Below are 44906 nucleotides of genomic sequence, written 5' to 3' on the forward strand. Positions count from 1 at the left end.
GACAGCTCCATCGGCTCACCTTGATACTTCGCCTGTATCATCTCCACCGCTTCATCTTGCTCTGCATTATTAGCACGCACTTCTACCATGCCGTCGCTAGCAAAATTAAACACCACACCGCGAGATTTTTCATTACTTAAAATCGCGACACGGCGCAGTACGTCCGTCATTTTTTCTTGATTGAATAAAGCCAATTTATCCGTATTACTTGGCATCACTCGGCGATAATCAGGGAATTTTCCATCAATCAGACGCGCAGTGAAAGTAACCATCAGGTTTTGATTGACCTGTCCTGCACTATCAACGTCACCAAAGGGTAAGCTCACTTGCAAAAACTCACGACCGAAGCTCAACGTGACCTGATTGTCTTGCTCACCAAGCATTTTTCCTAGCTCAGAGGCCAAGCGCTCAAGCTCAATGACAGCTTTACGGGGCAAAATAGCCTGCATACTTAAATCAGCACTGACATCGATAACGCTGCGCGCCAAAGCCAATCGGTGCCCATCGGTTGCAACCGTCGTCAGTTGCTGTTGCGACACGTCAAACAACATACCAGTGAGATAATAGCGAACATCTTGAATCGCCATTGCAAACTGCGTTTTATGAATCAAATCGATAAGACGATTGCGACTGATGGGCAATGGAGTGATATTTTCGGGATTACCTAAACTCGGATAATCTTCGCTAGGTAATGTGCCTAAGGTGAAGCGACTCTTGCCGCTAGTTAATAAGCAGCGTTCATTTTCTTGAGTGGCCAAATTAATTTGAGCTTGTGCAGGCAATGATTTACAAATATCTTTCAGCTTTGTCGCAGGTAAAGTCGTGGTACCAGCTTCAACACAAGCACCAGCAGGCAATTTCAACGTCGATGTCAGCTCTACTTCTAAATCAGAAGCCGTCAAAATAAGCGTTGATTCGGATAGCTGTAGCTTGATATTGCCCAAAATAACCATATTGTGCCGTTTACCAGCAGCTTTGGCGATCAAATTAATGGCTTTTAGTAACGACTCTCGATTAATCGATAATTGCATGCTTGGTTACTCTTATTTAAATGATTTTTATTATAAAACTTAACAATAATGGCTTAATCATACCCTGTCTATTGACTATAATCCATTTGCTGTCTGTCTACTCGTATTTTTAATATTATAAACCATATCAATCCACTAAAACATAGTGATACCGCGGCCTGCTAACCCGCTTGCAGCATTAATGCCAGTGTTTTGTAATCCTTATCAAACGCAGGATCTGCTGCTCGTAGCTCATTAACTTTGTCGCAAGCATGCATCACCGTTGTATGATCGCGACCACCGAATGATTGACCAATCTCAGGAAAGCTATCACCAGTCAACTCACGCGATAATGCCATCGCTATTTGACGCGGTCTAGCAATACTACGCGTGCGTTTACGACCCATCATCTCTTTGATAGTCACATCATAGTACTCAGCAACCACTTTGCGAATATTATCCATATTCACAGCTTGCACACGCATCGCGACGATGTCTTTTAGCGCATATTGCACCATTTCAAGAGTAATCTGTGCACCCGTCAAGTTAGCATTAGCAAAGACTTGATTTAGAGCACCTTCTAAACGCCTAACATTTGAAACCACGTTTTGAGCGATGAATAATGCGCATTCTTTAGGCAGTGTCATACCATATGAAGCTGCTTTTTTTTGCAAAATTTGCACACGAGTATCAATCTCAGGCGGATCAACTGCTACAGTGAGACCCCAAGAAAATCTCGATCTAAAACGTTCATCAAATTCGGTCATTTGCGAAGGATGACGATCTGAAGCCAAAATCAGTTGTTTATCACCACTGGTAAAATCTGCAAATAATGTCAAAAACTCATTACTACTTTTGGTTTTTCCTGCTAATACATGAATATCGTCTACAATCAATAAATCCACTTTTTTAATTTTCTTTTTGAAATCTTCTATTTTATTATTTCTTAATGAATAAACCAATTGATTAATAAATTTTTCAGAAGTGAAATAATAAAAACTTTGATTATTTTTTAAATAGCGATGTGCTACAGAATGCATTAAATGTGTTTTTCCCAAACCAGAAGGTCCGTATATAAACAAAGGATTGTGTCGATTTTTTGATTGGCGCTTACCAAGCTCATAACAGGCTTTATAAGCCAGATTGTTAGATTTGCCAGTGACAAAAGTTTCAAAAGTAAAGTCAGGGTTTAGATAACTTAACGACTTGGCATCAGCAGAATCAACCAATTCTGCGTGACGCATATTGGCATCAATATCTGCTTTTGCATTGTTATGATGAATGGTTTCAAACTTATGGTCTGCAGGGGTAGGGGAGGGTTTATCTTCATCAAACAAAGACCCTGATTGCAATTGACGATTGTCTTCGTTATCGCGGCCAGCGTTATCAACACGCACAACCACCTCTTCGATACTCCCTTGACTGTGCTTAGCAACCAGCTGCTGTATCTCTTGCAAGTGGTTTTTTTTGATGTAAGTCACAAAATAATCATTAGGAGCAAGTATAGTCAGCGTTTGCGCTTCTTGATGAGCTGACAATGGTCTCAACCACATAGTAAATACGTTGTCTTTGACGTTATATCGTAGGTCATTTAGACATTTATCCCAAATATTTGCTGTGTCTATCATGAAAAATACTAACCCTATAATTTGAAATAATATTTGTGTTTTAGCAGTGTGATCTGTTGCGTAGCCCTTCATATTTTCCGCAATTATTTCCGTTGGAAACCATATTGGAAGTTACGTTGATAAACTATACGAAGCCACATATTAAGTAGGGGCTAATCTAACACAAATACCCTGTGGATAAAACCTTGTTTTTTGGGGATAAGGCTGTGGATACTTTTGTGTATAACTTTGAAAGGTGAGTTATCCATATTTAACCCACAGGTTATCCACAGGTTTACCCATAGTACAATACATTGATAATAAAAAGGAAAACTTACTTAGCCACAGATAATCTAGCTCCCAATAACAACAATACTTATATATATTAATAGTTAATTATTATAGAGTTCGACACAAACTGTGGATAACTTTTAGGAATCCATCACTGAATTAATTAACTGAGTCGTTATTTTTTTAGTTATGAATATGAACTTTACACACGATGAATCATTTAAAATGATATTTCCTCTGTCAAAATATCTGTCTGCATCGACATAGATTAAATTAGTTCATTGACCAAGATTCTATGCGGTGGTATAATCCTCCGTTATTACGAATTTAGTCCATTATTTTGATAGGTGAGTTATGAAACGTACATTCCAACCAAGCGTGATCAAGCGTAAACGTACTCACGGTTTCCGTGCTCGTATGGCAACTAAAAAAGGCCGTCAGGTCTTAGCTCGTCGCCGCGCTAAAGGACGTCATCGTCTTACTGTATAATCAGTAGATTGCGATAAGCATGGCTTATAGTGCTTGTTGTGTTTCTATTATTTATAGATTGCGATAGTCAATCACCACAACTGACACTTAGCCATATATTAAAAGCGCCCACATCGGCGCTTTTTTTGTCTCTGTACTTTGTTGTTATTTCTGCGCTATTATTTCCGCTACCGTTATTCGCTCTTATACTAGGTTGTGCTATGTCCAATACTGTTTCAGCGGCAGCTAATGCCCGCTTCACCAAAGAGCAGCGTTTGCTCACGCCTGCAGCCTTCCGTGAGGTTTTTGATGCACCTGAGCGTAAGCTTCATCAGAGCCATCTAATGGCATTTGTGCGTACCAATGATCATGGTCAGCCGCGAGTCGGGATGGCCATTACCAAGCGTAAAGTTCCTACGGCTGTCGCGCGAAATTTAATCAAGCGTCAAATACGTGAACATTTTCGTGTAAAGGCTCATTCTTTAGAAAACAAAGATATTGTTTTTATTGTCAAAAAATCTATAAAAGATATAGATAATAAAGAATTGAAGAATCAAATAATTAACATTATTAAAAAAGTAGAAAAAAAATAAAATGAATTTTTTATTTATTAATTTAAATAATCTTTTTTATAAAATTATTTATTATTTTATTGTTTTTTATCAAAAGTTAATAAGTCCACTATTACCTGCTCGTTGCCGCTATTACCCTACGTGCTCGAATTATGGTAAACAAGCTTTGGCATGGCATGGAGTCCGAGCAGGCAGTTGGTTATTATTAAAACGTATCAGCAGTTGTCATCCTTTGGGTGGACACGGCATTGATTTTGTGCCGCTACCGTTATCCTCTTATCATTATCAATATGTACCTTTTAACGCACTAGCTACTAGTGTCAAAGTTCAAGGTTTATATGTTTTTAGAGATAATAAAGGCTATGTGTCTCGCTTAAACCATATGATGAAACTAACATAGCGTTCGTCATCGACTGAGAAGTTGTGGATATCTATTTAGTTACCCACAAGTTATCCACACTCTTGGTATCATTTAAGGCAGATTTTTAGTAAAATGATGCACATTTTATGTAAATGACTGGCAATACTGTTGTCACATATGATGATAATTGTACGGTCATGACACATGCCCTAATTTTTCATTCCCTAATTTTTTAATCTAGGAAAGGTTTATGCAAAAGATATTTCGGGTGATGATCATCATTGCGATGTTAATCACCGCTTATCTGCTGATTTTGGCATGGCGAGATGATTATGCCGATGCGCCAGCTGTAGATGCGGTGTCAGAAACCACTACTTCAGTAGGTGCTGACATCCCTTCGACAACTGGTGCCGCAGGTGATATTCCGGTACAGACGTTGCCTGTTGATAATAATACAGTCGCTAATGATGCTGTGACGGCAACGCCTGCTAAAGACACGGGATTAATCACGGTCACTACCGATCGCTATGATATAAAGATCAACCCAGAAGGCGGCGATATTGTTTATGCTGCTCTTAAGCAGTATGACGCAACACTCGATAGCGATAAGCCTTTCGTATTGCTAGAGAATAATAGTAATCGCGTGTATGTGGCTCAGTCTGGTCTTATTGGTCCTAATGGTATTGATACTGCAGAAGGTCGTGCCAAATACAGCCATACTGCTAATAATTACGTCATGGAAGCAGGGCAACAGACGCTGTCAGTACCGCTGACTTATAAAAAAGATGGCGTGACCGTTACTAAGACATTTACCTTTACTGAAAATAAATATCCGATTGATATTAGCTATCAAATACAAAATGCTTCTACACAACCGTGGCAAGGTCAGCTATTTGCCCAGTTGAAACGTGATGACAGTAAAGATCCAGGTATGTCTGATAAAGGTGCGCTTAGTATGGCGACTTATTTAGGCGGCGCTTGGGGTACCCCTGATGATCCATATAATAAGCTCAAATTTAAAGACTTTAATGATGGTGAGCTAGCTGTTAGTAGTGATAAAGGTTGGGTTGGTGTTGTACAGCATTATTTTGTATCAGCATGGATACCTGAAAACTTTACCGCTACTTTCTTTAGCCGTGAAACAGGCGATGATTACTTCATCGGTTTCAACAGTCAACCTGTCAATGTCGCGCCAAATAAACAAGTGACATTAGATGCCACCTTATACGCTGGTCCTAAAGTACAATCTGAGCTAAAAGATGTGGCAGTAGGCCTTAATAAAACAGTCGATTATGGGTTGTTATGGCCAATATCGAAAATTTTATTTGCCATCTTGGACGGTATTCATAAAGTCATCGGTAACTGGGGTTGGTCAATCATTGTATTGACGATTTTAGTTAAAATTGCTCTGATGTGGTTCTCGAATAAGAGCTACTATTCGATGGCGAAGATGCGTGCGATTGCGCCAAGATTGGCCGCACTTAAAGAAGAGCATGGCGACGATCGAATGAAGATGTCGCAAGAAATGATGGCTATTTATAAAGAAGAAAAAGTCAATCCAATGGCAGGTTGTTTGCCTATTTTGATGCAAATGCCTATCTTCTTAGCGCTATATTGGGTGTTGGTTGAGAGTGTTGAGCTGCGTCATGCACCTTGGATTTTATGGATTCAAGATTTATCGGCGATGGATCCTTGGTTTATTTTACCATTGCTGATGGGTGCCTCGATGTTTGTACAGCAGCAGCTAAACCCGCAGCCAGCTGATCCGATGCAAGCGAAAGTGATGAAGTTCTTACCAATCATTTTTACTGCTTTCATGCTGTTTTTCCCAGCGGGTCTCGTACTATACTGGACAGTCAACAACTTGTTCAGTATGACTCAGCAATATATTGTCAATAAAAAAGTCGAAGAAGAGCAAAAGCGTCGTACTGTTAAAGTATTGGACTAAAAAGTATTGGACTAAGTAGCTCATCAATTGATAAAAGACCATCGCTACGGCGGTGGTTTTTTTATGCGTGACATTTCTATTATCGCTCACTGATTTGAAATAAAATAAGCGCAAAGCATGGCTATTTAAAGTTTGCTTTGTCAGTCTGTGTCCAGCCGTCTATAATGGAGTTTTTAGCTATTGAGAGTAATTGTGGATTCCCTAGAGATGGCGTCAAACGTACCTAAAGCACCTGAACCACCTAAAGCATCTGGTTTGGCCACGATTGCGGCTATTGCCACACCGCTTGGAAGAGGTGGCGTTGGTGTTGTACGTCTGTCGGGTGCGCGTGCTTATGATATTGCCTGTACACTAACGGGTAAGTCTGCTTTTACGCCACGTATGGCCAGTTTTTGTCGTTTTTATCAGGCTGATGGTACAGTCATTGATGAAGGGTTAGTGCTGTACTTTAAAGGCCCGCATTCGTTCACAGGAGAAGATGTGATTGAGCTGCAAGGGCATGGCGGCATGATTCTACAAAACCAACTGTTAGCAAGGGTATTTGAGCTGGGCGCAAAACAAGCGGGTGCTGGGGAATTCTCTTATCGTGCTTTTGATAATGATAAATTGGATTTGGTACAAGCAGAGGCTATTGCTGATGCTATTGATGCGACCAGTGCCGCTGCTGCTAGCAGTGCCATTCGCTCGCTAAGTGGTGAGTTTTCAAAGAAGATTAATCAACTATTAGAGCAGCTTATTCATCTTCGTTTGCATGTTGAAGCGGCGATTGATTTCCCTGACGAAGAAGACGTGGATTTTTTATCAGACGGTGTTATACAAAATAAACTTGAGCAAACGCAAGACAAGATACAGCAAGTATTGGCGACCGCCAAGCAGGGTAAGCTCTTACGTGATGGTATTCATGTGGTCCTAGCAGGTAGACCAAATGCGGGTAAATCAAGCTTGCTGAATCGTCTGGCAGGGCAAGAACGTGCTATCGTTACTGACGTTGCTGGAACAACGCGCGATACGCTACAAGAAACCGTCGTGCTCAATGGTTTGACGCTGCATTTGACCGATACGGCAGGTCTGCGCGAGACTGAAGACACGGTAGAACGTATTGGGATTGAACGAGCACGTACCGCCATTACACAGGCTGATATGCTAATGATGGTCTACGATGTGACTCGTGATCTTGAAGAAGAAAGTACGCCGCTACAGCTTGCAGAACAATTATTTGGTGAGTTACCAGAGGCCAAACGCTTATTGATTATTGCTAATAAGAGTGATTTGTTAAGTGACTTACTAGATGATAGTAGCAGTCAAATACCCTCTGTCTCGCAAATCGCAATAAAAGAACGTGGTTATGAACAAGTTAATGTTTCATGTGAAACAGGTGCTGGTATCGATAATCTGGTCGAAGCCTTGTGTGCTAAGGTCGGTTTTCATCCACCAGAAAATAGCCTAATTGCTCGCACACGTCATATAGATGCACTTAGACGCACAGCCGACTCTTTAGCAGAGGCGCATGAGCAGTTAACGGTCTTTCAAGCAGGAGAGTTAGTCGCTGAAAGCTTACGCCAAGCTCAGAACAGTTTGGGTGAGATTACGGGAGCGTTTAGTGCGGATGACTTGTTGGGCAAAATCTTTGGTAGTTTCTGTATTGGAAAATAATCAGCCGGTTTTTTTGAATTACCTGATGCAGCTCGTTAATTCTCAGAAATTTCGGTCTTATCATTTGGTCCTATAAATAATGACTGTGACTCTTGCGCTTAATATTGAAATAAGGAAACGCTATGCATTGCCCGTATTGTAACGCGTCAGAGACTAAAGTTATTGATTCGCGTCTAGCGGCAGAAGGTGCGCAAGTCCGTCGTCGCCGCTCATGCAATAGCTGCCAAGAGCGTTTCACTACTTTTGAGATGGTAGAAGTAGTCATGCCTAGAATCATCAAGTCAAGCGGTAAAATTGAGCCTTATGATAACGAAAAACTGCGTCGTTCTATCTTATTACCTCTACAAAAGCGCCCTATCACGATTGATGAACAAGAGGCGATGATCAGCCGTATTGAGAAGCGTGTTAGACAGATGGGTGAGCGCGAAATCAGTAGCAAGGTGTTGGGTGAGATCATCATGAGTGAGCTTAAAACGTTAGATGATGTTGCTTATGTGCGCTTTGCTAGTGTTTACCGCGACTTTCAAGATATTGATGCTTTCCATCAAGAGATTGCCAATATTCGCCCAAATGAAAAAGCTGACGATAACGTTAAATAGTTTTTACCCTCTACTTTTTTATTAAGTGTATCTCTTTATGACGCTCTCAAACCATACTCAGAATGCGCAAGACCGCTACTTTATGATGCTTGCGATCGAACAAGCCAAACAGGGTTTATATACCACCAGACCTAATCCAGCGGTAGGCTGTGTCATCGTGCAAGCAGAAGCGATCGTCGGTCAAGGGTTTCATCCGAAAGCTGGTCAGCCTCATGCAGAAGTGTTTGCACTAAAAGAAGCGGGTGCGAGGGCTTTAGGTGCAACCGCCTATGTGACTTTAGAGCCTTGCAGTCATACGGGGCGTACGCCACCTTGTGCTTTGGGTCTTATTAATGCTGGTGTGCAACGTGTCGTGATCGCAGGGCTTGATCCCAATCCGCAAGTGGCAGGACGCGGTGTAAAACTGTTAGAGCAGGCTGGGATTCAAGTGACAGTCGGTATATTAACTGAGCAAGCAGAAGCTTTAAATCGTGGATTTTTAAAGGCAATGCGCACCCAGATGCCTTATGTACGGCTGAAAATTGCCACCAGCCTTGACGGTCGTACCGCAATGGCATCTGGGGAGTCGAAATGGATTACCTCAGCGGCTGCCCGCGAAGATGTGCAGAAGCTACGTGCTCAAAGTGGCGCGATTATTACTGGTAGTGAGACGGTTATCGCGGATAATCCACAGCTTAATGTACGTTCTAACCAATTAGCTGTGCCACCTGAACAAGTTCCTACTCCTAAAGTTGTCGTACTCGATAGACGTCAGCGCTTAGAACACAGCTTAGAGTCTGACTATCAATTATGCCGTCGACCGGATACGATTTATTGGCGCGAAGATAACTTGATTGAATTACTAAAAAAATTAGTCAGTGATCATCAGTGTTATGACGTGTTGGTAGAGGCAGGGGCTAGTGTTGCTGGTAGTTTCTTAAGCCAACAATTGGTAGATGAGTTGATTGTTTATCAGGCGCCTTGTTTGTTGGGCGCGCAAGCCAGACCGATGGTCGATTTTAACCCATTGTCTCTAGCTCAGCAGTTGCGTTTTGATATTTACAGTCATGAAATATTAACTCCTGACCTTAAACTGACTTTATTACCGCTATAACTGGTTATTTATAAACAGCTTATCCACAGTTTGTGCTAAATAATTGCTCAATTTGGATAAACAGCCAGTGTTGTGCAAGGTTCCACATGAAACTGTGTATAACTTTGTTTCATGTGGAACAGAAAAATAGGTCTTTTATAAAAAATTTCATATTAATCTAATGTAATCAGCAACTTAGGTCTTATTACTAATCTTTCTTGAGTTTAGTCAACATCTTGTTTTCTGTGGATAACTTGACGGAAATGCGTGTTTTAATACGTTATGAGTTGATTTATGAGGACTTATCCACAATCTATCCCATCATAGACTTAATTAAGCTCAAGTTGCACTAAAAAAACTGGCTTAGACAAATGCTGCCACAATATTAATAGATCAAGATATATTGTCTATAAAGACAACATCATAATGAAATGAGGTCGATATGTTTACTGGAATTATAGAGAGTGTTGGAAAGGTTAAGTCCATGCAGCCTACGGGCGGTGATATACGTTTGACGATAGAATCTGATGGTTTGGACTTTAGTGATGTGAAGCTAGGAGATTCTATTGCCTCCAATGGTATCTGCTTAACCGTCGTAGACCTAGGGAGTAATCATTACTCGGTCGATGTCTCACGTGAAACTATCGCTCGTACCGCATTAGAAACTTTAAAAGCTGGTCACACGGTGAATTTAGAGAAAGCGATGCTACCAACCACGCGTTTTGGGGGTCATATCGTCGCGGGTCACGTCGATGGCGTCGGCGTGGTCAGTAAGCTGCAACAAGATGCGCGCTCTATCTATATCGAAATCGAGATACCACAAGAGCTGGCGCACTATACAGCGACTAAAGGCTCCATCACGGTTGATGGTATTAGTCTGACGACCAACCTTGTAAGAGACAATATTGTCTCTTTAAATATCATTCCACATACCGCACAAGTGACCAATATCGCTAAGCATTGGCTGGTTGGAAATAAAGTCAATATCGAAGTGGATATCGTCGCGCGCTATTTAGAACGTTTGTTAAATAAGTCGCAAACCAGTGGTATGAATACGCCAAGTCCGCAAAGCCAAATTACAGAAGCATTTTTAGCAGATAATGGTTTTATGAAATAATTGGTTCATGAATTAGCTGATTTATGAAGTAATGGTTTAAACCTAAAAAATAGGTTTTACAGATTGTCATGATTTTATGAAGCTCTGTAAAACCGACTCTAATTCTTTTTTATTGATCGGTTTGGCTAAAAATTCATCCATTCCTACTTCTATACAAGCGTCGCGATCTTCTTTGGTGTTGTTTGCAGTCAGCGCCACAATCGCAATTTTATCGCCTTGCGCACGAATCGCTTGGGTAGCCTGTAGCCCATCCATGACAGGCATGCGACAGTCCATCAAAATGAGTGAGATATCTTGACGCTGTTGTTGTAGCATATCTAACGCTTGCTGACCATCTTCTGCGACCACACTACGATAACCAAGTTTACTCAATATCTTGCACGTTATTTTCTGATTGGTTGGACTGTCTTCTACTACCAAGATAAGTGGCAATACATTCTCGTTGGCAGCTTTATCTGCTTCGTTTGCTAGCTGCTTATTCTCTTCTTTTATCTCTATGGTTTGAACCAGCTTCTGTCTCGCTGGTAAGGTTAAGCGCAGTAATTCAGAGAGCAATAAAGTCGCATCTAATGGTTTGCTCAAGAATCCTTCATATTTATCTAATAATATAGAGGGAATACGGCGCTCAGGTTTCATACTAAGTAGTATCTTTGGTAGCGACGGATTATCGAGTAGGGTATTTAATGCTTGTTGTCTATCATCATTCCCTATCGCCTGATTAGCGGAAGCAATAGACAGGGTTTCATAATATTCGTAATCTAATAGCAAGATAGGGGCGAGTCTTTGCTCGTCTTGCGCCAGTTTTGCGTTTAATTGTTGTAGATCTAATTTATCTATAGAAGTATAGATAGTAGCTGGCATCGATAAATATGCGCAAAAATCGCGCAGATGTTTGGCACGTAGTGGTTGTTTAATCACGGCTATTAGATGGATATGAGTCAAATGCTGACTATGATGATAAATAGGCTGATAATTTGGACGTCTGCAAGGCAGATAAAGATTCAGACTGCTGCCTTCAGTCATCGTGCTTTTTATTTCAATAAAACCACCCAATAATCGCGCAAAACTATTGACGTTATTTAGTCCTAGGCCTTGCCCAGTCGTGTTCTTTTGCATGTAATTAACGTTTCGATGGGTGTTTTGATTGCTGCTTTTATTAAGCTGAACCAACAGTTGATGTTGCTTCGCTATATCGATGCCCATACCGCTGTCTTTTATGCTAAAACGAATCCAGTCGTGTGAGGCATGATTGGGATTGTCTTTATTGATTTGATTGTTTTTAATCAGTGTAGGGTCTTTATTAATATTTACTAAGCTTCGGTTTTTTGTTGCTAATAGCTCTGCATTACTGACTGTTTCGATGGTCAGTGATACATAGCCAGAAGTGGTAAATTTCACCGCGTTATCTAATAAGTCGTACAAGATTTGCTGTAGGCGCTGATGGTCTGTATCAATACAACGCGGACTGTCGGGTGTAAAAAAATACAGCAGCTCAAGTCCTTGCTGCCTTATCCTTTCTATAAATGACTGACTGACCTGTTGCCCCAGTCTATAAATATCGACAGGCTCAATGCTTAGGCGGGTTTTTCTTACCGCTATCTCCTCAATGTCTAGCACATCATTAAGCGTCGTTAGCATACTCTGACTGCTTTTAATTAAGGATATTAAAATGTCATTCTGCGCAGCAGTCAAGGTCTCAGGATCAATCGGTTCTAGCGTGTCAATCATTGCTTCTAATGGCAGGCGCAAATCATGACCCATCGTCGATTTAATCGTATTAAATTCATTAATTTGGCGTTGTAGTCGTTGATTTTGTTGCTGTAATTGCCCTATTTGACTGGCAAATTCATTAACATTATTCAGCAGTACGGTAAAGCCGTGAACCTGACCATGTTCACCAAACCATGGCGTAACGTGCAATTGGTAAGTCTGTTCATTTTCTAACCCATAGACTGTTAAGGTACGAGTGACGCGTAGGTTGGATAACGTTTGCAGCAATCGTTGCGTGGATTCATCTTTACCCGCGATAAAGTCCGTCAGTTCATAGTTGCTATCGCTTTGCGGTAAAGACATGAATATTTGTTCAAAGCGTTTATTGAAAAAGCTGATTTGACCATGACGCATGATCATCAGCATCGGTAAAGGGGATTGATCAACCAAACGTTCAAGACGATGTGTTAGGGTTTTAATGCGGCGATAGTCATTATGCAGCTGGTAGCTGACACGGCTCAGCGCATGGCCTAAACGCAAAAACTCAGGCGTAGATTTTTTTTGCAAAAAAGGCGGCGGACTATAGGCTTCTTTTGCGTGGCTACTTAGATTGTCCGTATAAATCAGCAGCTGTTCCCAATTGGTGCGACGATTGAGCATATACAGCAAAGCGATAATAAACAGCATGATCGCTGCCATCAATGGCAACCAGTAGCGATATGATATCCAGTCAATGATAAGCGGTTTATGGCGCAATATAATATAAAGCTGATGACCACTTTTGAGTTTAATGGTGCCGGTTAAGTTGTGATTATTGAGCGTGTAAGCACTATGACTGCCGTTATTAGAAGGGGATGAGCTAATGATAGGAAACGTAACGTTAGCAAAAGCACGCTCATTGGGCTGAGTATGGCGATGGATATAAGTCTGCCCAGAGGGCATCATAAAAACCAGCTGATAGCTTATGTCTTCAAATACGGGTTTTTCTAAAATCCTTTTCATGTCAGGATTTAGAAGATCATCACGTTCAGTAACTTCATACTGCAATGTATGGAAAGTATCGATACTATGTTGTTCACTGTGTTTTTTTATCTCGTGAAACAGCGCAAAATAATAGATAGACAACATGACCAGCAAGGTCAGTGCATAAAATATGAGTAAGCGTTGTAAGGACTGAAACTGTTGCATGAAAGCGTGGTCCTATATCGACACAAGAAACATAGTGAGTAAGTCATCAGTTTGGCACAGTAGCTGGTTTATTCAAGCCGTTTTGTCTTTTACGGTTGTACAGCTATTATCTAGAAAAAAATGGTGAATGGCAGTGGAATATCGCTCAATCACGCATTGTTTTGTAAATAAACTCATCAATAAGAGCGCCCTGCTTGCTTTCTATTATAAAGACAAACCGTATCATTGGTAACGCTCGATTACCGTTATTACAACCATGGCACAACATCGCAAACTCACCTATAATGAGTCAATCAACCCTATATAATGCCTGTTTATGACTACAATTGCTTCTGCCTCCGATTTATCCATGCCATCTACGACGAAAGATTGCTCATCTAGTAAGCGCTTAAGAGTTGCGTTTGCTGGCACTCCTGAGTTTGCCGCCGTTAGTCTTGAGGCGCTTATCCGCCAGCAAGAAGCGTTGAATATAGACATTGTCGCTGTGTATACGCAACCTGATCGCAAGGCAGGACGGGGTCAAAAATTATCGGCCTCTGCAGTAAAGCAAGTCGCATTGGCTCATGATATTGCCGTCGAGCAGCCTCTCACCTTTAAAAAATCTAGTAGTGAAGGGTTGATCGCACGTGAGACTCTGCGTAGTTATCAGCCAGATGTGATGATTGTCGCGGCTTATGGCTTGATATTGCCGATTGGTGTATTGACCACACCGACTTATGGTTGCCTCAATATTCATGCGTCCTTATTACCACGCTGGCGTGGTGCAGCGCCTATTCACCGCGCGTTATTGGCGGGTGATAGAGAGACTGGTATTACCATTATGCAGATGGATAAGGGCTTAGATACAGGTGATATGATCTACAAAATCAGCGCTCCTATTGAGGCTGATGATACGGCTGCTAGCCTCCATGATAAAATGGCTGAGCTTGGTGCGACGGCTATTATTACCGTGCTAAAGGACTTGCCACATTATCAAGCACAGGCTGTGGCACAAGATGACAGTCAAGCCAATTACGCTGAAAAACTGGTCAAAACCGAAGGCGAAATCGACTGGACACAATCAGCGACTATTATCGAACGACAAATTCGCGGTTTGACGCCATGGCCAGGTGCTTATACTTTTTTGGCAGGGCAGCGTGTCAAGATTTTAGCCAGCCTACCTGTGAATGCATCACAGCAAACCAATCAGCCTGCTGGTACAGTCATCAGTGTCGGGCGCAAAGCGATATTGGTAGCTTGTGGTCATGACAGTAATATTGATAATGGTCTCGAAAAATCGCAAGCCAGCACTTTAGCTATCACCCAATTACAGTTTGCTGGTGGTAAACCAATGACAGCCGAGCAAATCTGCCATGGTAACCAATTGAATGATGGTGATCAGTTCACAGCAGACTCAAAATAATTGCTCCTAAATCAGTTTAATACCGCTTAACCTTATTTATTTTTATATTCGTCATTTAATATCAAACAATCTAACTTTTATCAGACGCTAACTATTAGGCGTCAAGGAAATTCAATTTAATGAGAAGCACTGCGCCAAGAAACAATAAGCTCAAACCGTCAAGCAACCTTATCATGAATGGTAGCGTCCGCGTCCGCGTGATTCGCACTTTACTGGCTATTCAAAATGGTCAGTCGCTAGCGAGCGTCCTTGATCCGCTATTAAACAGTTTGCATGACGGTGATAAAGGTTTTGCCCATGCGCTATTGCTAACCACGTTGCGCCAATGGTACGCCCTTGAGCGTCTACTCGATAGTCTGGCTGATAACTCTATTGATGAAAAAGAAGTACGTACGACGATTCAAGTAGGTTTAACCCAGCTGCTTTATTTGCAAGTGGCTGACCATGCGGCGATTCATGAAACGGTTGAAGCAGCAAAAGAAATCGAATTTGCGCACGCGACGGGCTTAATTAATGCTATTTTGCGTAAAGTCGCTAAGAACCCAAGTAAGTTCCGTAAGAAATGTGATAAAAAACACAGCTTACCGAATTGGCTTGCCTATCAGCTTAAGCAAGATTGGAGTGAGCAGTATGACGATCTGATGCAAGGGTTACGTCAACCTGCGCCAATGTTTTTGCGCGTGAATACAGCGGTTACCTCGGTAGAGGATTATCAGCAAGCCTTGGTGGAATTTGAAGTTGAAGCAGATTTGGTTGAGCTAACGAGTGGTTTTAATTTACCCAGCTCATCGGATGCAGCCGCATCTAATAGCATATTAACCAAAGGGTTAAGATTACATCAAAGCACTGCAGTCAATGCCTTACCTCAATTCGCTGAAGGAGCTGCTAGTGTACAAGATATGCATGCCCAGCTTGCCGCGCCGCTTATTCATAACGCTCTACTCAATAAGCTTAGTGTTGAAAACGATGATGCAGACGGCGATATAGACACCAATAACAACGAGATCCGCATTTTAGATGCTTGTGCAGCGCCGGGTGGTAAGCTTGCTCATTGGTTAGAATTAATCAGCTCAAATGAGTCTTCGTTGTTTCACGTGAAACAAGACGATGCTGAAACGTCGCCTGTGATTTCGAAAGTTAAGATTACTGCGATAGATAATGAAGCGCCACGTATCGAGCGTATTCATACTAATTTACAGCGCTTAAACCTAAGTCAGCACGACTTGCAGCAAGCTGAGAAAAATATCGAACTCAATATTGTCTGTGCTGATGCGACCACATGGCAAGGGGCGGGTAAGAAAAAGAGTAAGCTCGTATTTGACGCTATATTACTAGACTCACCTTGTACAGCGACAGGCGTAATCCGTCGTCATCCTGATATCAGTATCTTGCGTACTGAAGAAGACGTTGAGCAAACGGCATTGCTACAAGCCGATATCTTGCATAATCTATGGCCACAACTTAAAGTTGGTGGTTACCTCTTATACGTCACTTGCTCTATCCTAAAGCAAGAAAACGTCGAGCAGATGCAGGATTTTATGACTCACTATAACAATGTAGTAGCCATTGAATTTAGCGACGATTGTAATTGGGGTATTGAACAGGCGATTGGTCGTCAGTGCTTGCCAATTGATAGCGAGAGCGGCGATGGTTTTTATTATGCCTTATTGCAAAAAACTGCTGAATAAACCGTTTTAACTAATAATCTCATTGTAGACAGGACAATCTAATGAAATATATCAGTACCCGTGGTCAGACAGCGCCGATGGATTTTAGTGATGTGTTATTAATGGGTCTTGCACCAGACGGTGGTTTGATGTTGCCTGAGCATTATCCGAATATTGATAGTGCGACACTGACTGAATGGCGTGCGCTCAGTTATCCAGAGCTGGCGATGGCGATTATGCAGCGCTTTGCGACCGATATTCCTACCGCTGATTTGCAGGATATTATAGAGCGCACTTATACCGCTGATGTATTCGGCTCTGCTGAGATTGTTCCTGTTCGCAAACTTGACAATAATTTATACATTTTAGGCTTATCAAACGGTCCGACCTTGGCATTTAAAGATGTTGCCATGCAGTTTTTGGGCAATGCTTTTGAATATGTGCTTAAAAGAAAAGACGCCCGTATCACCATCATTGGTGCGACCAGTGGCGACACAGGTAGTGCAGCAGAATATGCCCTACGCGGTAAAGAAAATATCGAAGTATTTATGCTGTCACCGCACGGCAAAATGAGCGAATTCCAGCGCGCGCAAATGTATAGCCTGACTGATAAAAATATCCACAATATCGCCATCGACGGTATGTTTGATGATTGCCAAGATATTGTCAAAGCGCTGCAACAAGATGCTGAGTTTAAAGCGGCTTATAACTTAGGTACGGTCAACTCTATCAATTGGGGTCGTATCCTAGCGCAAATCGTTTATTACTTTAAAGCCTACTTTGCCGTGACTTCAAGTAATGATGAAAAGGTTAGCTTTAGCGTACCATCAGGTAACTTTGGTAATATTTGTGCTGGTCATATTGCACGCGAAATGGGCTTACCAGTTGAGCGTTTAATCGTCGCGACCAATGAAAATGATGTGTTAAACGACTTCTTTAATCAAGGTGCTTATCAGCCGCGTCCGACTGCCAAAACTTATATCACTTCAAGTCCTTCAATGGATATCTCTAAAGCTTCTAACTTTGAGCGTTTTGTTTATTTGCTATTGAATAAAGACAGCGCACGCGTTCATGAGTTGTTTGAAGGGGTGAAATCTGGTCAAGGTTTTGATTTGTCTGATTTGATGGAAGCGGTCAATACGCAATATGGTTTTGCCGCGGGTAAATCGACCCATGCTGACCGTCTGGACACTATCAAAACGCTTTATGAGCAGCATGGAGAGTTGGTCGATCCGCATACGGCTGATGGTATCAAGGTTGCCAAAGAATTACAGCGCAAAGGCGAGGTGATTGTTTGTGCCGAAACCGCACTGCCAGTGAAATTTGCCGATACGATCATCGAAGCTATTGGACCGATAGAAATCGCACGCCCCGCCCATACCGAAGGCTTAGAAGCGTTACCGCAGCATGTGGTGGTGCTTGATAACAACGCTGAGCTAGTCGCTGAGCAAATTCGTCAGCATGTGATACCAAATCCAGCATAAATCAGAGTGGATTTTAATGCCTGTTTTCATGAGGAATTCTATAAATTTCAATGACGAACTATAGAAATAATATTCATATAAAAGTTACGCCATTGTAATAAAGTGTTTATGATTGTGTTATGGTAGATATAATTGTAATATTAGAAACAGCGTCGGCGACTCATCATTTTGCTAGACGCTTTTTTAGTAATCATACCAGCCAATTACACTGAACAGCTGCCCTATAAGCGTCATGATAATCGTACGGTTAAGTCCCTTTACGACCCTCATTGCTTGTCACTATTTTAATGACAGTCAAAGATTAAGGTTAAGTAATAGATCTAAACGGTACTAATTGTGGCGACAACAGCGGTACATATTGTGGATATAACAATGAAGATGAGCTTAAAAACGATAGCAAAAGCACTGTTAATCACGACATTTAGTAGTGCAATGCTAATGAGTGCTGCCCACGCTAACAATCCACCACCAGCCATCAAAGCGGATGCGCCCAATCGCTATATCGTCAAAAAAGGCGATACGTTGTGGGATATATCAGGACGTTATTTAGACAGTCCGTGGCGCTGGAAAGAGATCTGGGCAACCAATAAGCAAATCAAAAACCCCAATCTTATTTATCCTAACGACATCCTTATCTTATGCGTGATTCAAGGTAAGACCTTAATTGGTGTTGATACTGGCGAAGGTTGTGCTGGAGTTGAAAAGCAGTTAACGGGTAACGTGGTATCTAGCACAGTCTCAGTCACTTCAACAGCCAACAGTATTCCACCACTTCCGTGGTCTGCTATTCAACACTGGTTAGATAAGACAGTCATCGTTAATCCACAAGATTTTAATACCACGCCTTATATATTGGCCTCTAAAAAAGGCAACTTAATTACCGCCAGTGGCGATAAAGTGTATGCCAAAGGTGTGCCACTGATCGTCGGTCAGCGTTATGGTATCTACCGTGAAGGAGAACTATATGTTGAGCCAAAAACCCAAGAAGTTATCGGTTTAGAGGTCACGCAAGTTGCGACGGGTTTGGTTACTTCGACAGAAACCAACGGCGTCAGCAGTTTGCAGCTCACCGACAGTTACGACAAAGAAGTACGTGAAGGTGATCGCGTATTCGTTGAGTTGAATAACTCTATTCCACCTGTGTTTTATCCAGCCCCTGCAATTGTCAGTCGTGGTGGCATGATTGTCCGAGTCATGGACTCAATCAGCTCAGCGGCGAAGGGTAGTGTCGTTGCTATCAACTTAGGTAGTACCCATGGTGCTAAGCCTGGTGATGTATTGACTGTCTATCAAAAAGGGGCTTTGATCCGCGATACCAAAGACAATGACACGCCAGTACGCTTACCAAATGAGCCAAGCGGTATGGTCATGGTATTCAATACTTTCGATAATATTAGCTATGCTTATGTGCTTGATTCAGAGCTACCATTAAATGTCGGCGACCAGCTGTTACCACCGCCATATCTATAAATGAGTACGCTATAAGTGAGAACATGCTTATTTTTGGACGGGATATACTAACTTAGCCTATATGAGCTAGATGATTATGATGGCAGTTACTTCTTCTTTATCAGATGAGCAGCGCGCAGTACTGGCGCTGTGGACTGAGGTGAATGCATCATTATCTGCTTATCATAAGCTCATTACTTCTTTTGGCACAGCAGAGCTTGCTTGGTACGCCAAAGTAGATGCTTGGCGGCAATTGGGTATTCATCATAGCCATCTTGCCCGTCATGAACAGCCAGAGCATACGCAAGCCAGTATCGATAAGATTCAGCAAGCGCTCATCGAAGAGCGCTATGGTCTGCTATTCGCCGACCAGCCCGATTATCCTGCACAGCTCTCGCAAATCTATGACCCACCGCCTTTATTATTTTACCGAGGTAATAAAGCACGTTTGCGTCAAGCGCAAATTGCGATCGTCGGTAGCCGAAAACCCACTGCCCATGCCCAAAAAATCACCTTTGATATCGCACAATATTTGGCGCAAGCTGGTTATATCATCACCAGCGGTCTTGCCATGGGTGTCGATAAACGAGCACATCTAGGCGCTTTAGCACAGGCAGACGCTGAATATCAAGGTCGAACGATTGGGGTAATGGGTACGGGTATTGAGGTCAATTATCCCAATCATCATGATAAATTGTTTGCCCAAATAATTGAGCAAGGCGGCTGTATTATTAGTGAGCTGTTGCCGCATACAATGCCACATAAGCATACGTTTCCACGGCGTAATCGTTTAGTCGCTGGATTGAGCCTCGCCACAATTGTGACGGAGGCGACCATTCAGAGTGGTTCGCTGATTACCGCGCGTTTAACCTCGGAACAGGGTAAGCAAGTTTTTGCCATTCCAAGTCATATTGATAATAGCAATGCTGAAGGCTGTCATCATTTGATACGTGAAGGCGCGACCTTAATTTATCATCCACAGCAAGTGCTAGAAGACGTCAATGCTCAGTTGGGTTATGAAAGTTATTCTCATAAATCAGAAGATACTGTGGATATTGGTATAGATATTACCGAATCTAATGGCTCTCAAACGAATCATAGCAAAGCTACTAAACATACAAATAAAGATAAAAACATCGCTGTAATGTCTAACCATCCAATACCCTCTAATATCAAATCTGCTCCTAGCCCTATCGTCGTACCAGAGCATTTGATGCTTGTGTATGAGCAGCTTGATTGGCACGGGCAGGATTTAGATGCGCTGATTATCGCTACCAAACTTGCCACACCGCAGTTGATTGGACAGTTAATGGAGCTTGAATTATTAGGCATCATTAGTGTGCAAGGTGGACGGTATTTGCGCGTCTAAAATCGTACTTTCTATCGCTTTAGGCTTTTTACTTATCTACTGCCAAGTGATTGACGACAGTACAATCTAGGTAGCTGCTAATAAGGTCGCTTTAAACTTCGCTGCCCTAATTTTTCTTAGTCTTATGTTATGATGAGTGCTTAAATTTCTACCTTTTTGAAGCCTTTAAGCCATGGAAAAATCCACATCTTTTATTACTGATTCTGTCACTCAAGCTGCCAAATGGCTTAAAGAAGGACAGCTACTTGCTTATCCCACCGAAAGCGTTTGGGGTATCGGTTGTGACGCTTATGACGAAGCAGCCGTTCAACGTATTTTATCCATTAAACAGCGTCCACAAGCCAAAGGTATGATCGTCATTACTGACAGCGCTGAGCGTTTAAAGCCGTTACTAGAGCCTTTAGAAGAAGGTCTGCGCCAACAAATCATCAAGAGTTGGCAGGCAGATACTGACAGTATAGAGCTACAAGGTAAGCAAGCCCATACATGGCTACTGCCTATCCCTCAGACACTTGAAAAGATTATCCCTCGTTGGATCACAGGGCAGCATCAAACAGTGGCGGTTAGAGTTATTGCGCATCCTATGATTCGTCAATTGTCCCAACAACTGGTCGACGTTCAAAACCCATTTGGACTATTGGTTTCCACAAGCTGTAATCCATCAGGGCAACCGCCTGCTATGACTTTCACTGATGCTTATGGATATTTTGGCGAGCAAATCAGCTACTTGCAGGCTGACACTCTAGGCTATACTTTACCGAGCCAAATTCGTGACGCAACCACGGGTTTAGTGATTCGTTAGCGCATGACAGTCAAACAAGTGATGAGTGTCATCTATTGATTTCACTATTGACAGAAATAAAAGAATAGCGCAAGATAAGTCAATAAATAACCAAAACTTATAAAGTAGAGTGCATATTAATCATGAAACTGAATCCTGTGACCGAAAAATTTATTTTACATTGGGGTGAAATGGGCTCGCAGTGGGGTGTTAATCGCACCATGTCACAGATTCATGCGCTGTTATTCATCATTGGTAAGCCATTAAATGCTGAAGAAATCACCGAAACACTTGGTGTTGCTCGCTCTAACGTCTCAAACAGTATTAAAGAGTTGCAGCATTGGGGCTTAGTACAAAAGGTTTCCATATTAGGCGATCGTCGCGATCACTTCACGACCAATACTGACGTTTGGGAGCTGGCACGCATCATCGTGGTTGAACGACAAAAGCGTGAGCTTGAGCCAACAGTACAGTTCTTACAAGAATTGATGGACAGTCCTGAATTTGAACATGAAAATAATGAGGTAAAGTCACGTATTCGTGATACCCAAGAATTCGTTAGTACCCTAACCACATGGTCATCTGAGATGCTTAAACTGCCCACAAGCATCCTCAAAAAAGTCCTAAAACTGGGCGCTAGTATTAAAAAGGTCTTACGTTAATAGTTAGCTGTGCAATTTAAAATAAAAAATTTGCAATGTAATTTCTGTTTTGACAGAAATATATGTAATAAGTATAAAAGCCAGCTAAGTTTAAGTGAGATAAGTTTCTATAAAAATAGCAGTAACAAAAAATAGTAATAACAAATGGATGTGTAAAATGACAGTCAATCAGACACACGCTAATAAAGAGCAAGCCATTAAAAAGGCTATTGCTGCAGTCGAGTGGCAAGACTTGCGCCGGTTAACGCGCGCTCAAATCGCTTACAACGTTATTTTGCCTTATCCGTTTTTATTGTTGTCTTGGTGGTTCGCCAGCCACTCTTGGTATGTCTTAGCATGCGGGGCTTCTTATTTATTCTTTGCTGCCGCTTTTCGCCAAGCGCACGATGGCTATCATCATAGTTTGGGTACAGGAAAACGTACGACCACCGCCATATTATTATTGCTCAGCGTACTATTAATGACCAGTTTGCACAGCATTCGAGCTACCCACATGGCGCATCATCGTGACCCATTGGGCGATAGTGATATTGAAGGCAGTCTAGCAAAAGACTCATGGTGGCAAGCGCTGCTCGGCGGAATAACTTATCGACTCGATATTTATCGTCAAGGATTGCGCCTAAGTAGCCGTCGCAATCAAAAATTGGCGTGGCTAGAGTTTGCTTTGATTGGTTTAGTCATCATAGTTGCCCTTATATTGACCGCCTTTACTATTCCTACTCTGACCATGTTAGCGCAAGTATTGATGTATCACATAGTGACGATGATGTTGGCTAATGCCAGTGTAGGCATCATTGCGGTGTGGGGCGTACACCATGATTGTGATGAAACAATCGCCCGAACTGAGCGCAATCCAGTGGTCAACTTGCTGACCTTTAATTTGCTTTATCACGTAGAGCATCATCTCTTTCCTGCTGTGCCATCCAATCATTTACCGGCGCTTGCCAAGCGTTTAGATGCAGCAGCGCCACATCTGACCAAAGCACATGTATTGCCAAGTATGGTTAACGTCATAGATTTTATTAATCATCGTTGGAACCAATTAAAGAATAAATCTCAAAATAGTAATGGTAGTGACTGTCCTATTCGTAAGCGTTTTGCTTAATCAGTAGGCAAAACAAAATCAAGATACTTATCCACCAATTATCCACAGGAATTTCATTGGCTTTGGCAACGCCATATTTATACTGAATTAACGACGAATGTTAATAGGATAAATATCATGAAAAATAATACTTTAAGTGCTTACCCTTACTTATCAGTGATTATTTTGTTTGCAGGGTTTGGTAGCTTAGTTGGTGGAGTGATTGCAGAGCTAGGTTTGTTATTCATTTTTAGGAATGCGGACTTTGCGCAGATTGGTTATCAGCCATTGCTATATGTTGGTCTGCTTGGTTTTATTCCCGCTTTATTAACGGGTGTTATCGTCGCTTATAAGAAGATATGGCGCGGTGATCATAAGAGTCTACGCACGACATTTTTAGTGGGGTTTATAACGTCAGCAGGTTATATGGGTGCAATCATCCTATATTTAGGCATCAACTCATGGATAGAGGTTGGCGTGCTACTGGCCTTTATGATTGGAATAGGACTATTTGGCGCTATCAACTCAGCTATCGCCAGCCGCATTGCTTTACCAAAAGTACGTAAAAGTCATTTTGATATTAGTACTAAAAAAGTAGACGATAACTATAACGGATTAAGTTTTACTAAACGATAAGCGAAAAATATAGGGAGTAGGACATGAATATTTTAATCAGTGGTGGCTCAGGCTTTTTAGGCAGTGCTTTTAGTGACGAGCTTATCAAACGTTATCGTACGCAAGATAAGGACTTGCACATTACATGGCTAACACGCGATAGCAGCCAAACGCATCCTGACGCGATCAGCATGATGACCTACGATGAGCTAGCGCACTCAGATAAAAACTTTGATGTTATCTTAAACCTAGCAGGCGCAGGCATTGCTGACTCGCGCTGGAGCGATGCGCGCAAAGAGCAGTTGCTCGCCAGCCGTATCAAGCCTACCGAATCCTTATTGGCATTTATTAAGCGCACCAATATTAAGCCCAAGCTAATGATCAGCGGATCTGCGATTGGCTGGTATGGCGCACAAGGCGATAAACCTCTTACCGAAAGCAGTGGTTTTGAAACTGATTTTGCTCATCAATTATGTGATGAATGGGAGCAGCTTGCCCTGAAAGCCACTGACTATGGCGTGCCTGTAGCTATCGTGCGTACCGGTGTCGTCATTCATCCTGATGGCGGGATGCTTGGTAAGTTATTAACCCCGTTTAAGATGGGTGTCGGTGGACAGTTGGGTGATGGCAAACAAATCATGAGCTGGATCAGTCGTGAAGACTGGGTTGGGGCAGTGATATTCATCATTGAACAGCATCTTACTGATGATGCGAGCAGTCAAACTACGCATGAAAATACCCTACGGACTACAAATGATACGATAGCGGTCGTGTATAACCTCACTGCGCCTAATCCAGTGACCAATCATACTTTTACCAAAACGCTTGGAGCATGGCTACACCGTCCAACATTTTTTACCTTGCCAAATTTCTTACTTAAGTTAATTTTTGGTGAAATGTCGACGCTACTAATAGATGGACAAAAGGTATTGCCTCAAGCATTACAGGAAGCAGGTTATGATTTTAAACAGCCAACACTGAAGCAAGCTTTAGAAGAGCAGAAGTAAACTTTCGAATATGTTTGAGGAATAATTATGAACAAAAAAGCAGTCAGTTTAATTCTACTATCTACGCTGTCAGGTTCTATCACTACAGCTTGTAGTGATAATGCCGATGTAAAAACGCAAACGCCACAATCAGAATTAACAACGGAACCAAAACCGGAACTGAAAATAGCGGCTACTGACTCAAAGGAAGGGTCGATTATACAAACTGATTCTAATACAGAGGATAAGGCAGTCGTGATGAGTAGCGACGAAAATGTTTTAGGGATAAAGCAGGCAGAGACTTTTCAAGCTATATATGCCTCAACTTGTATGCAGTATTTACTCAAGCTTGATGAGTTGCGAGGTAATCTCAAAGCTTTACCTAAATTTCCTACCGCACAAGCTTCTCAAATTTTAGCAGGTGAAACAGGTTCGGCTTGGCCAGTACCTGCTGATACCGGTAGTTATATATTGGCAATTCCTGATAACAAGAACCTTTGCGCTATTTATGCCAAAGAGTTAGATGCTCAATTGGCTAATCAACAATTTACTGAGGTTTATAGCAAACCCCCGTCACCTTTTATCGCCACTCAAATAGATAACAACACCAAACCAGTGGGAGGAGGTGTTAAAACAACTTTGTCATATAGTTGGAGTGCGCCTGATACACAGAGAAAGATGCTGTTTATGTTGACGATTGATGATTCTGCGACTAAAGATGTCAAAGCGATGTATACGGCTTCGATAATGAGTGAATAGATGTTTCATGTGAAGCATACCCAATTTGTTGTTTAATATTTATGTTTCATGTGAAACAAAATGGAGGTGTGTATGAGTAGTATTGAGAGCAGTGCTACAGTTACTGTAATCAACTATCCAAAAGGGAAGGTAATAGGGATTTATGGATTATTAGGTGGTGCGATAGGTGGCTTAATTCTCATCTCATATATCATTGTGATAACTATAGTTAAAGAAAGTATTTCTGTAAACGATGCTCTCGACTTTATTAAAATGTTAGCAGCTGGCGCGGTTTTTGGTTTTTTTCTGGGTTTGTTACCAGCATTTTTAACGGGTTATTATGCATCTAAATTGGAGATATATTTCGATTCTATAAGAAAGGTATTTCCACTATTTATAATTGGTTTTACGAACACTTTTCTATGCATAGTTTGGTTTATTCTAGAGTCGGCTTCGATAGATTCTGTAATAGGAATTGTCTTGTTTTGCTGTATCGGTGGTGCAAGTGCAATAGTCACAGGTCTAATCGCATTACCTGGACACAAATAAAATTTAACTTTAAGTTTCACTATTGACAGAAATAAAGTAAATTAAAACAGCCGATTAAATTAAGTGGTCGCGCCAGCAAGACAGCTACTGCTTATCACCAAGTAAGGAGAACATCATGCGTCATCCTTCGTTAGCCAGTGTTGAATGGCAAGATTTGCGTCAGCTTAGTCTGAGCGAGACCGTTTATAATATTTTCTTATCTTTACCTTTTTTATTATTGTCATGGTGGAGCGCGTGGCAAGGGTGGTGGTTACTTGCACTTGTGGCGACATTTTTCTTTTTTACTGCCGCACTGAGACAAGCGCATGATTGCTATCACCGCACTTTAGGGGTGAGTAAAGTCGCCACAGAGCTCATGCTGTTTCTTCTCAGTATCACGATGCTCTGTAGCACGCATGCTATTCGGCACACACATCTCAATCATCATAGAGATCCACTGGGTGACAGCGATGTCGAGGGTAATTGGGCTCGTCTGCCTTGGTATCAGGCGATATTGGGAGGCGGACTTTTCTCGATTGCGATTCAGTGGTTTGGCTTGACGCATGGTAGCCGCCGCAATCGTATGCTCGTTGGCTTTGATCTGTTGCTCATTTTCGCAGTGATTGCCACCGCTTTTATCACGATGCATCCAGTTTTGATATATCACGTATTGGTGATGATATTGGCCAATATCATGGTGGGATTCTTTGCCGTATGGAGTGTCCATCATGGTTGCGATGATGTGGTATATGCCCGCAGTGAGCGCCATCCATTGATTAATTTGCTAACCTTTAATTTGCTCTATCATATTGAGCATCACCTATTTCCAGCTGTCCCGACTAATCATTTACCAACACTGGCGAAGCGCTTAGATGTTGCCGCACCGCAATGGACGCAGCAGCCAGTCATTCCCTTTTTAGCCGCAGCCAATCAGCACCAAAAATCTAGCGTGACTCAAAAATCCAATTCCAGCCACCTTGATATTTAGTTATCACTCAGAAAGGAGTCGTAAGATGATTATCCAAAACCATATCAACAGCTATAGAGAGCAAGCGAATTTGTCCATTACCATGTACTACGATGATGCGTGCGTGATATGTAGCACCGAGGCGCATAATATGAAAAAACGTCAACCGGAAAAGATACACTTAGTTCCTGTAGACGAGGGGGTTGATGAGTTGGCAGTCGCAGGATTCAGCCGTAAGGATGCGATGACTTATATGTGTGTGCAAGACAGCTACGGCAATTGGTATACTCACATGGATGCCGTGCGGCTGCTCTACAGAACGGGCAGCGTGAAATTGTCAACGTTGTTATTTTTGCCAGTGGTCAAACAACTTGGCGACTTCGCTTATCCGTATGTCGCGCGCAATCGCTATAGAATTCCGAATTGGGTGACCAAGCTGCTCTATGGCAAAGCAGTGATGCAGGCTTGTGAAAACGGCGTTTGCAAAATAGCACCAAATACACGTTAAAGTACGTTTATTGGCAACCATTTATTTTTGTGGCAACAGCACTCTAGACGTAAAGCATATGAAGTTTTCGTGGAAAAAAAGACAATACATTCAGAGCATCCAGCTTTTGACGTAAGATAGCGTTATCTCTATCTGATTAGACCTTACTATGTGGTTCTTCATCGTTTTTACTCAGTTGCTAGCTGTTATGACCACCGTTCTTATTTACTGGTTAATAAAGCCAAAAACGACTGCTGCAAAAGCTGCACTGATAGCTGTTGTCTTTATTATTAATAATAGTGCTCTCATTTATGGCTTGACTGAGTTTTGGGGTGAGCGCTTTCACGTCTATCTGGTCATTAGTATTTTGCAAGGTTTTATGTTTTATGCCGGTTTGATAACTTCTGTAGTTGCGCTCATTGTCTATAAGTTCTTTAAGAGAAAACCTCGTCTAATACTCTTGCGAACCTTTGCCATTACAGTTTATATCGCCATTGTTAGCTTAGCGATATTTAATGCTTATTCACCCGTCGTACATCGTTTAACTGTTACGAGTGATAAACCGCTGGCTAAGCCAATGGATATCGCGCTTGTCTCTGATACGCATCTGGGTAGATGGTTTGGCAATCGACAGATAAAAAAAATGGTAAACCTTATCGATGCGCAACATCCCGATGTCGTAGTGATCGCTGGTGATATTATGAATGATAATACGATTGCTTACGATAATACGAATATGCATGAGCAGTTATCAAAGCTAAAGGCTCCGCTTGGCGTCTATGCGACTTTAGGCAATCACGATTATTTCGGTTATGACCAGCAGATTACACAGGCGGTGGAAGAGGCTGGCATCAAAGCGCTTGATAATGAGAGTGTGCTATTAAATGACTCAGTATGGCTGGTGGGGCGCTCAGATGACATCGATCGTACCAGACTGTCAGCTGAGGAATTATTGACGCAAGTAGAGACAGACAAACCGGTGATATTTTTGGAGCATCGTCCTAGCGCGATGAATGAGGTCAGCGCCCTGCCAGTTGACTTGCATCTGTCTGGGCATACCCATGGCGGGCAGATATTCCCGTTAACGATATTGATGGATTGGTTGACACCGTTAAACTATGGCAGCAAAAAAATAGCCGATACGCAGTTTTTGGTGACCTCTGGTTATGGTATCGGTCCCGTACCATTTAGACTGGGTACGCGTTCTGAGGTTTGGATAATTACGTTGCAGTCTGGTGTATGAGCTATTTAAATAAAAAGTGTTACCCTTATGATAAAGCCTCTACCATATCTAAATGGTAGAGGCTTTTATTTGCTGCTAGGCTGGTTAATAGCTACTTTGCTTGTCTGGTTAGCTAAAAACATACTGCATTGACGCCATCATACTCAGGGATTCTTCATGCGCTACGCATTTTTCATTACCATTTTTGCGCTATTGCAGCTCTTTAGTGTCGGCGCTGCTCTAAGCGTGCAATGGTGGTTACAGCCTTGGCAGACAGTAGGTTGGCAAATTTCTGTCTGGGTCATCGTATTTGTGATTACCAACGGTTTGCTGCTACTCAGTGTCAATAGAGCATTTGCCAATAGCTATCGCTGGATCAGTGGTTGGATGTTGGCCATGCACTTTATGCTATTGACGGCTTTAGTTACCAGCCTATTTTATGGTGGCTATTGGCTAATCACATTGCTAACCGGTGATGTGCTGGCTACATCGGCTACCGTCGATTTTGGGCTGCGCATATTGGCATTGGCAGTATTTATCGGGTTATTTGTTTATGCTCTATACAGCGCTTATGCGCCTGTGGTGCGTAAGTTATCTATTGATATTGATAAGCCTTTGGTCAAGCCGCTACGTATTGCGGTCGCTAGCGATTTGCATATCGGGAGATTGTTTGGGATTGGCGCAATAGATAGGCTGCATCGTCTTATTGTGCAGCATAAAGCAGACATATTGCTGATGCCAGGCGATATCATGGATGACAATATACAGGCATTTACCACATATAAAATGGCAGAAAACTTGGCTGAGTTATGCAAAAGCCTGCCGTATGGGGTCTATGCAACTTTAGGCAATCATGATTTGTACGGGCACGAGCAGTCGATTAGTGAGGCGTTGCGTGCTGCTGGCGTGCAGTTACTAAATGATGCAGTCATACGCCTCACGCACCAAGGGCAAGCACTTTGGTTGATGGGACGCTTCGACAATCATAAGCGTCAGCGCGTCCCGACGACTGAGCTACTGGCGCAGGTCAATAGCGCTGAGCCGCTGATATTGTTAGACCACAGACCAAGTGGTATTGCTGAGCACAGCCAAATGCCGATTGATTTGCAGCTCTCTGGGCATACCCATAACGGTCAAATATTCCCCGCCAACTTCATTGTTAGTGCCATCAACCGCTTGGGCTATGGCTATGAGGTTATCAATGACAGTCACTTTGTGGTGTCATCTGGTTACGGCTTTTGGGGCATTCCGTTTCGACTGGGCTCGCGCTCAGAGATTTGGCTCATCACTTTGAATGGTCAGGTTGGAGATAACGTTTAAGCAAGTCATATTTAAGAAAACAATGCTTAAAAAAGTAACGTTTAAATAGTGGCAGTGCCATTCTATTTTATAAGTAAACAGGCACTCTCTTATACAACTGTATTGATAACTATGCCGCTAATTGTGACTGGGTATTGATAACGTCACGCACAAAACTCGCAAACCCTTTAATAATATCGCCTGTTTCTTGTCCGATACCTTGATGAATACTCATAAAATGAATAAAACCATGCGGCGCACCTAGAATGGTATGAGTCTCGACTGCTACACCATGCACCTTTAATTGCTTTGCATAAGCAAATGCTTCATCACGTAATACGTCTAATTCTGCGGCGACAATATAAGTCGGGCATACTTTACTATTATCACCAAGCATCGGACAGTTAAGGATATGCTGGCGTGGCAAGGGGCTGTTATCTAAACAAGCAGCATCAAATACAGCCACATCGGCATGATCCAATAATAATCCCTCGCCATATAACTCCCAACTTGGATAATCCGTTTCGATATCCGTCACAGGATACAAAGGCATTTGTGCAAGCGGCTTTGGTAAGCGCTCTAATAAATCGAACATTTTTTGACCTGCAATGCCCAGATCTGACCATGCGATTTGCGAGGGCGCAGTGAGTTGTTGAGCAATCAAAGTGGATAATCCGCCGCCAGCACTATCGCCTGCCAGCACGATTCGCGAGGGTAAAGCACCTAAGGTGTGGCAATGCTCAGCCAGCCAAGCATAGGCAGTGATACAGTCTTTTAATGCGGCTGGTGCTGGATGCTCAGGTGCTAAGCGATAATCAACACTAACTATCGGCCAGCCCGTTTGCTCACAAACCGCGTGGCAAAATTCATGATGGGTATTGACATCACCAATACAAAATCCACCCCCATGAAAATATAACAACACTGTTTCATCAGAATTATGAGTATCCGCTTTTTTGAACCCTAAGCCATGAGAGCTCGCGTCTGATTGATAACAGCGAATGGTCATATCGCCATCATCAGCGTTGGCAATCACTTTGTCTTCCCAATGCACAAGCTTCTGATTTTTTTTCGTAAATCGCTTCATGTTGCCGATGATATTGTCACTTGCTTGCTGCCATACCTGCGGTGCTTGCATCGCCACGGCGTCAGCGGCGAACCTTTCGCGCAGCTCATGCATTGGTGTCAGCTCAAGAGGCGTTTTAAGCTTACTATTCACCGCGAGAATCAAACGCAGGTGAGCATCGGCGTGCAGATATTGTTTTGAGCTAGGTCCTTTCAAATAACCAACCAAGCTCTCTAATAGTGGCGTTGGCAGATAGCCGACTCCTTTCATGGCATAGTGCAAGGTATGCGGCTGGCAAGTCGTCAACGGGTTATAGCTAAGCACTTTTTGTTTGACGGTCAAACGATTCTCTTGAGTGCCATTTTCTTCTCTTATACCATTATCTATACGATCTGTTGATGCGAGCTTTATCGTCATCAGCGCTTTATTTAATAGCGCATTGATTGATAACACGGTTGATTTAGACATAACACTTCTCGTTAAGGATTGTCAGTATGCGTTGTCATATATGAGCGTTCACTTTGACATTAGCCATACTATTTGTAGCAATAATAGAGTAATCAAAAATAAAGTTGAGTATTGTTTGGTAATGGCTTATGTACCAACGGTAAGTTTTTTGGAATAAGTACTGCTTTCTTGTAGCTTGTGTTAACGAACATGGATAGCCATTTACCACCTATGACATTCTGTTTTGAGCACTTTAATCCAGATTTAGGCAATATTTGTTGTAAATTAGAAAAATTCCCTTGGCTTAGGCTTGAAATTTAGCTCCATCACCTTTATCAAACAGCTAGTAGAAGGTACTCATAAAAACAATGTGTAAGACAGGTTAATTATTTAATAAGAGCACAGTATCCCTAGCAAATAGTGAGCTTGTTGCCTCTTATATAAATTGTCATTATTAAAATTCTAAGGAGCTATCATGAGCGAGCAAAATACCAACCACGAATCGCCTGAGCAAAATGTGGCGCATGACAATATTGAACACAGTGACAGTATTTTAGAAGAAACCATGAAAGAGTTTGATCCAAAGCATAACTCAGGTGAAGAGATGACCATCGAAAATGAAATCGATCTCGACACCTTTAAAGCGCGCATCGCTGAGCTAGAAGGTGAAGTAAAGCAAGCTAAAGAAGTTACCGCTCGTGCTAATGCTGAAGCTTACAATGCACAAAAACGCATGGAGCAAGAGGCGGATAAGAGCAAGCGTTTTGCCTTGCAGAAATTTGCCAAAGAGTTATTAGAAGTGGTCGATAATTTAGAACGCGCCATCGAAAGCGCCCATGCCGATGACCCTGTTACAGAAGGGGTGAGACTGACGCACAAAGCGTTATTGGACGTATTAAATAAGAACGGCGTCGAAATGGTTGACCCACAAGGCGAGAAATTCAATGCGGATCTTCATGAAGCGGTGGGTATTGATGAAGAAGCCGAGGCTGATACTGTCGGTACTGTATTACAAAAAGGCTATAGCTTGAACGGTCGTTTATTACGCCCAGCCATGGTACGTGTTGGACAGTAGTACTAAAAATTGGATTTTTAATGTGCTAAACCCTACTATTATTAAGGGTTTTCACAAAAAGTCACACGAAAGACAAATTTTGCATGATGATTGACTTGAAAAAATCCATAAGTAAACCGATATATATAGCAACAAGAGATCAACCACGGTCTGAATAGATAAATACTTAAAACAAATTAGGAGCAAATAATTATGGGTAAAGTAATTGGTATTGATTTAGGTACGACTAACTCCTGTGTCGCAGTGATGGAAGGTGACAAAGTTAAAGTCATCGAAAATGCTGAAGGTACTCGTACAACGCCATCTATCGTTGCTTATAAAAACGATGAAATTTTGGTGGGTCAGTCAGCCAAACGTCAAGCGGTCACCAATCCAAACAACACGTTGTTTGCGATTAAGCGTTTGATTGGTCGTCGTTTTGATGACAAAGTCGTGCAAAAAGATATCGGCATGGTACCTTACAAAATCGCCAAAGCAGATAACGGTGATGCATGGGTAGAAATTAACGGTAAAAAATTAGCACCACCACAGGTTTCTGCTGAAATCTTGAAAAAAATGAAAAAAACAGCAGAAGACTATCTTGGTGAAACTGTTACTGAAGCGGTTGTAACGGTACCAGCTTATTTTAATGACTCACAACGTCAAGCAACAAAAGACGCGGGTAAAATTGCGGGTCTTGATGTAAAACGTATCATCAACGAACCAACAGCTGCGGCTCTTGCGTACGGTATGGACAAGAAGCAAGGCGATAGCACGGTTGCTGTTTATGACTTGGGTGGTGGTACTTTTGACGTATCAATCATCGAAATCGCTGACGTTGATGGCGAGCAGCAGTTTGAAGTTTTAGCAACCAATGGTGATACATTCCTTGGTGGTGAAGACTTTGACTCAGCATTGATTGATTATTTGGTTGATGAGTTCAAAAAAGACCAAGATGTTAATTTGAAAGGTGACTCATTGGCGATGCAGCGTCTAAAAGAAGCGGCAGAAAAAGCGAAAATTGAGTTATCAAGTGCCCAAAGTACTGAAGTGAACTTGCCTTATATTACTGCAGACAGCAATGGTCCTAAGCATTTGGTGGTCACTATCAGTCGCTCAAAACTTGAGAGCTTAACTGAAGAGTTGGTACAACGTACCATGGGTCCTTGTAAGATTGCGCTTGAAGATGCTGGCATAAAAATTGGTGACATCGATGATGTTATCTTAGTTGGTGGTCAGACTCGTATGCCACTGGTACAGCAAAAAGTACAAGAATTCTTCGGTCAGGAACCACGTAAAGATGTGAACCCTGATGAAGCAGTAGCGGCAGGGGCTGCGATTCAAGGCGCGGTATTGTCTGGTGAAAAAACAGACGTATTGCTACTTGATGTGACGCCACTAACGCTTGGTATTGAAACGATGGGTGGTGTCATGACACCAGTTATTGAGAAAAACACCATGATTCCTACTAAGAAATCACAGGTATTCTCAACGGCTGAAGACAACCAACCAGCTGTGACCATCCAGGTTTATCAAGGTGAGCGCAAAATCGCTAACCAAAATAAACAGCTTGGTCGTTTTGATTTGACGGATATTCCACCAGCACCACGTGGTCTACCGCAAATTGAAGTTACTTTTGACATCAATGCTGACGGTATCATGAATATCTCAGCAACTGACAAAGGTACGGGTAAAGCGCAAAGCATCCAGATCAAAGCAGATTCTGGCTTGACGGATGAAGAAATCGAGCAAATGGTTCGTGATGCAGAAGCCAATGCTGCAGAAGACGAAAAATTCGCTAACTTAGCGCAAGTTCGTAACGAAGCAGATGGTCGTATTCATGCGGTACAAAAAGCGTTAAAAGATGCTGAAGATAAGGTAACTGCTGAAGAAAAATCAACAGTAGAAGCTGCTATCACTGAGCTTGAAGCGGTGATGAAAGAAGATGATCATGATGACATCAAAGCCAAGCTTGAAGCATTAGACAATGCCTTCTTGCCAGTTAGTCAGAAGATTTATGCTGATGCAGGCGCAGGTAGCGAGGGCATGGATCCAAGCCAGTTCCAACAAGGCGCGGACAATGCAGCAGATAGCAACCAAGCTGATGATGACGTCGTTGATGCTGAGTTTACTGAAGTAGACGAAGACAAAAAATAATTGTGATTTAGTAACTAAACGCAGTTAAAACAAAAAACGCATCCTTCGGGATGCGTTTTTTTATGGCTGTTATTTATAAGAAATATCCTACCACTCTATATCTTGTCTTTATGATTTAAAGGCACTCACTATCAGTACTTCATAAGTCAAATGAACGATAGGCTGACCGTCGTCATCTTGCGCCGAAAAATGTTGCCAATAATCAGACTCAAACTGTTGCAAGCGTGCCTTGGTCCACATAAAGGGCTGGGTGCTGTTGGCTTTTACTTGCGTCTGATTGGTCGATACGCCGGTCAACTTCATATGTTTTAAGATAGCGTAGGGACTGGCAAACGGTAACTCGAAACGCTGAGTGGACAGTTCAATTTTCTCAAAACCCGCACTAATCAGTGCCAACTGCCACTCGTCGATATCTGGGTAATAGAGTCCTTGACCGGTCAAACTTTTAATTTGCCAAAAGTTATTTGGCGTAAAAGTGTTAAACAGCAGTTGACCTCCAGCTCGCAAACGGCGTGATGATTGCGCAACAAAGTTTAAGGGATCATCAAACCATTGCACTGCATTGGCACTGATTATCAAGCTATGCTCATCCTCAAAGTTCATCGTTTCAGCATCGCCAATTGCTATGTCAGCATTGGGCATTATGGACTGTAAAGTAGCCGCTTGTTCAGCGCATAATTCATTGATTAGCCAATATTGACTTTGAATGTGTGCTGCGAGTAGGCGGGTCATTTGACCAGTTCCTGCACCGACTTCAAGCACACTATCGTGTTCAGTGTGAGTGAGTTTGTCTATTAAATATTGACATACTTGCTGCTGAATATTGGCATGCTGATCATAGTCGCTGGCATTGGCAAAATGACGAGCGATGGTTTGTTTTCTGGTGCTAAAGTTATCAGGCGTGGTGAGTGTTTTCATACGGTTTATTATATCCAAGTGAGCCAATTATCAATCGATAGCAGGACTGACGTCGCTGATGTATAACAACAGATTTATAATTGTTGTATCAATTGTTCGCAGTCTTCATCTGTCAGCTTGGCATTCATCACCAAACGGATACGAGCGGTATTTATAGGCACAGTGGGTGGCCTGATAGGCAGTGCGTAAAAACCTGCTGCTTGCAATTGTTGTGCTTTGGCAAGCGTGCTGGCATTGTCGCCCAAGATGTAAGGCACAATCGGTGAGTCATAGTGTGGATGCTGGGTGTTTTGAGACACAGAGTATCTTGGGTCGATGGCTTGACTAAGCTTGGTAGACAACCGCGCTAAATGCAAACGTTGATTATTTAGCATTGGCATTTTTGCTAAAATAAATCGCGTCCATGCGTGATTGATAGGGGGTAATGCAGTACTAAAAATTAGCGGGCGCATGCGGTTAATTAGCCATTGCTTGACGACATCATCGCACATGATATAAGCACCCACCGAGGCAAACGCTTTACCGAAAGTACCGACCAAATAGTCAATATCAGCCAATGTCTGCGTTTCTTCCGCTAGTCCCAATCCTGTATCACCCAATACACCGATGGCATGAGCCTCATCGACATACAGTTCGATACGAGCATCGCTAGCCTTTAATTGTACCAGTTGACATAAATCCGCACGATCACCATCCATACTAAAGATGCTCTCAGTGACAATAATGATGCGCTCAATGTCTGGCGCTGCTTGCTCAATAAACGTCGCCAAGTGTTCATAATCATTGTGACGATAACGACGATAGCTGACAAGTTTGCTTTGGCTCAATCGCAACCCATCGATAATGCTGGCATGTACCAGCTTGTCAGCTAAGATCAGTGTTTTGACTGGCAAGGCTGTGAGGGCTGGCAATATACCAAGATTGGCATGATAGCCGCTATTCAATACCAATACCGATTTTGAGGCAGAGATATCACGTTTGCCGACAGCGGTTTGATACCATTCCTGCAACTCAGACTCTAGCGCTTGTAGCTGTGCATCATTTCCAGTGAGCAAGCGTGAGGACGTCGCACTCATTTTAGGTATTTGTGCGACTGATAGCAGTGTTAGTTGACTGAGAAATTCGTTTTGTAATTCGGTGTCGCCGCCTAAGCCCAGATAATCGTTACTGGCGATATTGAGTAAGGTTTTACCTTCGCTAATAACGTATTGCCCATGATGTTGAAGATTGGGTAATTGACGGTATTGTTGGGTGGCTTTGAGTGCTGTAAGCGCTTCTTGCAGGTGGCTAGTTATACGTCCGGTCATTATTTTTACCTTAAAATATTCGGTATCTCTTATTGTTTTATGCTTATTTCTACTAGAAAGGCGATGAAATGAGTAGGGATTATTGCATAAACTCAGTGGTTGTAACAAAAGATTTCATATCTTTGCCTTTGTAACCCAAGCACTGATAAATACTTGCAAATCTTAACTCTCATACCATCAAACACTGACAGACGACTTGAAATAGTTTGTTACTATATACCCATCGTTAGCAAACAAGGCGATAGGGTTATAAAGGCCAATATAAATAGATAACTTGTTTGTCCAAATTGATTTTAAGGAGCTAATAATGAAAACTCTACAAAAAACGCTACTTGCACTAGCAGCTGGTTCTTTGTTAACTGTTGGCGCACAGGCCGCTACTTCTTATAGCAACGGTTACACTGGTCAGCCGTATGTCGGCGTCAAAGTCGGTCAGTTTGATCTAGATATCGACAATGCAGATGATCCAACTGCTTATGGTGTCTACGGTGGTTATAACTTCGATCAAAACTTTGGTGTCGAAGCAGAGTATGTAGGTTCAGATGATGCTGATTACAGAAACGGTGATCTTGATGCCAAAACTTATGGCGCATATGGTACGGCACGCTACCAGTTCCCAAATACTGGCTTATACGCTAAAGGTAAGCTAGGGGTTGCTAAAACTGAAGTAGAAGGTGATTACACCGTTGGTCCAGTCAAAGTTTCGAGATCTAGCAGCGACACAGGTCTTGCTGGTGGTGTAGGTCTTGGTTACTCAGTGAACCCTAACTTTGGTGTCGAAGCTGAATACTCAATGATGGACAGTGATGTCGATGCCAAGCTACTTACTGTTGGCGCTCAGTTGAAGTTCTAAAGCCAAAACGATTTATCAGCTAAACGAGTGAGAGAAGATGGCAATAATAATCTTTTCTCATTCAGATACTTTACAGACAAATAATTAAAAATATAACCCTAGGGGAATACTATGAAAACTTTACAAAAAACGTTACTTGCATTAGCAGCTGGTTCTTTATTAAGCATGGGTGCACAAGCTGCCGTATCTTATGGCAACGGTTACACTGGTCAGCCATACGTTGGTGTAAAAGTCGGTCAGTTTGACCTAGATGTAAACGGCGCTGATAAGCCAACTGCTTATGGTGTCTATGGTGGTTACAACTTTGATCCTAACTTTGGTATCGAAGCAGAATATGTAGGTTCAGGCGATGCCGATTATTATAACGGTGATATCGATGCCAAGAGCTATGGCGCTTATGGTACTTATCGTTATCAGTTCCCAAATACTGCGCTATATGCCAAAGGTAAGCTAGGTGTTGCTAAGACTGAAATCGAAGGTAACTATATCGTTGAAGACTCTAATAGAAAAACTATTTCTAACGATGATACCAGCCTTGCAGGTGGTGTAGGCCTTGGTTATTCGGTTAACCCAAACTTCAGTGTTGAAGCTGAATATGACATGTTAGGTAGCGACGCAGATCTTATGACTGTTGGTGCTCAGCTAAAATTCTAAGTTTTTGATTAGCAGTATGATAACTAAAAAACGCACCCTATGAGGTGCGTTTTTTTGTACGATAAAAAGCACTGTAAGCGTCATTAAAAAAGAGTGCATTCGAAATAAGGTTCTGTTAATATCTCGAATTCGACAATAGTTCAGCTAACTTATATGCTCTGTTATTTTCATTCAGATGGTATTTTTAGTTTTATTTAACAGGAAGATATATGAATACTTTACAAAAAGCTTTAATCGCCCTATCAGTTGGCTCTTTATTGAGTGTCAGCGCGCAAGCGGCAGTTAACTATGCAGGTCAGCCGTATGTTGGCGTAAAAGCTGGTAAGTTCATGGTAGATGCTGATGATCTAGATGATCCTACTGCTTATGGTATTTATGCTGGTTATAACTTTGATCCTAACTTTGGTGCTGAAGTTGAATATGTAGGCTCTAGTGACACTGATGTTGATACAGGTACCAGACTTCTTAAAGGTGAATATGACCTTAAAACTTATGGTGCTTACGGTACTTACCGTTATCAATTCCCTAATACTGGTTTATATGCCAAAGGCAAGTTAGGTTTTGCTAAAGCTGAGATTGATGCGTCTTTAAGTGACGTACTTGGAAACACTATTAGTGAAAGCGATAGCGATAGTGGTGTTGCTGGTGGTATTGGTTTGGGTTATAACTTTAACCCTAGCATGAGCGTTGAAGCTGAATATGATTATGTCGCTGAAGATATTACTCTATTGACTTTAGGTGCTCACATTAAGTTTTAATAAGTTGATTAAAGAAAAAAGAAACGATCGCTTTGGCGGTCGTTTTTTTATGCTCTAATTTTTAATATATGTTTCTCATATTTTTCGAAGTATACACATCATATATTGATGATTTTTAAGAAATTATTAACACCAAAAATGTGCTACATTAAAAGTTAGAATGATAAAGATAGGGAATGTAGTGATGATGGAGATGCTGTGGATGATTGAACCTTGGCACTGGTTAGTCTTAGGTTTTATATTGCTGATCATTGAGATGTTTGTGCCGACATTCGCCAGCCTTTGGTTTGGTGCCGCTGCCATCATCGTTGCCGCGCTTTCGTGGCTATTGCCTATTTCTGTCTCTGTGCAAATTATTATTTGGTTGGTGCTTTCTGCCATATTCTTGCTGGCATGGTTCAAGTTTATTAAACCCTTATCAGTAGATCGCACCAAAGCAGGCTTGGGTGGTAGTGTTATCGTTGGTGAAACTGGCATGATTATCGTCCAGCCACAGCCAGATAGAGCGGGCACCGTCAGATTCAGTGTTCCTATTGTTGGGGCAGCGGAGTGGATGTGTCGCACTACGGGTGAGCCGGTGGCGGTCGGAGATCGAGTGGTGGTGACCGATATTGTCGGTAATGAGCTGATTGTGAGCAGTATGAAATCGCAGGCAGCGATTAATAAAGAGATGCAATTATAATAATAAGGATGAATTATGGAAAGCTTCAGCATTGTCATGGTGGTTTTGGTTGCACTGGTTGTCTTTACGGTTTTCAAAGGCGTTCGAATCGTGCCACAAGGCTATAAGTGGGTGGTGCAGCGATTGGGCAAATATAGCCAAACACTAGAGCCGGGTCTCAACCTTATTATCCCTTTCGTTGATGATGTCGCTTATAAAGTGACGACCAAAGACATTGTTCTTGATATTCCCTCACAAGAGGTCATTACGCGAGACAACGTTGTTATTATTGCCAACGCCGTGGCTTATATTAATATCGTGCGCCCAGATAAGGCCGTTTATGGTATTGAAGATTATGAATATGGTATTCGTAATTTGGTGCAGACGTCACTACGTTCAATTATCGGTGAGATGGATCTTGATAGTGCATTGTCTAGCCGTGATGAAATCAAAATGAAGCTAAAGCATGCGATATCAGAAGATATTGCGGACTGGGGTATCACCCTAAAGACAGTAGAAATTCAAGATATTAATCCATCGCAAACGATGCAAGCATCAATGGAAGAGCAGGCGGCGGCAGAGCGTCTGCGCCGTGCGACAGTGACTCGTGCTGATGGTCAAAAGCAAGCGGCTATCTTAGAGGCAGATGGACGTTTAGAGGCGTCACGTCGTGATGCCGAAGCACAAGTGGTATTGGCGAGAGGTTCTGAAGAGTCTATTCGCTTGATTACTAATGCAATGGGCGAGGAAGAGATGCCTATTGTTTACTTACTTGGTGAGCAATATATTAAGGCGATTCGTGAGCTGGCAGAGTCTGACAATGCAAAAATGGTGGTATTACCTGCTGATATTTTAAGTACGATAAAGGGTATGGTGGGTGATAAGCTTAAGGTTTAATAAGTAACGTATAGCCATGTGCTATAGCATTAACTCTTAAAATGGTCAGTGAGCTTATTAGGCGCTGACTATTTTTTCGACTGTCAATTGTGCTGAACGCTACATCTAATAAATTACTCATATCGTTCGTTTAACAAGAATAAAATATATATCAGGGATAAAAAATGACGATACAAAATATTAATACAGAAATTATTCAAACAAAAGACTTTATCCAAGGCACGGCACTACCTTATACCGTGCTCGATGATACGCATATCAATGCTGCGTATCCTGAGAGGAAGCTTGAGGTTAGAGGGGGTGGTTTTGGCTCAGATGCAGCGGCTCATCCAACCAATGCCAATCAATTTTATGTGCTCACCGATCGCGGTCCCAATGCAGATTTCGAAGGTAGTGCAGGCAAGGGTAAACAGTTTTTAGTACCTGATTATACACCGCGCATCGGATTGTTTGAGCTACAAGCAGCTGGGCAAATTATTAAGATCAAAGAGATACTACTAAAAGACGCAAATGGCAATCCTATCTCTGGGCTACCAAATCCACAAGCACTCGGCGGAACTAATGAAGTCCCTTACGATGTCGACGGCCAGCCGATGACCATGAATCCCAATCTACCTTTTGATGCAGTGACCAATCCTATCAAAAACGATCTCAATGGTTTAGATCCTGAAGGTCTTGCTGCGCTCACAGATGGCAGTTTTTGGATCAGTGATGAGTATGGTCCTCATTTGGTTCATTATAATGCGCAGGGGGTGGAGATTGAGCGTATCAATGCATTTGCCAGCGATCAGCGCAATAATGTAATGGATAATGGTCAGCCGATTTTACTACCAGCAGAATTTACCAAACGTCGTGCAAATCGCGGTATGGAAGCATTAACGATTACTCCAGATCAGAGCACACTGGTGGGTATTATGGAGTCTTCTATGGACAACCCTGATCAGTCAGGTCGTGTCGCCAGTTTGACGCGCATCGTCACTATCAATCTATACTCTGGTCAAATAGCACAGTATTTGTATCGTCTCGATCATGCTCACCATGTGACTTCGGGTATCGTTGCGATTAATAATCACGAGTTTTATTTGATTGAACATGATCGCAGGTTTCCGCTACAAGTCCAGTCTGCGCAAAAGCTCATTTATAAAATTGACCTCTCGCAGGCGACTGATATTGAGAATATTTTAAATACAGATAATATCACGCAAGATCATGTATTAGGTTTAACGATCAATGGACAAACGCTTGAGCAGCTTATTGCAGCAGATGAAAAAAATTGGCAATTGCTGAAGGAATTGGCTATCAAACCAGTCAAGAAAATCTTGGTCGTCGACGTTCTCGCGACTGTAGAGTATCCGCATGATAAGTTAGAAGGTTTGTGGTTGCGTCAAGACGGCTCATTGGGTTTACTGAATGACGATGACTTTGCGATGACGGATTCAATGATTGCCAATGCTAAAAGCACAATTGAGCAGAAATATTTGGACAGTGAAAAAACAATAGAAGATGCAAATAGGCTATATATGGTGATGCCTTCTGAATGTGGTGATGGCTACTGAGTAGGCTAGGGCATGTCCTCAATTCAATTGATCATACCTAAACGGGCTAAAAATGGCTAAATTTGCCAAACATCGTTAAATAGCTGGTTAATATCCCGATATTATCTGCGCTATTTTCCTCGTTTGACTGCAATTTATCTCATTTTTATCACCATTTTTGAAATGAGGACACGCCCTAGAGGTATTTTTCGTCAATCATCAGCTTTATTAAACACCATAAAAAAGACCTCGAATAAGGTCTTTTTTATGGCTGCTTTTAATGTATGGAATCACTCAATCAAATAACTTTTGAGAAACGGTTCTTATGTTTTTTCTCAAGATATTCATCAAATACCATGGCGACGTTACGACCTAATAATCGACCTTTTGGTAGCACGCGAATACCAGCCGCGTCCATATCGATGAGCTTGTCTTCTTGCATGGCGCCAAGCTGTTGAATCTCATTGATAAAGTAAGTGATGGCATCAATACCAAATTTTTGATTGACGTCTTTAAAATCGATATAGTCGTGACAGAGTAGATTCATAATCACATATTCACGCAAGCGATCTTTGATGGATGTTTTGATGACTTTTACCGCAGGCATGGCAGCCGAGTTACTTTGTGCAGCATCGATGCTCGCTTGATAAACTGATAAATCTGTATCATTTTGCAAAATATAGCGGGTATTGGCATTGGCAATTTGACTGATAGAGGAGACGCCGAAGCCCAATAAATCACAATCGCCCATGATGGTATAACCTTGAAAGTTACGATGCAGTTTGCCCTCACGCTGCGCCACGGCTAATTCATCATCAGGCTTGGCGAAGTGATCAATACCGATATATTGATAGGCAGCTTCGGTCAGCGTATTGATGGTATTACCAAGCATCGTAAGCTTGGCCGCTGGATCTGGCAAATCGGCTTCTTTAATCTGGCGCTGGGCTTTAAAACGTTCTGGCAAGTGTGCGTAATTAAATACTGACAAGCGATCCGGCGACATCTCGATGATACGGCGCACCGTTTTATCCAAGGTTGCGGGTGTTTGATGCGGTAAACCATAAATCAGGTCGATATTGATAGAATGAAAACCTAGATCCCGCGCCTCATTTAACACATTTTCAATGAGCTCTGCTGAATGTACACGGTTGACGGCGATTTGTACTGTTTCATCAAGGTCTTGTACACCTAAACTGACACGGTTAAAGCCAAGGTTACGCAATACTTTTAACGTCTCGCCACTCAGCTCACGTGGGTCAATTTCAATAGAGTAATCGCCTTTGTCTTCAGGTAAGAATTCAAACTGAGTTTGTAAAAACTCCCACAGTTGAACCATTTCTTCATCACGCAAAAATGTTGGCGTACCCCCACCCAAATGCAGCTGTTTAACGAGGGGTTTGCTACTACCTTCTGGGACAGGTAGAAGGCGGCGTTTGTGCTTAATCTCAGCGATTAAATACTGCAAATAATCGCCTGAGTCGCTATTTTTCTTGGTGATAATTTTATTGCAAGCGCAGTAATAGCAGAGGTGACGACAGAATGGAATATGAAAATATAAAGACAGTGGTGCACGAGCTTCACGGTTCTGAAGAATCTTTGCCTCAAGACCATCAGAGATGGGTGAGAACTCTAAAGCGGTCGGATAGGAGGTATAACGTGGTCCTGAACGATTGTATTTATTAATAATAGCTTCATCAAATGCAGGTAGCTGCTTACTCATCATACTGCCACGCGTACTGGCATAAGGACTTTCTGATTGCATAACAGGGCGTGTCGTGGTCGGTTGCTCTCCTGCACGATTGTAAGGTTGCTGAGTATTTGATTCTGAATGTTCTGTCATGCGGTACTCCTCGTTTTGACCTTGAGTATTACTGTTCTTACATCTCTAACGACCAAATATTTAAAAGCCAGTAGGTGTTTGATAGATCGTTAATAACCATAATAAGTCTGTTATCAATAATAATTTTCACAGCGCTATATGCTGCTAAAGTTATAGCCATCAATAAGCACTAGTATAACAAATCCTTGTTTACAGTGGGGTGGTCGGTGAGTTTTCTTAATAATGAATCGACGATCTGCACACAGGCTGCTTCCATAAAGTAAAAAAGACCTCAGCATATATCTGAGGTCTTTTTATCACTAATTTAAGCTATCACTAATTTAAGTTACGTCAAACTTATTCTTTTAGCTGGATTTTATTGCCAACGGCTTGCTTGCTAACGTCATTAGCATTGAAGGGTAAGCGAATCCATTCTTTAGCTGA

39 protein-coding genes are annotated in these 44906 nt (G+C 42.1%); 32 read left to right on the forward strand and 7 right to left on the reverse strand.

The window, feature by feature from the left end; genetic code table 11:
• Both dnaN and dnaA read right to left on the reverse strand, forming a co-directional pair.
• Positions 1-1031, reverse strand: a 1031-nt coding sequence (dnaN, locus tag I3257_RS09140) for a DNA polymerase III subunit beta (protein ID WP_238049519.1), incomplete at its 3' end; no start/stop codon positions are given.
• Between the two features lie 161 nt (positions 1032-1192).
• Positions 1193-2638 carry a chromosomal replication initiator protein DnaA gene (gene dnaA, locus I3257_RS09145; protein WP_109592278.1) on the reverse strand — a complete coding sequence of 482 codons (1446 nt, stop codon included), beginning with the start codon at positions 2636-2638 and terminating at the stop codon, positions 1193-1195.
• Positions 2639-3262: 624 nt separating this feature from the next.
• Between dnaA and rpmH the strand changes: the two genes are divergently transcribed.
• The 8 genes from rpmH (at position 3263) to I3257_RS09185 (ending at position 10698) form a co-directional block, all read left to right on the forward strand.
• The gene (gene rpmH / locus I3257_RS09150; protein WP_007394757.1) at positions 3263-3397 is read left to right on the forward strand and encodes a 50S ribosomal protein L34; all 135 of its coding nucleotides are present in this window, start codon (positions 3263-3265) and stop codon (positions 3395-3397) included.
• Positions 3398-3597: 200 nt separating this feature from the next.
• Complete coding sequence (rnpA, locus tag I3257_RS09155; protein ID WP_109592276.1) at positions 3598-3969, forward strand: ribonuclease P protein component; 372 nt, start codon at positions 3598-3600, stop codon at positions 3967-3969.
• 1 nt (position 3970) lies between these two features.
• Positions 3971-4348, forward strand: a complete 378-nt coding sequence (yidD, locus tag I3257_RS09160) for a membrane protein insertion efficiency factor YidD (protein ID WP_238049520.1) — start codon at positions 3971-3973, stop codon at positions 4346-4348.
• A gap of 211 nt (positions 4349-4559) precedes the next feature.
• A complete protein-coding gene (gene yidC / locus I3257_RS09165; protein ID WP_055125623.1) occupies positions 4560-6257 on the forward strand; it encodes a membrane protein insertase YidC in 1698 nt (565 codons plus the stop codon).
• Between the two features lie 207 nt (positions 6258-6464).
• Positions 6465-7910 carry a tRNA uridine-5-carboxymethylaminomethyl(34) synthesis GTPase MnmE gene (gene mnmE, locus I3257_RS09170; RefSeq protein ID WP_238049554.1) on the forward strand — a complete coding sequence of 482 codons (1446 nt, stop codon included), beginning with the start codon at positions 6465-6467 and terminating at the stop codon, positions 7908-7910.
• 122 nt (positions 7911-8032) lie between these two features.
• On the forward strand, positions 8033-8509 hold the full coding sequence (gene nrdR, locus I3257_RS09175) for a transcriptional regulator NrdR (RefSeq protein WP_045442876.1): 477 nt from the start codon (positions 8033-8035) through the stop codon (positions 8507-8509).
• A 37-nt stretch (positions 8510-8546) separates the two neighbouring features.
• Positions 8547-9602, forward strand: coding sequence for a bifunctional diaminohydroxyphosphoribosylaminopyrimidine deaminase/5-amino-6-(5-phosphoribosylamino)uracil reductase RibD (gene ribD, locus I3257_RS09180; protein ID WP_238049521.1), 1056 nt, complete (start codon positions 8547-8549; stop codon positions 9600-9602).
• 421 nt (positions 9603-10023) lie between these two features.
• Complete coding sequence (locus I3257_RS09185) at positions 10024-10698, forward strand: riboflavin synthase (protein ID WP_060492108.1); 675 nt, start codon at positions 10024-10026, stop codon at positions 10696-10698.
• A 66-nt stretch (positions 10699-10764) separates the two neighbouring features.
• On the opposite strand, the gene I3257_RS09190 is transcribed toward I3257_RS09185, so the two are convergent.
• Positions 10765-13596, reverse strand: coding sequence for a response regulator (locus I3257_RS09190; protein ID WP_238049522.1), 2832 nt, complete (start codon positions 13594-13596; stop codon positions 10765-10767).
• A 316-nt stretch (positions 13597-13912) separates the two neighbouring features.
• Here I3257_RS09190 and fmt point away from each other — a divergent pair, with 316 nt between their 5' ends.
• From fmt to I3257_RS09270, 16 genes are all read left to right on the forward strand, one after another.
• A complete protein-coding gene (fmt, locus tag I3257_RS09195) occupies positions 13913-14998 on the forward strand; it encodes a methionyl-tRNA formyltransferase (protein ID WP_238049523.1) in 1086 nt (361 codons plus the stop codon).
• A gap of 119 nt (positions 14999-15117) precedes the next feature.
• A complete protein-coding gene (locus tag I3257_RS09200; protein ID WP_238049524.1) occupies positions 15118-16686 on the forward strand; it encodes a transcription antitermination factor NusB in 1569 nt (522 codons plus the stop codon).
• A gap of 41 nt (positions 16687-16727) precedes the next feature.
• Complete coding sequence (gene thrC, locus I3257_RS09205) at positions 16728-18149, forward strand: threonine synthase (protein WP_238049525.1); 1422 nt, start codon at positions 16728-16730, stop codon at positions 18147-18149.
• A gap of 372 nt (positions 18150-18521) precedes the next feature.
• Positions 18522-19619 carry a LysM peptidoglycan-binding domain-containing protein gene (locus tag I3257_RS09210; protein WP_227690087.1) on the forward strand — a complete coding sequence of 366 codons (1098 nt, stop codon included), beginning with the start codon at positions 18522-18524 and terminating at the stop codon, positions 19617-19619.
• 76 nt (positions 19620-19695) lie between these two features.
• The gene (gene dprA / locus I3257_RS09215; protein WP_238049526.1) at positions 19696-20967 is read left to right on the forward strand and encodes a DNA-processing protein DprA; all 1272 of its coding nucleotides are present in this window, start codon (positions 19696-19698) and stop codon (positions 20965-20967) included.
• 172 nt (positions 20968-21139) lie between these two features.
• Positions 21140-21769: an L-threonylcarbamoyladenylate synthase gene (locus I3257_RS09220; protein WP_238049528.1), complete on the forward strand. Its 630-nt coding sequence runs from the start codon at positions 21140-21142 to the stop codon at positions 21767-21769.
• Positions 21770-21891: 122 nt separating this feature from the next.
• Positions 21892-22410 carry a MarR family transcriptional regulator gene (locus I3257_RS09225; protein ID WP_045447558.1) on the forward strand — a complete coding sequence of 173 codons (519 nt, stop codon included), beginning with the start codon at positions 21892-21894 and terminating at the stop codon, positions 22408-22410.
• 157 nt (positions 22411-22567) lie between these two features.
• On the forward strand, positions 22568-23515 hold the full coding sequence (locus I3257_RS09230; RefSeq protein WP_238049529.1) for a fatty acid desaturase: 948 nt from the start codon (positions 22568-22570) through the stop codon (positions 23513-23515).
• Between the two features lie 117 nt (positions 23516-23632).
• Positions 23633-24130, forward strand: a complete 498-nt coding sequence (locus I3257_RS09235; protein ID WP_238049531.1) for a hypothetical protein — start codon at positions 23633-23635, stop codon at positions 24128-24130.
• 23 nt (positions 24131-24153) lie between these two features.
• Positions 24154-25116, forward strand: coding sequence for a TIGR01777 family oxidoreductase (locus tag I3257_RS09240; protein ID WP_238049533.1), 963 nt, complete (start codon positions 24154-24156; stop codon positions 25114-25116).
• A gap of 27 nt (positions 25117-25143) precedes the next feature.
• Positions 25144-25854 (forward strand): hypothetical protein, encoded by a 711-nt coding sequence (locus I3257_RS09245; RefSeq protein WP_238049535.1) that lies wholly within the window; start codon positions 25144-25146, stop codon positions 25852-25854.
• 72 nt (positions 25855-25926) lie between these two features.
• The gene (locus I3257_RS09250) at positions 25927-26382 is read left to right on the forward strand and encodes a hypothetical protein (protein ID WP_238049537.1); all 456 of its coding nucleotides are present in this window, start codon (positions 25927-25929) and stop codon (positions 26380-26382) included.
• Positions 26383-26497: 115 nt separating this feature from the next.
• Entirely contained in the window at positions 26498-27349 is an 852-nt protein-coding gene (locus I3257_RS09255) for a fatty acid desaturase (RefSeq protein ID WP_238049539.1), read from the forward strand.
• A gap of 25 nt (positions 27350-27374) precedes the next feature.
• Entirely contained in the window at positions 27375-27836 is a 462-nt protein-coding gene (locus tag I3257_RS09260) for a DUF393 domain-containing protein (RefSeq protein WP_238049541.1), read from the forward strand.
• 187 nt (positions 27837-28023) lie between these two features.
• The gene (locus I3257_RS09265; protein WP_238049543.1) at positions 28024-29058 is read left to right on the forward strand and encodes a metallophosphoesterase; all 1035 of its coding nucleotides are present in this window, start codon (positions 28024-28026) and stop codon (positions 29056-29058) included.
• Positions 29059-29214: 156 nt separating this feature from the next.
• Positions 29215-30357, forward strand: a complete 1143-nt coding sequence (locus tag I3257_RS09270; protein ID WP_238049545.1) for a metallophosphoesterase — start codon at positions 29215-29217, stop codon at positions 30355-30357.
• Between the two features lie 109 nt (positions 30358-30466).
• Here I3257_RS09270 and I3257_RS09275 read toward each other — a convergent pair whose 3' ends face one another.
• Positions 30467-31870 (reverse strand): alpha/beta hydrolase, encoded by a 1404-nt coding sequence (locus I3257_RS09275; RefSeq protein ID WP_238049547.1) that lies wholly within the window; start codon positions 31868-31870, stop codon positions 30467-30469.
• A 454-nt stretch (positions 31871-32324) separates the two neighbouring features.
• On the opposite strand from I3257_RS09275, the gene grpE reads away from it, so the two are divergent.
• Both grpE and dnaK read left to right on the forward strand, forming a co-directional pair.
• A complete protein-coding gene (grpE, locus tag I3257_RS09280; protein ID WP_045447584.1) occupies positions 32325-32924 on the forward strand; it encodes a nucleotide exchange factor GrpE in 600 nt (199 codons plus the stop codon).
• A gap of 192 nt (positions 32925-33116) precedes the next feature.
• On the forward strand, positions 33117-35060 hold the full coding sequence (gene dnaK, locus I3257_RS09285) for a molecular chaperone DnaK (protein WP_045453885.1): 1944 nt from the start codon (positions 33117-33119) through the stop codon (positions 35058-35060).
• A gap of 108 nt (positions 35061-35168) precedes the next feature.
• On the opposite strand, the gene I3257_RS09290 is transcribed toward dnaK, so the two are convergent.
• On the reverse strand, positions 35169-35978 hold the full coding sequence (locus tag I3257_RS09290) for a methyltransferase domain-containing protein (RefSeq protein WP_238049548.1): 810 nt from the start codon (positions 35976-35978) through the stop codon (positions 35169-35171).
• Positions 35979-36052: 74 nt separating this feature from the next.
• Complete coding sequence (locus tag I3257_RS09295) at positions 36053-37285, reverse strand: 8-amino-7-oxononanoate synthase (protein ID WP_238049549.1); 1233 nt, start codon at positions 37283-37285, stop codon at positions 36053-36055.
• 307 nt (positions 37286-37592) lie between these two features.
• Between I3257_RS09295 and I3257_RS09300 the strand changes: the two genes are divergently transcribed.
• The 6 genes from I3257_RS09300 (at position 37593) to I3257_RS09325 (ending at position 42664) form a co-directional block, all read left to right on the forward strand.
• Positions 37593-38138 carry a porin family protein gene (locus tag I3257_RS09300; protein WP_238049550.1) on the forward strand — a complete coding sequence of 182 codons (546 nt, stop codon included), beginning with the start codon at positions 37593-37595 and terminating at the stop codon, positions 38136-38138.
• 111 nt (positions 38139-38249) lie between these two features.
• On the forward strand, positions 38250-38792 hold the full coding sequence (locus I3257_RS09305) for a porin family protein (RefSeq protein ID WP_045447596.1): 543 nt from the start codon (positions 38250-38252) through the stop codon (positions 38790-38792).
• Positions 38793-39001: 209 nt separating this feature from the next.
• Entirely contained in the window at positions 39002-39550 is a 549-nt protein-coding gene (locus I3257_RS09310) for a porin family protein (protein ID WP_045453878.1), read from the forward strand.
• Between the two features lie 184 nt (positions 39551-39734).
• Positions 39735-40232 carry an NfeD family protein gene (locus I3257_RS09315; protein WP_238049552.1) on the forward strand — a complete coding sequence of 166 codons (498 nt, stop codon included), beginning with the start codon at positions 39735-39737 and terminating at the stop codon, positions 40230-40232.
• 15 nt (positions 40233-40247) lie between these two features.
• Positions 40248-41108: an SPFH domain-containing protein gene (locus tag I3257_RS09320; RefSeq protein WP_045447605.1), complete on the forward strand. Its 861-nt coding sequence runs from the start codon at positions 40248-40250 to the stop codon at positions 41106-41108.
• Between the two features lie 164 nt (positions 41109-41272).
• A complete protein-coding gene (locus I3257_RS09325; RefSeq protein WP_238049553.1) occupies positions 41273-42664 on the forward strand; it encodes an esterase-like activity of phytase family protein in 1392 nt (463 codons plus the stop codon).
• A 277-nt stretch (positions 42665-42941) separates the two neighbouring features.
• Here I3257_RS09325 and hemN read toward each other — a convergent pair whose 3' ends face one another.
• Entirely contained in the window at positions 42942-44366 is a 1425-nt protein-coding gene (hemN, locus tag I3257_RS09330) for an oxygen-independent coproporphyrinogen III oxidase (protein WP_238049555.1), read from the reverse strand.
• Positions 44367-44906 lie beyond the last annotated feature (540 nt).

Origin of the sequence: Psychrobacter sp. Ps7 (assembly GCF_022129225.1) — a bacterium.
In the GTDB taxonomy this organism is placed as follows: Bacteria; Pseudomonadota; Gammaproteobacteria; order Pseudomonadales; family Moraxellaceae; genus Psychrobacter; species Psychrobacter immobilis_A.

What these genes read in the sequence shown, in the direction of transcription:
- dnaA (WP_109592278.1), bottom strand. Translation starts at nt 2,638, where the DNA reads ATGATAGACACAGCAAATATTTGGGATAAATGTCTAAATGACCTACGA.
- rpmH (WP_007394757.1), top strand. Translation starts at nt 3,263, where the DNA reads ATGAAACGTACATTCCAACCAAGCGTGATCAAGCGTAAACGTACTCAC.
- rnpA (WP_109592276.1), top strand. Translation starts at nt 3,598, where the DNA reads ATGTCCAATACTGTTTCAGCGGCAGCTAATGCCCGCTTCACCAAAGAG.
- yidD (WP_238049520.1), top strand. Translation starts at nt 3,971, where the DNA reads ATGAATTTTTTATTTATTAATTTAAATAATCTTTTTTATAAAATTATT.
- yidC (WP_055125623.1), top strand. Translation starts at nt 4,560, where the DNA reads ATGCAAAAGATATTTCGGGTGATGATCATCATTGCGATGTTAATCACC.
- mnmE (WP_238049554.1), top strand. Translation starts at nt 6,465, where the DNA reads ATGGCGTCAAACGTACCTAAAGCACCTGAACCACCTAAAGCATCTGGT.
- nrdR (WP_045442876.1), top strand. Translation starts at nt 8,033, where the DNA reads ATGCATTGCCCGTATTGTAACGCGTCAGAGACTAAAGTTATTGATTCG.
- ribD (WP_238049521.1), top strand. Translation starts at nt 8,547, where the DNA reads ATGACGCTCTCAAACCATACTCAGAATGCGCAAGACCGCTACTTTATG.
- I3257_RS09185 (WP_060492108.1), top strand. Translation starts at nt 10,024, where the DNA reads ATGTTTACTGGAATTATAGAGAGTGTTGGAAAGGTTAAGTCCATGCAG.
- I3257_RS09190 (WP_238049522.1), bottom strand. Translation starts at nt 13,596, where the DNA reads ATGCAACAGTTTCAGTCCTTACAACGCTTACTCATATTTTATGCACTG.
- fmt (WP_238049523.1), top strand. Translation starts at nt 13,913, where the DNA reads ATGACTACAATTGCTTCTGCCTCCGATTTATCCATGCCATCTACGACG.
- I3257_RS09200 (WP_238049524.1), top strand. Translation starts at nt 15,118, where the DNA reads ATGAGAAGCACTGCGCCAAGAAACAATAAGCTCAAACCGTCAAGCAAC.
- thrC (WP_238049525.1), top strand. Translation starts at nt 16,728, where the DNA reads ATGAAATATATCAGTACCCGTGGTCAGACAGCGCCGATGGATTTTAGT.
- I3257_RS09210 (WP_227690087.1), top strand. Translation starts at nt 18,522, where the DNA reads ATGAAGATGAGCTTAAAAACGATAGCAAAAGCACTGTTAATCACGACA.
- dprA (WP_238049526.1), top strand. Translation starts at nt 19,696, where the DNA reads ATGATGGCAGTTACTTCTTCTTTATCAGATGAGCAGCGCGCAGTACTG.
- I3257_RS09220 (WP_238049528.1), top strand. Translation starts at nt 21,140, where the DNA reads ATGGAAAAATCCACATCTTTTATTACTGATTCTGTCACTCAAGCTGCC.
- I3257_RS09225 (WP_045447558.1), top strand. Translation starts at nt 21,892, where the DNA reads ATGAAACTGAATCCTGTGACCGAAAAATTTATTTTACATTGGGGTGAA.
- I3257_RS09230 (WP_238049529.1), top strand. Translation starts at nt 22,568, where the DNA reads ATGACAGTCAATCAGACACACGCTAATAAAGAGCAAGCCATTAAAAAG.
- I3257_RS09235 (WP_238049531.1), top strand. Translation starts at nt 23,633, where the DNA reads ATGAAAAATAATACTTTAAGTGCTTACCCTTACTTATCAGTGATTATT.
- I3257_RS09240 (WP_238049533.1), top strand. Translation starts at nt 24,154, where the DNA reads ATGAATATTTTAATCAGTGGTGGCTCAGGCTTTTTAGGCAGTGCTTTT.
- I3257_RS09245 (WP_238049535.1), top strand. Translation starts at nt 25,144, where the DNA reads ATGAACAAAAAAGCAGTCAGTTTAATTCTACTATCTACGCTGTCAGGT.
- I3257_RS09250 (WP_238049537.1), top strand. Translation starts at nt 25,927, where the DNA reads ATGAGTAGTATTGAGAGCAGTGCTACAGTTACTGTAATCAACTATCCA.
- I3257_RS09255 (WP_238049539.1), top strand. Translation starts at nt 26,498, where the DNA reads ATGCGTCATCCTTCGTTAGCCAGTGTTGAATGGCAAGATTTGCGTCAG.
- I3257_RS09260 (WP_238049541.1), top strand. Translation starts at nt 27,375, where the DNA reads ATGATTATCCAAAACCATATCAACAGCTATAGAGAGCAAGCGAATTTG.
- I3257_RS09265 (WP_238049543.1), top strand. Translation starts at nt 28,024, where the DNA reads ATGACCACCGTTCTTATTTACTGGTTAATAAAGCCAAAAACGACTGCT.
- I3257_RS09270 (WP_238049545.1), top strand. Translation starts at nt 29,215, where the DNA reads ATGCGCTACGCATTTTTCATTACCATTTTTGCGCTATTGCAGCTCTTT.
- I3257_RS09275 (WP_238049547.1), bottom strand. Translation starts at nt 31,870, where the DNA reads ATGTCTAAATCAACCGTGTTATCAATCAATGCGCTATTAAATAAAGCG.
- grpE (WP_045447584.1), top strand. Translation starts at nt 32,325, where the DNA reads ATGAGCGAGCAAAATACCAACCACGAATCGCCTGAGCAAAATGTGGCG.
- dnaK (WP_045453885.1), top strand. Translation starts at nt 33,117, where the DNA reads ATGGGTAAAGTAATTGGTATTGATTTAGGTACGACTAACTCCTGTGTC.
- I3257_RS09290 (WP_238049548.1), bottom strand. Translation starts at nt 35,978, where the DNA reads ATGAAAACACTCACCACGCCTGATAACTTTAGCACCAGAAAACAAACC.
- I3257_RS09295 (WP_238049549.1), bottom strand. Translation starts at nt 37,285, where the DNA reads ATGACCGGACGTATAACTAGCCACCTGCAAGAAGCGCTTACAGCACTC.
- I3257_RS09300 (WP_238049550.1), top strand. Translation starts at nt 37,593, where the DNA reads ATGAAAACTCTACAAAAAACGCTACTTGCACTAGCAGCTGGTTCTTTG.
- I3257_RS09305 (WP_045447596.1), top strand. Translation starts at nt 38,250, where the DNA reads ATGAAAACTTTACAAAAAACGTTACTTGCATTAGCAGCTGGTTCTTTA.
- I3257_RS09310 (WP_045453878.1), top strand. Translation starts at nt 39,002, where the DNA reads ATGAATACTTTACAAAAAGCTTTAATCGCCCTATCAGTTGGCTCTTTA.
- I3257_RS09315 (WP_238049552.1), top strand. Translation starts at nt 39,735, where the DNA reads ATGATGGAGATGCTGTGGATGATTGAACCTTGGCACTGGTTAGTCTTA.
- I3257_RS09320 (WP_045447605.1), top strand. Translation starts at nt 40,248, where the DNA reads ATGGAAAGCTTCAGCATTGTCATGGTGGTTTTGGTTGCACTGGTTGTC.
- I3257_RS09325 (WP_238049553.1), top strand. Translation starts at nt 41,273, where the DNA reads ATGACGATACAAAATATTAATACAGAAATTATTCAAACAAAAGACTTT.
- hemN (WP_238049555.1), bottom strand. Translation starts at nt 44,366, where the DNA reads ATGATGAGTAAGCAGCTACCTGCATTTGATGAAGCTATTATTAATAAA.